Here is a 50077-nt window from a genome sequence, read left to right on the forward strand (position 1 = left end):
ATCGGTCTCATAGCTCACCGCGCCGAGGCGGCTGCCCCGAAGTACTCGATCTGCCATTTGGCGGTGTCCTCTCGTTTCTCGAGCGTTGGCGAACGCTCAACACTCCCATTCTACGCGCTGCCGGCATCCGGCCCACATCAGAGACGACCGACACGCACCACACGTGCCGCAGCGAACCGGCCCGGCGGGTGTTGGGTACGGTCAAGTGCGTGGAGCACACGACAACCGGAGCAACCCGATCGCGTCGGCGCCCCTACGCCTGCGCCTGGTGTGGTCAGACGATGGTCGACTCCGAGCTCGGGCGTCGACGCAAATACTGCAAACGGTCGTGCCGTCAACGTGCCTACGAACAGAGAGCGCTGACCGAGGGTACTTCTATTCCCGCCGACGCCGTCATCCTCACGCCGACCGAGGTGAACGATTTCGGCGATCGACTCTTTGCGCTCCGCTGTGCGGCAGAGGATCTGGCGACCGCTGTGGACGAGAAAGCCGACACCAGCACGCTCGCCGATCTCGCAGCTGAGGTCGTAACGCTCGCCAAAGCGGCTGAGCGACTCCGGTGATCGCTCGCATCTTCGGGCTGTCGTTCGTCGTCACGATCCTCGCGCTCGTCGTCGCCTTCGTCTACGGCGGGTGGGAGGCCGTGGCGCTCGCCGCCATTCTGGGCGTACTCGAGATCTCACTGTCCTTCGACAACGCGGTCATCAATGCCACCGTCCTGGAGAGGATGAGTGCGTTCTGGCAGAAGATGTTCCTGACGGTCGGCATGATCATCGCGGTCTTCGGAATGCGCTTGTTGTTCCCGCTGCTGATCGTGTGGGTGACCGCGGGGCTCAACCCGGTCGAGGCGTTCCGACTCGCGATGAACCCGCCGCCCGAGGGTGCTGACCGGTTTGCCGACGGAAGTCCCAGCTACGAGACGATCCTCACCGACGCGCATCCGCAGATCGCCGCGTTCGGCGGAATGTTCTTGCTGATGCTCTTTCTCAATTTCATCCTGAGCAATCGCGACATCACGTGGTTGACCTGGTTGGAGCGTCCGCTGTCGAAGATCGGTCGACTCAACGCGTTGCCGGTCGTCCTCGCCTCGGTGACGCTCGTGCTCGTGGCCGAGTTCCTCGCGCCGGATTCGATCCGCTCGACCGTTCTGATCGCCGGGATACTCGGCATGGTGACCTATCTGTTGGTCGACGGGTTGAGTGCGCTGTTCCAGTCCGACTCGGAATTTCGCGACAGCGGGCCGTCAGAAGGTGCGAAAGCGGCGGGCAAAGCAGGCTTCTTCCTGTTCCTCTATCTCGAGGTCCTCGATGCGTCGTTCTCCTTCGACGGCGTCATCGGAGCGTTCGCGATCACGGCGGATCCGATCATCATCGCGCTCGGACTCGGCTTCATCGGTGCGCTGTTCGTGCGCTCCATCACGATCTACCTGGTCCGAACGGGAACCCTGGCGTCGTATCGCTATCTCGAGCACGGAGCCCACTGGGCCATCGGCGCGCTGGCCGTGATCCTGCTGTTGAGCATTGAGTTCCACATCAACGATGTGGTGACGGGACTGATCGGCGTCGTCTTCATCAGTGCCGCACTGTTCAGCAGTGTCGTGGCCAATCGCCGCGATCAGCGCCGTGCCGTCGAGGCACACGAGCGGAAGACATCGGAGGATCGGGCAGACACCCCATCCGCGGCGTCGGCGGATACCACCGATCCGTCCGAGCGCTGACCCGACATCGGGTCACCCCTTCTTCGTGCCGGCGCCATCGGAACGGCGCAGCTTCTTGCCTCTGCGTCGATACATCACGACAAAGGCGGTCAGCAGCAGCGCGACCACCACGGCGATGATGACGCCCCACAGGCTGGCTGCTCGAAACCCCGGGGCCCTGACGTTGAGAATCTGTGTGCCGGCGTGAGCGGCGTTGTTGCCGCCCACCTGGATACTCAGCGTGAGGAGATTGGGAATGGCGACCACGACGCCGATCACCACGCACAGGATCGAGAGGACGTTCTTCATCTTGCCGCGAAGGGCAACGGCGAGGACGAGCAGCGAGATCGGGATGAACGTGCAGACGAAACCGATCGACAGACCACTGCCGATTCCTCGTCCCATCGAACCGTCGACGCTGCGACCGATCTGCTCGGCCCACCACCTCGGCAGAAATGCCGCGAGGATGAAATAGACGATCACCGCGATCGCAATGGCGAGCGCGAGGAAGAGGAATTTGCGACCGCCTTTCTTGAGTCGATCGGAGAACGACGGCTCGGGCTGTGTCGACGTCGAGCTGACGGTCACGTCCGTGTCAGCTGCCGGCGTGGGTGTCGACGATGAAACAGACGACGTGGCAGGGGTCTTGTGTCCCGGATGCTCGGCCATGTCCTCAGCATAGGGTGCCGTTCATTCGTTGGTCGCGAGATCGACCTCCAATGGTTTCGCCGACGCGTGACGAAATCGGTGTCCCTCGGACCGGCCCGAGTGTAGAAAGGACGTTGACGGCGGTGGCTCGCTTTCCAGCTCAGGGACGACGAATGGCCGGTGACAACGAATGGCCGGGGCCGGTCCGCACACATCACACCAGATCAATACAGACAACACCCCAATCAAAGTGAGTGCTTCATGGATCCGATGCAACGTCAGATGCTCGACTTCGAGCAGAACTGGTATGCACTCGGTGGCGGTTCGTCGCGCGAGATCTCCTCGCAGTTCGGACTGACCGATCGGGATTTCTTCACCCAGGTCGAGAACCTGCTCAATGCCGAGCCACCGGTTACCCTGTCGAAGGGCCAGCTCGCTCGCATGCGCGAGGTGGTGAGGAACAGGATCTGGATGGCCCGCTGACACGGGCCGCACCGAGGTCGCGACAGAATCGGGTACGACGAGAGGAATTACGTTGCCGCCCTTCGCCGACGATGAGCTCTACGAGTTCTATCGGCGAATAGAGGCCGGTACCCGATCCGGTCGACGCAGACGCCGATCACCTGCTCGATCGGCGATTTGCCCCACTCCGGAGAAGGACGCCTACCGCGACGTGCGTGCGGTCGACGACGCGATTGCTCGTATCCGAGCGGCCGGGCGTTCGGCACCGACGCTGCGACCCTACGAATGCGTATGTGGCTCCTGGCATCTCACGAGCCGAGCTGTCGAGATCCCTGACCCGCACCGCAGGCGGAAGCGCTCATGACCGTCGTCGAATTGGCGGTCGACGACGCATCCGGTTCCGTCGCCACTTACCGTCGCTTCTTCGGCCGCGATGCCGCGGCGTTCCAGTACGACACCACCAACGCGGCGGTGCGACTCGACGGTGCTCGATCGACGCATCGTGTGCTGTTCGGCGTCGACGACGTCGCGTCGTGGCAGACGCTGCTGCAGCGACGAGGACTCGAAGTCCATTCGAGCGACGCCGTGACGGTGGGCGTCGACGGATTTCCTGTCGGCGTCACCGAGGACCGGACTCCGCGAGCTCATGACGGGGCGGGGGCGGACGACATCCTCGGCATCGATCATCTCGTCTTCCAGGCCGCGGGTCGCGACCACGCAGTTGCACTGTTCGGCGCATCGCTCGGCCTCGATTTCCGTCTCGACAGGCCCGTGTCCGACGGACTGCGCCAGTTGTTCTTCCGTGCCGACGATCTCATCATCGAAGTCCTTGTAACGCCTGAGGACACCAGCTCCGTGATGCCGACGGACTCGGCTATGGCATCGAGGCCCTTGTCTCCGGAAGTCTCCCTCTGGGGAATCGCTTGGGCGACAGGCGATATCGAGGTAACCCATGCACGGTTGGTCGCAGCGGGATTCACCGTGTCGCGGGTGCGCAGTGGCCGTAAGCCCGACACCCGGGTGGCCACCGTGCGCGCACCCGCACTCGCGACTCGCACTCTGATCATCGAACCGACTCAACCCGTTGCGGCAAAGAGAGCCCATGGCTGACAGCAATTTCACCGGAGACGGGGCACCGGTCTCGGTGACACTCGACGGGGCGACACGGACCGGGCACGGTCAGTCCGTGAGGGCGGACGACGGTTCGGTACGAGTGCGGATCACCCTCGATCCGGACACCGCGCACTGACGGTGCGCCCGCGACGGACTCCGCCGTAGATCCCACGCCGCACGATCAGCGGCTGCACCACGGTGTCGATACTCCAACGCGGAAAGCGGAACCGAACGCCACCGGGGGAGAACACGTCCAGTCCGTTGTCGCTGGGCCCGAACACCGATCCCCAGCGATGTTCGCGCGGGCGGTAGCGGCGCGTGGGTCGCCCGTCGAGGTATGCGACGACGTTGCTCGCCACGAGACGGTCCGCACGATTGCGGGCTGAACCACGGAGCGGATCCGAATCGGCGACATCACCGACTGCGAACACGCCACGTCGGCCGGGGACCCCGAGGTCGGCGTCGACTCGCACGAACCCCTTGTCGGTCAGCATGTCCGACGGCAGCCACGACGTGTTGGGAGCGACACGGCCCACCGCCCAGATGATCGCGTCCGCCTCGACCGGGGGTTGATCGGTCTGCCATGAGATCGACCCGCTGCCGATCGCGGCCAGTTCTGCGTCGGATGGCAACACCGCTCGGTGTTGGCCGTGACGGTCCACACCGAGCGCTGCCAGGCGCCGGGCGACCTGTTGTCGCGTGCGGTCATGGTGTCGGGGGAGGGGGAGGACGCCGGGATGGTAGAGCGCGACCGCCTTATCCGGCCAGCGTCGACTGAGTTGCGCGGCCGAACTCACCGCCGCAGCACCCCCACCGACGACCGCTATCGACCTGGCCTGCGCCAGACGCGCGTGGACGTCGTGGAGGGCGTCGTCGACGTCGCTGATGCCCTCCAGGACCGGGCGTCGCCAGAACCCGTTGGCGACGCCCGTCGCGATCACGAGTGCGTCGTAGGCGAGTGAACCCATCTGGCCCGTTGGTGTGCGTAGGCGTATCACCTTGCGGTCGGGGTCGAGTGCGCAGATCTGCCCATGACGGATGTCGACTCTGTCGAGTCGACGAAAGCGGTCGAAGTCGACACGGTAATCGCGCGCCCACTCGTCCGGAAAGGCGACGCGGAGGCCGAGCTCCTGCCCGCTGACCAACGCAGGCCGTACCGAGATCCCCACGACATCGGTACGTCGAGCGAGGTGGATCGCCGTGAGAACACGGGAGTCGCCCATGCCCGCGACCACAACTCGCCGGCCCGGGGTGACGACGTGATCTGCGGCGCGCTTCGTCATGCTCACTTCGCCGGTTGCGAATCGTCGACGGCTCGGATGCCTTTCGGGGGCAACGGCACGAACATCGGGACGCGTTCGATGACGGCGGCATACGAGGCACGTCGTTCCAGACTCCGCTGCTCCATCATCGGGATGCTCGCCCCGAGGAACATCCCGAGCATCGCAGCGGCTCCCAGCCACAGCCACCAGGCGTCCGCTGGTGCCGCTGCGATGCCGAACAGGAGCACAGACACCCAGAACATGAACTCGCCGAAGTAGTTCGGGTGCCGCGACCAGGCCCAGACGCCGACGTCGATGGTCTGGCCCGGCTCGCTCGTGCGACGGAACAACCGCAACTGCCGATCGGCAGCCGATTCGAGGGCGACGGCTCCGAGACCGACGACGAACGCCACCACGCTCAACCACACCAGTCCGTCGTCGGGTCGGGTGAGTGCGACGTAGGCCGGGACCATCGCGAGGAACACCTGCAGCGTGGGGATGAGGTGGATGGCGAACAGATCCGCGAGGAACGCGAGACGACCCGCACGCTGACGCAACAGTGGATAACGCCAATCCTCGTGGACGAGACCGGGAAATGATCGCCACCAGTTCACTGTCAGCCGCACGGCCCAGATCACCACGACGATCGCCAACAACGCACATCGCCATCTTGCGGGGCCGCCGGCGTGTCTGGCGTCGCCTTCGAGCCACCAGTACAGCAGCAGGAAGACGGGCACGACGCTCCAATAGGCGTCGTAGCAGCTCGAATTGCCGACCGTGCGGCTGACCACGAAGATCACCAGGGTCGCGAGGACATCGGCGATGAGCGTGTCCGCCCAGAGCTGCCCGACACTCGGTCCCCACGTCAGCCAGGCGACCGCCACCGCCAGCGCAACGACGTATGCTGCGGCGATCACCGCCAGCGACACCCTTCTCCCCATACGGAGATGGTCTCAGGCGATCCGCGTGTTCGCTGCGTTTTGGGCGCCGCGTCCCGGCGGCAACGCGAGCCTCGGACGCAGGTGCTCACGCAACCAGCGGTAGACGTCGTCGTTGTTGAGCAACGTGAAATGATTGGCGCCGCCCAGATGAAGACCGTGGTCGATGCTGAATCCGACTCTGCGGGAGCGACTCTCGCCACGTCCACTCGGCGTCAGAACCAATCCGTCGCCGATCAACCTGCTTACCGGATGATTCGGGTTGCGGGTGAGCGATGCGGTGACGAACAGGTGCCGTGCCCGAGGAAGCAGAGGTATCGCCGCGGCGGGTTGCTGGCGGAAGGCATCCGGATCCCGCCCGCTCCAATCGTCGTCGGTCAGGCTTCCGTGGAACAGATCGCGGACGCCTGCGCTTCGTCGGGCGAGCAGATTCCCGAGCGGCGAGGTCACCGATGCACATCTCAGTATCCCGGTGGCCATGTGCACCGTCCGGGCCAGTGGGGCACCGTAGTGCGGTGTGCCCAGGGCCACGGTGTCGGTGACCACTTCACACCAGTACGCACCTTCGGCACTCGCTGCATGACACGCACTGCGGATCACCAACCCGCCCATCGAGTGCCCGACCAACGTCACACGCGTGACAGGCACCGGCCATTGGAGGACGAGCGCCTCGAGCAGTGCCGCAAGTTCTCGGCCGTTGTCACTGATGTGTCGGCCGGTGTTGAAGCGCACGCGTACCTCGGTCGCTCCGATGTCCGCGGTGAGTCGACGACCGTAGCTCGGGCGCTCGCCTCTGTCCCATGCGAACTCGGACTCCATGAGGCCGTGGAGGAACACGACTACGTGACCCGTCGCCCCGGGAAAGGCCGCTCGGAGCGATTCCGTCCTCACCGGAACCGGCGCGCCGTCGTCCCGGACCGACATCGTCTGCGCAAGCGATGACCGCTCTTCGGCGAGGGAATCGCCGATCAGCCCATCGAGCACTCCGAGCACGGACGCGCCTCGCGCGCTCTGCGACGGCGCGCGTCGCGGTTCCGGAAGCGCCGCACCGACGTTGGCGATCGCCTCGAAAAGCGACGACACGGTCCCGTAGGTCGCATCGGTCACGGTGTCATGCAGCAGGTGCGCCGATCGACTCGATGTCCCACCGACCCGATCGGATACCGCGAACAGACAGTCGGAGACCGCATGGTGGAGCTTGGCGACGCCACGAGTGGCAGCGGCGAGTTCTCTCAGCCCGAGCTGTGTTAGTGCCGCCACCTCGCGCGGAGCGGCGTCGTCAACGCTAGTCACGGACTCCAGAGTACAAGTGTTCACCCAAAATGGCAGCGAACATGTCACATCGCCGTCGTCGCCAACCGTCAGGCGTCGACGCTCTCGCGATAACCGAACTCGACAACGTCGACATCCGCGACATGCTTGCGTCGCTCGCGCATCAGGCCCAGTCCGTAGAGGACGATGCCGCCGACCAGCCAGCAGAACAGCACGATCAGCGGTCGAGCGATCGCGTTACCGTCGAAGAAGACGACATTGCGCAGAAGTGAACCAGTCGCCCCGGGCGGCAGATGCTGACCGACGACCCCCCAGGGTGTCGGCAGCATCTCGGGCGCACTCGAGAGCCCGGAAAGCGGGTTACCCAGCAGGATCAGCGCGATGGCTGCGAGGACGAGACCGGCACCACCGAGCGCCTCGCGAAGCCCGAGAACCGCGAAACAGGTTGCCGCGATGCCGAGCATGCCTGCGAGCGACGTCAGCCAGTAGTTTCCGTCGAACGTGCCGACCACGAATTGCAGAATCGCGATCAGGGCGAAGCCACCCACCACGGACACGCCGAGTGCCGCGAGGATGCGCCCACCCGCAGATGGGATGACCAGCATGATCACCATTGCACTGATCCACCCACCGAGCGCAAGCGGTAGTGCCCCAGCCGCAAGACCCGCCCCGTGCGAATCCTTCGCGGGGAAACTGCGGACGTCGACGACGCGGTGCCCGATGTGAGTCGCATCGGCGACGCGCTGTCCCAGCGTCTCGATCATCGTTGCCACCGTTGGACTCGCGGCAGTGGCGACTAGCACCGTGAGTTCCGATCCAGGGGAAACGACGAGTGCGCCGTATACCTCGCGCGACTCGATGGCGTCATGTGCGACGGATTCGTCGGCGTAGCTCGTCACGTCGAATGACTCGCCCATGAGATTACCGATCTCATCGGCAGCCTGCGCTGACCCGACCACCCCGATCGGGATGTGATGCGGTGCGGACCTCGCTGCGGGCAGAGCGAACATCGTGACCATCACCGACAGCAGCACCGCCGTGCCGATGACGACGGCGATCACCTTGACGCCGACAGGCGGCCCCGTTCTGGCCGAGGTGTCGAGCGTCGCGGCCGCGGCGGGAACCAGCAAGACCGTGCTGTATCGACGGTGGGACACCAAGGTCGAGATGGTCATGTCGGCGATGGTCGACGTCGCCAGAGAAGTCCTCTCGGTCCCGGACACCGGATCACTGTCGACCGACCTGCACACCATCCTGGTCCGCATGCGGGCGCGGTTGACCGAGATCGGTTCGGAGACGATTCGATCGCTCCTCGCCGATCTGCCTGTCGGATCCACCGATGCGCTGCTGCGGCTCATCACCAGCCACGTCGACGATGTGATGGCTCCAACCCTCGAGCGCGCACGCGAACGAGGAGAACTGGGACCGGGCGCACTTGCGCCGCGCGCGGCGGCACTGCCCTTCGACCTCGCACGGCACGAGTTCTTCATCACGGGCACCATGTCGGATGACTCGATCGACGAGATCATCTCGATCTGCGTGATCCCCCTGTGGACGACACTGACAAATACTGCCGGCACATGACTCCCGGGCGTCCCGCGGTCATGACATCATCCGCCGAATGACTCGTTGACGACGTGGGAGAGCGACTCGCGGTCGGCGACGTCGAGCTTGATACACGCCCGATAGATGTGACCTTCGACCGTGCGCACGGACACGGTGAGTCGCTCGGCGATCTCACGATTGGTCAGACCCCGTCCTATGAGCACCGCGATCTCGCGTTCACGCGCGGTGATCGGCAACGGTCGCGCCGTCGCTCGAATCGCGGGTGTTGTCGCACCGTCGCACCTCTTCGACAGCGCGAGGACTCTGGCCGAGTACGCAGTGGCATCGCCGCGTCGACCGGCACTGTCGTACAACTTCGCCGCCTGGGCGGCGGCATCGGCAGCGGAGAGGAGTAACCCCGCTTTCTCGAATTCGTCTGACGCCAAGGCCAACTCATCCGGATCACCCGCAGCGAACGCCTCGGCATGGCGCACGTAGACGGGACCCAGATCCCCTTGTAGGAGTGGCGCGAGCTCGAGGAGTCGCGCCACCGTGGTTTTGTCGCCGAAGCGTGTCGCGTGGTGCAGGGCCTCCGCCTCGAGCGCGTGCTGGCCCGAGTCGCGCGCGATCTGTGCGGCATGATGGGCGTGCTCGATCGCGGTGCGTTCTGCGCCCTGCGCCGCGGCGATCCACGCTCGCGCAAGGACGCGTTGCGACTCGTGCAGCGCCAGGTGTGCGCCTCGGTGTTCGTCCGCGTCGCGGAGGACGCGTTCGGCGTTGTCGACGTCGTTGAGCGCAGCATAGGCGCGCACGAGGATCAACCGTCCCGGCAGACGCCAGGGGAGTGGCTGTTTGGCGTTGAGCGCGGCAAGTGCCTGCTCGAACTCGCTGATCGCCTCGCGAAACGACCCACTGTAGGTTGCGGCCACTCCGGCCATGATCTTGGCGATCGCCCACCCGAGGAACTGACCAGACGACGAGAACTGTGTGTACTCGTCGGCGCGCGCCCGAGCTTCTGCGAGATCACCCACCATCGTGAGCGCCAGGACGTCGCAGTAGCGGACCATGACGCTGATCATTCCGTCGGTCGCCTTCTGCTTCGCACGTGTACGTTCGGCATACGGCGCGTAGTCACGTCCCCGGCCTGCGATCGGCATGGCCAGACCGGCACCGAACGCGGCGAAATCGATCGCCTGCGACGGCGCGTTGGGACTCTCCAGGACATGCTCGGCGAGTGCGATCCCCTCCTCGATGCGGTTCTCGTGCACGGCCATTGCGGCGGCGACCGCGTCGACGACGAGACGCAACGTCGGGTGCTGGACCTTCTCGTTGAGGAGGTCGAGCATGCGGTGGCTCTCCTCGACGTCGCCGAGCATCCAGAAAATCAGGCTCATCCGCGAGACCGCCCAGACCACGAGCTCGAACTCGTTGAACGATTCGGGATCGAACTCGGTGAACACGGCGTCGGCCTCGACGATGCGGCCCTGCCACATGATCGCTCGGGACAGTAGTTCGCCCGCCGTGAGGCTGCCGTCGTGTTCGTAGGCGATGCGCGCGAGGCGCTCCCCGAGCGGGAGGTTCGCCAGGAAGATCGCATCCTTGGCCGCCGCGATCAGGAGGTCGGTGTCGACCTCGCGGTCTGCGTCTACACACAGTTGGGCGAGGCGTATCCGGTCGGCAGCGGTGTCAGGCGAGTGGTCGCGCAGTTCGTCGACGAGCTGCGCGCGAAGCCGCCGAGCCGCGATCGTGCTGATGCGGCGACGGACGACGTCGGCGTAGAGCGGATGGCTGAATCGGACGTTCGTCGTGTCGCCGTCGCGCGTCGTCCTGATCAGTCCGGAGGTCTCCGCGTCGTCGACCGGCTCCTCACCGACCATGCGGATGAGAAGGTCGATGTCCATCGGCTCGTACAGGGACAGCACCTTGAGTGCGTTGATGACCAGGGGCCCCGCCCGATCGAGACGGTCGTCCAACAACGCCACCAGGCCCGTTGGCACAGCGGTTGGTCCGCGCAGTTGCCACACCCCGGAGACCTCCGAGAGCGCACCCGAATCGACCGCCCCCTCGACCATGTTGCGGAGGAACAACGGATTACCGCCAGACGAGTCCCAGATGACGTCGGCACTCAGGCCCTCCAGCGACCCGCCGAGGACCATCTCGACCAGCGATGCACACTGCTCCCTGGTGAGATTCTCCAGTTCGAGGCGATGCAGGTATCCGTCCTTCCACAGCGACGTCACCGCATCGGGCACCGACTCACCCGTGCGCACCGTTGCGATGATGCGGGCGCTGCGATCCATCGCGATCTGGTGCAGCAGCGTCGCCGAGAGTTGATCGAGCATGTGGGCGTCGTCGATCCCGATGACCGTACCCGGCTCGGCGAGCAACGTCTCGCGAGCAGACACCAGTGCCGCGATCGGGTCACGGGATGCGGTGAGAGTGACCCACGGGGCAAAGGCGCCGAGTGGGATCGCCCGCGATGAATCCGTGCACGCCGCCCACCGGACGCTTCGGCCGAGTGTGTCGGTGACCATGCGGGCGAGCGTCGTCTTGCCAACGCCGGCCGGCCCGACGAGCACCACGCCGCAACGTCCCCCCGATCGGAGAAGCGCGGAACGAATGAACTGCTGTTCGGTGGGCCGGCCGAGAAGTTGCCACCGCCCTTCCATGGTTGAGGATTATAGAACGACGAAGAAACGAGCGAGCGCCAAAAGATCTCAGTCGGGTAAATCCGCAACCGAGCTCGGCTCGCTCATCGGTGCATTGTTCTTCTGATGCCGGAATCTGCTCGACGCGTCGTACACCTCACGCTTGAGTCTGTTGATGGATCCGAGAGGCGTGTGGGCCTTGAGCCCCCGCCACGAATTGAACGCCAGTACGTCGTCGCCGTACGCGCGTCGTTCCGGCGTATAGGGGTCCTGACGGGGAAACCGTATCGTGGCGACGGTCCGATGGGGAGACTCGTCCTCGGGCCACGAGGTCTTCGCATTCTCCAGCGGCATCCGATCGATATTCGTGCACAGTTGCACGCGCAATTCGTATTCCGCGGCGTGCGTATCGAAGAAGTCGACGGTCATGTCCTGCAAAGCGTTGACGCCGCGGTAATCGGTAGTCGGCTGTCCCGCGAGTGCGCGAACCTCGGGCGACGACGGTGCGTACAGCATCTTTGCGACGTACCTGCCGTACCGCAGCGGCGCCGACGTGTAGAAGGTGTCGCCGAGAATGTGAGTGTTCTTCTTGATGAAGACCTTGAGGGTCTCCGGCAGCGGGTGCCCGATCTTGGTCAGCAGCCGATCGTCGACGAAGGCCAACCCCTTCTCGGCGAGGGCGAGCACGGGGTCGGAGACCCGCGCGAGCGCCCAGGCGGTCATCATCCCCTTCGTCGAATACTCCTGCGCATCGGCGAACAGAAACTCACGATGCGTCACCATGATGAAATCCTGGGTGGTCGCAGTGTCGTCGGGGAGTGCCCTGTCACCCGGATCGACACCGATGACCTTGATGCCCAGGCCACGGACACCTCTCATCTGGTCCGTGCGGATCGCTCCGGACGTACTCGACAGACGCGCGATGACCGGATAGGTGCGTGGCTGCGCGAACAATCCCTGGGCGAGTTCCTCCGGCAGGTTCGCGTGTACCTCCAGCTCGCCCCGCAGTATGGCGTGACTTTTCGCGTGAGCGTCTCGAATCGCGCGCTTGTACTTGGCATACGAGTGCTCGTTGTTTGCGTGCAGGGTCTGCACGATCCTCGCCACCGCCTTGGCCTCGTCCGGCGGCGCGTTCTCCATATCGGGTGTGAACAGCACGTACTCGGGGCTCATCCCAGTCCTCTCGGTGAGTCAGGTGGCAGCGATGTTTCGGCTTTGGTCTCCTGGCAGGCGATCTGTCGGCCGATGATCAGGTGGCGGGCCAGGGCGCGAACGGGTTCGCGATCTTGGTGAGCAGCGGGGTGAGTGTGGGGAAGTGGCGCAGCAGGACCGTGCGCATCGAGTTGTCCCGAATCCATGCCATGCCGGCCTCGGTGTAGAAGTCAGCGGTGAAGTCCGTCGTGAGGAATCGATCGGCGGCGATCCTGCGTGAGGCCATCAGGATGAAGACGCGAAAAGCGGTGTCCGAGAAGCCGAAACCTCGAGGTTTGCGTTCGGCGTACAACCCGACCATCAGATCGACATCGTCGACGGTGCTGTAGATCCGTTCCAGTTGCGCCGCCCACTCGGGTCTGTCGGTGAGATCGGCGAAGCTCCGTGCCGGGGCGAGCCGGAAATATCGGCGGAACTCGTTGTAGCGGGGGACACCTCGTTCTCTGCTGCGCAACACGTCGACGGTGGCGAGGTCGATCGGTTCGCCCGACGGACGGGCAAGGTCCCGTAGCGCCGCCGGGAAGTTCTGCAATGTGAGGGCACCCGGATGGGCACGGCCGAACGAGTACAACAGATCCGCCATCGACGATTCGGCCATCCGGGTGTGCACGTGGTCGACGAGCAGCTCCGCGAGGGCGTGCGTGCGCCTCGTCTGTCCGGTGGCGACGCTGCGCACCTCGAGCTCGTCGGGTAGCAGGGGATGCATGCGGTAGACGGAAATGAACTCTTCGGTCAGCGAGAACGGCACCCCGTTGAGTTCCGTACGCCCGCCCGGAATCCCGAAGAGGATCTCGTTGTCGACGAGTCGGCCGAAGCGAGTGGTGAATTTCTCGCCGAGCAGTCCGAACCAGTTCGCGCGCATACCGGTGACGGTCGTTGGGTGGGCGATGATCGCCGGAGTCCAGTCGATCGTGTGAATCTTGGCCATCAGCGCTGAATTGACCAGTCGTGCAATGTCGTACAGACGCTGCTGGTCGTCGGCCAGCTCTGGCTGCGCTGCGGTGAGTCGTCGGCAGATCGTGTTGTGTTCTCGTAAGAACAACGACTGCATCAGTGCCAGTCCCAGCCATGAGTTCGCCTGAGGGCCGGTCGGATCCAGCAACTGCTCGGCGGCGAGCGTGGGTAATCCGTCGTCGGCGAGTTCGATCGTGGCGAGCAGATTGCCCTGCGCGTCGGTGTCGCGGATTGCGCGGGCGTACTCCTCTGTGTCTCCGTAGATCTGAGAGGCGTCCCACCAATGGGTGTCCCGGTTGGCAAAGGTCGGTGGCACGTCGGTGGGCCCGTCAAGCGCAGGCGTGTGCGGAATCTGCATCGGCCTGGCGTGTGGCCACGGGTCGTCGGGCTCGAGGCCGACCAGCCACGGCTCGGGATCCACCGGGGTCAGGTGGCTCACCCAATCGTGCACCTGGAACTGGATCCACGCGGCCGCGAGAAGGTTCAGGGTCGACGCCGGTTGGAACTCGGTGCGGGCGAGGAGCTTCTCGCTGATCACCCGTGGGCTCGGTTCACGTGCGCGGTCCTCGGTCTCCGGCCACGTCGCGTCGATGGGCACGTTACGGCCGAAACGAGCACCCACCGAACCCATGTCGGGTCGCTCGAGGTTGTCGAACCGACCGTCGATCGTGCGGCCCGGATGATCGGACGGGTTCAGTGGCGGATCGAGCGGAGTGACGGGGTCGGGGTCGGTGTCGAAGAGGTTCAGTGCCCTTAGCTGGCTGCGAATCCCGACCAATACCGCCAGCGCCAGTGGTTTCGGGAGCCGCGACCACCCGAACAGCCTGTCGGCGTTCTCCGCGGCCGAAGCCAGCACTCGTTCAACGGTAGTTCTCTGATCGACCACCCAGTCCTCTTCCGCTCGCCCACGTGATTGCCGCTACAGATCGTTTGGACACACCGACCGTGTCGCGATGAGTATCCCCGAGATCGACCTGCTGCCGCATGCGTACCGGGCTACCTCATAGCGCGGGTGGTGCTTTCGAGTAGCCGGGTACTCGTGAAAGCGCCACGCGGTTCACAAAGACTGAAAGCCCAGTCGGTACGCGTTCAGGCACGCAGTCCCGGCACGCGCTTTCAGCAGGGCGCACCGGATCGGACACGCGCAGGATGTCATGCGCACGGAAGAAAGAAAGCGACAGGTGATTCGTGATCGTCCCGATCAGCATCACACTCAACATCGACACGGGGATCGACGACATCGTCGACGCCCTCGACTGTCGGATCGACAACGCGACGCAGCGTCGATTCTGGTTCGCGGAGGCACACCACGCATCGGCCGACACGCCCACCCCGCTGTACGACAGCAGGGTGGTGATCCGATTGCGGTCGGGAGCCCGCGACGACCTGACAGTCACGATGCTTCCCGAGAGCTGTGATCGGCTTACCGGTGATTGGGCCGCGCCCTTCGACCGGGATGACCTCGAATACCGGATCTCCGAACGCTGGTGCGGCGGCAGTCGGCAATTGACAGCGTCGGCACGCACTCACCATCCAGCAGGCGCCATGGTGGCAGCGATACGCGATGGCGCCGACCCCACCCACCTCCTCGATATGTCACAGCGCCGATTCCTCGTGGCATGCGCGACCTCCGGGACTCCGATCGATCACCTCGTGATCCGCGGTCCGATCACGTCACATGTCTGGGACACGGCGCTTCCCGAGAACCGTCGCGTCCGTGTGGAGCGGTGGCTGACCGACGGGCTCGACGTCCTCGGGATCACCACACGTGTGGAACTGCGGCCGGGCGATGCCTCGTACGACCTCACCGCACGAGCGGTGGACGCCGCTGGAGAGCTTCGCGACGGACTGTCCGGACTCGGGGGTCAGACCAGTCCGCTTGCCAGCAGGACCGCCTTGGCACTCAGGGTGCTGTCCGGCGCGGCGACGTGACCAGCAGAGTCTTCCTTCGACGAAGTCACCCGTCGACCGAAACGATCGTCAACTCGAAGACCAGGGTGTCGCCCTTGTCGATCCCGGCCGCCGGATTGCCGTCCGGATATCCGTCCGCGGGGTTCATTGCCACGGCCACCGAGGAGCCGACTTTCTGGCCGGCGATCGCCTTCTTGAACCCGACCACGACCTGATCCAGCGAGAACTGTACGGGTGTACCAGCGGTGTAGCTGCTGTCGAACGTCTTCCCATCCCGACCGTTGACGCCGACATAACACACGCTGACGGTCGCGGTGTCGGCGACGACCGGCCCTGAGCCCTCTCGCAGGGTGTGGACCTCGGTGTCGGTCACGGCGAACGGAGTCGTCACCTTCACCGCCGGTGCGGTCGTCGACGTCGAGGCGACGACGTCGACGCTCCCCGTGGTTCCGCGTAGGGTCCACTCGGGCTTTGCCGATGCGGCCGGCGACGCCGTCGGACAGCTCGCCGCGGCAGCGGATGTCGGCGACGACTGGGCTGAACCCGAATCGGAGTCCGACCCGCACGCAGCGAGTCCGATGGTCAATGAGGCAGCGGCGACAGGTAGCAACAGGCGTCGGATGTTCACTCGCGTCACGCTACCGAATCGGTTGTCGATCCCACGCCCGGCCTCCGCCGGGCGTGGACGACGCACCGACTAGGACGAAGGAAGTCCCAGCGCCCGGGAGATGGTGAAGAACAGATCCGTCTGGTCGGTCAGCCCGACGACGTTCGCTGCGCTCGGGCCGTACGCGGCGACTCTCAACTGCGTACCGGTGTGTCCCTGATCCATGGCATCGAGATTGTCCGACGTCCCGTAGGACACCGTGAGTGGCTGACCGTCTTTGGTCGTCAGTACACGCGTCAGCCCGGGGTAGAGCGCGTCCCTTTCCACCTGGACGGGGAGCTTCGCGTCGTCGGCGGCCTCCTGGACGTCCTCGGCGGTCATCGTCTCGACGATCTGACTGCTGTGCGCGTGATCGGCGGTCACGATGACCAGCGTGTCGCGGTTGTCCTTGGCGTAGTCGAGCGCCACCTTCGTGGCCTCGTCGAGGTCCACAGTCTCACCGATCTGACCGCACGGATTGGCTGCGTGATCCTGCTTGTCGATCGACGCACCCTCCACCTGCAGGAAGAATCCTTTGTCGTTGCCCTTGAGCAGGTCGATCGATTTCTTGGTCATGTCCGCGAGCTTCGGTGTCGACGCACCGCGTTCTGGGTTGTCGGTGCAGGTCGCGGCGGGTTCGAGGTAGCCACCCTTGGTCGCGACGGGCCCGTTCCAGCGGACCGGCATGTTGCCGTCGGCGAACAATCCCAGCACTGGGGAGTCCTGGTTTGCAGCCGTGACACCGTTCAGCTCGTCGGCGCTGCGAACCATCTGATAGCCACGTTCCTTTGCCTGCACCTCGAGTGTTTTGCCCCGGTACTGCCCCGCGGTGGCGGTCTGCTGGAATGTCTTCGCACCGCCGCCGAGGACCAGATCTGCACGGGTCGCGAGGAGTTGCTCGGTGATCGACCCCTTCCCGCCCTTGTCCAGCGCATCGTCCGGACACTTCTCGGCTGTCTCCTCGGGTCCGTAGCACTTGCGATTGCTGACGTGGGCGACCTGCACCGCTGGTGTCGCGTCCTGGATCTCCGCGGTGGTCACATCACCGGTCGCCTTACCCGCCTTCTTGGCGAGCTCGAGCAGCGTCTGCTGCGGGGCTCCCTCGATGTCGACCGAGATCGCACCGTTGTAGGTCTTGGTGCCCGTCGACCATGCCGAACCGCTCGCGGCCGAATCGGTCACGTAGGTGGGCTTTCCGTCCTTGTCGATCGAGTAGTGCGTGTACTGACCGGTCAGGGGAAGCGCGTCAAGACCGCTGAAGGTACCGCCTGCGCCCTGTGCGTAGTCGCGGGCGACGGTGATCTCCGAGTCGCCCATTCCGTCGCCGATCAGCAGGATGACGTTCTTCGCGCCCGAGTTGCGGATGGAATCGGCAATGAGCGATCCGCGGTCGTCACCTGCCCTGGTCGCACCTCCATGTTCTGAAAGCGTGCCCTTGGCAACGGGATCCAGCAGCGGCCCGGCCGTGTCGTCGTCGCTGCCACCACTGCACGCCGCCATCACTGTCGTCGCACACACCACAGCGGTGACCGCCATGTACCGATGTCGTCGCATCCGCATTCTCCCCATATCCGTCGATTTCCTGAACTCGGACATGGTCGTTGCGTTATGTGAACGAAAGTTGTCGTGAAGACGACATCGGTGCAGCCACCCGACCACGAGTCGGGTGGCTGCACTCGTCAGCGCGGAAGCGGGCTGTAGAACACCAGGCCGTTGCCCTTGTTGTCATATACGACGGCACGACGCTCGTGCGCGTCATCGTAGGGTCCCTTGATGATCGCGCCGCCGCTTTCCTCGACCGCTTTTGCGTCGCCGTCGACGTCGTCGGTCTTGATCCCGACGACCACCTTGCCGGGAATCGGGTGGTCGACGTCGGTCGCGAGGGCTAGCGTCAGGGAGCCGCCGTCGAGCGCGGCGAAGTGCGCCCCGTCGCGGAATTTGAGCGCCATCCCCAACGTGTCGCTGTAGAACCTGATCGACTCGTCGAGATCGTCGGTGGACAGAACGATCATGCGCACATCGTGGTCACTCACGTGGGCCTCCTTTGGCCGGATCCTGGTTCACCCCGGTGAACTCCAACGGATTTCACGCTAGTGCACCGCTGACGTCAGCGAATGGGACTTCCGGACCAGATATGCCACGCGGCTCCCGACCAGGCAGGGTCGGGAGCCGCGTGCAGGGGTCGGCGTTTGGGCGGGTCAGCCGCGAACCGACTCGAGTGCCTCGTTGAACGTCTTGCTCGGCCGCATGACCGACGCGAGCTTCTCCGAGTCGGGTGCGTAGTAACCGCCGATGTCGACGGCTTCGCCTTGCGCCTTGTTCAGCTCGGCCACGATCGCATCCTCGTTCTCGGCGAGCGTCTTCGCCAGCGGCGCGAAGTGCTTCGCCAATTCCTCGTCGTCGGTCTGTTTGGCCAGCTCTTGCGCCCAGTACATCGCGAGATAGAACTGGCTGCCCCGGTTGTCGAGTTCGCCCGTGTTGCGCGACGGACCCTTGTTGTTCTCGAGCAGTCGTCCCGTTGCGGCGTCGAGTGTCTTGGCGAGCACCTCAGCCTTGGGGTTGTCGTTCTTCTTGCCCAGATCCTCGAGGCTGACCGCGAGCGCCAGGAACTCACCGAGTGAATCCCACCGGAGGTGATTCTCCTCGAGGAGCTGCTTGACGTGCTTCGGGGCAGAACCGCCCGCTCCGGTCTCGTACAGACCACCGCCTGCCATCAGCGGGACGATCGACAGCATCTTGGCGCTGGTACCGAGCTCGAGGATCGGGAACAGGTCGGTCAGGTAGTCGCGCAGGATGTTGCCGGTGGCCGAGATCGTGTCGAGGCCGCGAATCAGGCGTTCCATCGTGTAGCGGATGGCACGCACCTGCGACATGATCTGGATGTCGAGGCCCTCGGTGTCGTGATCCTTGAGGTAGGTGTTGACCTTGGTGATCAGCTCGTTCTCGTGGGGACGGTAGGGGTCGAGCCAGAAGACCACCGGCATGCCCGACTCACGCGCACGCGTCACGGCCAGCTTCACCCAGTCGCGAATCGGGGCGTCGCGCACGATGCACATGCGCCAGATGTCGCCCTCCTCGACGTTCTGCGACAGCAGGATCTCCCCGGTCTCGAGGTCGACGAAGTTCGCGACACCGTCGGCCGGGATCTCGAAGGTCTTGTCGTGCGAGCCGTACTCCTCGGCCTTCTGGGCCATCAGTCCGACGTTGGGCACGGTGCCCATCGTCGTCGGATCGAACTGCCCATTGGTCTTACAGAAGTTGACCATCTCCTGATAGATCCGCGAGAACGTCGATTCCGGGTTGACCGCCTTGGTGTCCTTGGGCCGACCATCGGCGCCATACATCTTGCCGCCGGCGCGGATCATCGCGGGCATCGACGCATCGACGATCACATCGCTGGGTGAGTGGAAGTTGGAGATGCCGCGAGCGGAGTCGACCATGGCGAGCTCCGGCCGGTGCTCGTGGCACTTGTGCAGGTCGTCGACGATCTCTTCCTTCTTCGACGCCGGCAGCGATTCGATCTTGGCGTACAGATCCGACAGCCCGTTGTTGACGTTCACGCCGAGTTCGTCGAAGAGGTCGCCATGCTTGGCGAACGCCTCCTTGTAGAAGGTGCGCACGGCGTGACCGAACACGATCGGGTGGCTGACCCGCATCATCGTCGCCTTGACGTGCAGCGAGAACATGACACCCGTCTTGTAGGCGTCCTCCATCTCCTTCTCGTAGAACTCGATCAGCGCCTTCTTGCTCATGTACATGCTGTCGACGACGTCGCCGTCGAGAAGCTTGACCTCGGGCTTGAGGACGATGGACTCACCGTCGGTGGTGACCAGTTCCATCTTGACCCTGCGATCTCCCTGCACGGTCATCGACTTCTCGCCGTGATAGAAGTCGCCTTCACGCATGTGCGCGACGTGGGTTCGCGATGCCATCGACCACTCACCCATCGAATGCGGATGCTTCTGTGCGTACTCTTTGACCGCCCTGGGTGCTCGACGATCCGAATTGCCCTCACGCAGAACAGGATTGACAGCACTACCGAGACACTTCGTGTATCGGTCGCGGATCTCCTTCTCTTCGTCGGTCTTCGGATTACCCGGATAGTCGGGAATGGCGTATCCCTTGGACTGCAGCTCCTTGATCGCAGCGAGCAACTGCGGTACCGAGGCGCTGATGTTGGGAAGCTTGATGATGTTGGTGTCCGGGTCCTGGGTGAGACGCCCCAGTTCACCGAGGTGGTCGCCGACCTTCTGTTCGTCGGTCAGATAGTCGGGGAATTCGGACAGGATGCGCGACGCAACGGAGATGTCGGAAGTCTCGACGTTGATGTCGGCGGAGTCGGCGAACGCCCGGATAACGGGCAGAAAGGCGTAGGTCGCCAGCATCGGCGCCTCGTCGGTCAGGGTGTAGATGATGGTCGGTTGCTTGTCGCTCATAACCTGCCTTCGCTCTCGATTCCGGTCGCCCGACACAATTGGGTCGTGTGTCACAACCGCTGGCCACGCGCGGGTGTGCGCGTCCAGCGTCAACCCTATTCCGTCCGTGAAACCCGCGCCGCATGTGCTCTCGAAATGAGCTGCGTCGCGGCTCGCACGCTGGGTGTCCTCGGTCACCGGATGCCGCCATCGACGCACGATCAGCTCATGGCAAACTCGACCGAGGTCCGTGAACGAGGTGCAACCGTGAGGTGACGATGGCGAACTCCACCGTGGATGATTCGGCGACCGCGGTTCCGGCGGATCGGGCCACTGAGCCGATGCGACCAGTGCGCGCACGACCAACAGATCCGGTCCCGTCCACGACGACGCTGGTCGGCACCTGGGAGGCCAACCGAGCGATCCAGAGGTCGGCGGGAGTCCGCCTGTTCGCCGCGTCCAATTCGGCGCTGTATGTGACGTTGATGGAGCGTCATCTGGATTTCGGTACCCGCCATACCGAGTCCGACCTCGCGATCCGTCTCGACCGCGACCTCGCGGAGCTCGATGCCTCCGATCAGCCGTCCGGCCTCGATCTCATCAAGTCGTGGGCCAAGCAGGGCTGGTTGCTCCGCGTCACCGACGCCACGTCACCGTCGGCGCCGAACGTGTGTTTCCTGACCACCGAGGCGCGCTCGGTGATCGCCTACATGCGACGACTGCGCCGCGAGGACAGTGTCGCCACCGGTGGCTCGATCACCGGTGTCGCGGCGGGTCTGCATCGGGTGGCGACGCGGGTCGCCGATGATCCGGACCGGATCCGCGAGGACATCGCGCATCAGATCGATGAACTCGACGCCGAGCTCGTCGAACTCAATGAGGGCCGTCGCCGACCTCTGGACCTTCGCGGCGCCGAGGACGAGGCGCGCGCGATCGCCTATCAGATGGAACAGATCATCGGTGACATCGGCCAGTACGGCGCGATGCTCGATCGGATCACCACCGCGCTGCTCGACGACCCGCATGATTCCGATCTCGCCTACCGGGACCGACAGCGTCAGATGTTCGACGATTACGAGCTTCTCCTCGAGTCGTCGCAGAGTGCGTCGTATCACGCTTTCACCCAGATGATCCAGGATCCGCAGCAGCGCGCCCGTCTCATCGCCGACATCGAACTCGTTGTCGACCGGTTGCCCAGTATCGACACGGGGTTGCGCGCGGTGATGGAGAACTTCTTCCCGCTGGTGAGCGAGCAGATGGCGGAGGTCGGACGAATCCGGCAGCGCTGCGCCCGCCGCATCCGCAGATTCGTGGCGTCGGGAACCCTGGAACAGAGCCGCGGCGTCGCCCGTCAGCTCAACGACGCACTGGCCACAGCGAATGAGCTTCTCAAGGACTCGCTCGCCGATCGTCGCCTCGGGTACGAACTCCCGGTCGCGACACCGCTGGTCACCTCGATCGGCCGCCTTGCTTTCGAGATCCGTAATCCCGCGCCGCCTGAGCAGGCCCGTCCTGCTGACGGTCGCACAAATCTGGCGTCGTTCGCGTCACTCGCAGGCCAGGTCGACACGGTCGAACTCGCCGACGTCGTCAACGAGAAGCTGGCGAGCGGCCCGGTGTCGCTGAGCGAGGCGATCGACGCGCTCGACGAGCCGTATCTGGCGCATGTGATCGTGTTGTGGTCGTGGGCCCTGCGCCAGCCTAGGAATACACTGCGCCAGCCTAGGGAAATTCAGCGCCAGCCTCGGAATACACAGCGCCAGCCTGGGGACACACGTTCGGTGGATGCCTTCGCGAACACGGCCGGCGACGGTGGCGCGTCGTCGTTCGTCCGCTTCCGCTCCCTCGAGGGTGAGGATCGCGCGATCGAGGTTCCGGTGTTGATGTTCAGCGAACCCATCCCGTCGCAGTACAGCGACTCCGATTCGATTCTCAGCACGGAAGCCGACGCCTGATGACAAGCACTGACACGACCGGTCCGCACAATTCGACGGCGGACACCACCGAGGGCGGCGTGACCGGATCCCCTGCGGTGCCCGCTGACGAGTACGCCGGGTATGACGACCTACCGTCCGCCGCGACCCGCGGACGCGTCGACGAGCCGCGCGCACCCAGATTCGACGGTGACGTCTCGGCGATGCCCGACCGCGCGTGCTGGGCGCTCCAGAACCTCCTCACCCGCAGGCATGTCAGTGGGGATCGAAACCCGCAGCTGTGGGCGTGGGTGACCGAATACCAGGAACTGTTGCGCAGCCGTCTGTCGGAACTCGATCTCAGGTTGCGTCTCGTCGACGAGCTCCAGGTGGCCTTCGTGGAACAGGCTGGCTACGAATCACGCTGGGGTAGAAGAATTCTCAAGCGAGAAACGATTCAGACCTACGATGCGATCCTTGCGCTGCACCTGGCGAAGTTCCTGCGGTCGTCGCGCGAGGAGACCGCGATCATCACCCGTGAGGAGATCCACGAGCTGTTCGCAGGCGTGACCAACACCATCGATCGCGACCTCGCGCTGTTCGACAAGAGGATCGAGCGTGCGATCGACAAGATGGAAGAGCTCGATTTCCTCCGCCGCCATCGAGACGACCCGGACACCTTCACTGTGAGTCCGGTCATCACCGCGGTGATGACGGCATCGGTCATCACCGATCTGCAGCGCCAGTTCGAGCAGTTCGTCGGTGCCGGAGACACCGGCGACGACCTCGCTGCCACCACCGATCAGACCGACTCCGATGCGTGGGACGGCACAGACGGCCCGTCGTCCGCCGACGACACCGACGCTTATGCCGACGAGGAAGGAGACGAGTGGTGAGCAGTTTCCACAGGCCGGATCAACGAGGAAGCAGTGCCGCGCTGCGCGACAGCGACGAGCAGTACTACCTCTCGCGGTTGCAGCTCATCAACTGGGGTGTGTTCGACGGGTACCACTCCATCGACTTCAGCCCGGGCGGCGCACTCATCACCGGATCATCCGGAAGTGGCAAATCGTCACTGCTGGATGCGATCTCACTCGCATTCCTGCCCGACCACCGACGCAACTTCAACGCGTCGGGGGACACCACCGCAGCCGGCTCGTCCGGCGGCAGGCGCACAGTGGGCAAGTATGTGCGTGGCGCGTGGGGCGAACGCCGCGATGCGACGGGAGCCCATCGCGAGATCATGTATCTGCGGGGCAGCGGACCGGCGTGGGCGGCGATCTCTGTCACGTACACCTCGACGTCCGGCACGGCGATCACCGGGCTGGTCCTGAAGTGGCTGGCCGCGGGAAAGCTCACCGATGCGCATAGCGCCTACTTCATCCACGACGGCGACGTCGACATCGTCGACGCCTGCAACGACTGGGCAGCGAACAACTACAGCGCAGCACGCTTCCGTGATCGAGGGTGGCAGGGCGGGCCCGGGGAGGGCAAGTACCTCACGACGCTGTACTCACTCATCGGCATCCGCGCCTCCGACGCAGCACAACAGTTGCTCGGCAAAGCCAAGTCTCTCAAGAGTGTTGGTGGACTCGCACAGTTCGTCCGGGAGTTCATGCTCGACGAACCGACGAGTATCGCCGGGATCTCCGACGCGCTCGAGCAGATCGATCCGCTCGTGGAGGCACGTGAACTCCTCGACGTCTCACGACGCAAGCGCACCATTCTCGACAACGTCGAGGCGTTGCAGGAACGCTACGCAGCAGAGTCGGCGACTTTCACAGTTCTCGACACGATCGAACCCGAGGTTGTCCGGTCGTATGTGACGAATCTTCGTATACGCAACGCCGAACCCGAGATCGGCGATCTCGACGATCAGATCGCCCGCCTCGACGCCGACCTGGCCGCGCTGACCGCGCAGCACGATCAACTACGCCAGGATCACAGTCACCTGCTCGGGCGGATAGCGACGTCGACCGGCGATCTCGCTCCGCTACAAGAACAACTCTCGACCGCGCAGAAGGCGAGCAACGAGGCATCTATTCGCCGCGCGACATACGAGCACAAGATCGCAGCACTCGGATTCGACGTCCCCGAGGACGGTGAGGCCTTCTGGGAACTGCGCGAGCACCTGATGGAGGAGGCGACCCGACTCGACGGTCAACTCGAAGCCGGCAAGCCGCATTTCGCCGAGACCCTCGCCACCGAAGTCGCTGCCCGCGCCCAACGTGATGCCGCGCGTGAAGAACTCGAGCGAGTACGGCATGCGGGTTCTGCGCTGCCTCGTGCGGAACATGAGATGCGTCGAATCATCGCGAGCGCATTGCAAGTCGACGAGACGGAGCTGCGCTACGTGGCAGAGCTCGTGGAACTCGCTCCTTCCGCCGAGCGGTGGCGAGTGGCGGTCGAGAAGGTTCTGCGTAACGCCGGATTGCGACTGTTGGTGCCGGACAAGCATTTCGCAGCCGCGCTCAAGTTCGTCAACGATCATGACATGCGGGGCCGGATTCAGCTCCACCATGCCGAAGCGCGTCCGGCTCCGCTGGTCGAGCCGGGCACCCTCGGGGCAACGTTGCGTGCTGCGGAACCCGATCACCCGTGTACGAACGAGGCACTGACGATCCTGGCCAAGCTCGGCAACTACGTGTGCGTGGAATCCACCGCGGACTTCGTCGAACACTCCAAGGCCGTGACCGATCGTGGTCTGCGCAAGGACTCGGCGAAGCTCGCGATCAAGGACGACCGCGGGCAGTTGCGTCCGTCGCAGTACATCTTCGTCGGCAACGTCACCGCCAAGATCGCTGCGCTGCAAGAAGAACTCGACCTCGAGAACCAGCTCTACGAGCAGGCACGCGCTCGCAGCGCAGAACTCGACCGCGAGCGAACGCTCTCGGAGCAGAGACGTGACGCCTACCGTCGGGTGTGCGAACAGTTCACACAGTGGAGCGAGATCGACCTCGACACAGCCGACGACCGCGTCGACACTCTCACCGAGCAGTACGAACTGTTGATGGAGGAACATCCCGATACCGAGGCGTTGCAGCGCAAGGCCGAGGACATCTGGGAACAGGTTCGTGCGGCGATCTCGCAGGCCGCGTTGGTGCGCGACAAGATCGCCACGCACGACAACCGCCGTACACGGCTGCTCGATCTCGTCGACAGATTGAAGCTCGAGCCGATCTCGACACATGCCGAGACGACGCTCGACCGTTTCCGGGAAGAGTCTCCGGCGGTCCTCGACGTACTCGCTCCCGATCCGTTCCGTCAGGAGCTACTCAAAGCGGTTGGGCGCGAACGCGATCGCATGCGCGCCGACACCCGGCGCTCACGTGACGAACTCGGTCGCATCCTGGACTCCTACGACAAGGAGTTTCCCGATGCGATTCCCAACGACAGCGACGACTTCGACGAGCGGGTCCACGACTACGTGGCCCTCTGTCGCCGGATCGATGAGAGGGAGTTGCCCGCCGCGTACGAACGGATGCGACGACTGATCACCGAACAGGCTCCCGGCGCGATCCTGAGTCTGCACATGGCGGCCGAGGCCGAAGAGCGACGGATCGTCGAACAGATCGAGAGGGTCAATTCCGGGCTCGGCTCTGTGGCGTTCAACCGTGGTACACGTCTGCGGCTGTGCCCCGGTCGCAAGACGCTGGCCGCGGTGGCCGAACTGACCGACAAGGCACGACAGGGATCGTCGGCGCGCACCGCTGCCGTCGGGTTCGGCGACGAGGAGGCGATCCTCGAGCAGTATGCCGACATCCTGCTCCTGCGCGAGCGGCTCGGTGGGGCGACTCCGGAGGACCGACAGTGGACCCGCGACGCCCTCGACGTGCGAAACCGATTCGATTTCTACTGCGAAGAGCGCGACGCCGATACCGGGGAAACCATCCGCACGTACAGCAACGCCGGTGACAACTCGGGCGGTGAGCAGGAGAAACTCATGGCGTTCTGCCTCGCAGGAGCCTTGAGCTTCAACCTCGCGAGCCCCACTGGCAACGGAAACCGTCCGATTTTCGCGCAGTTGATGCTCGATGAGGCCTTCTCCAAGTCCGACCCCCAGTTCGCACAGCAGGCACTCGCCGCCTTCCGAAAGTTCGGCTTCCAGTTGATCATCGTGGCGACAGTGCAGAACACGAGCACCATCCAGCCCTATATCGACAACGTGGTGATGGTCTCGAAGAGTGAGGACGTCAACGCTCGACCGGTCGCGACCGCCATCTCGACGTCGATCCAGGCGTTCTCGGATCTACGCCGTACGAGTGGCAGTCGCCTGCCGGTGTGAGCGTGCCGACGGCATCTGCCCACTGATACACGAGGGTCCCGGCTGATCGATGTCAGCCGGGACCCTCGTGTAGCAGAGTGCTCGCGGTGTCAGGACGAGTAGTCGTAGAAGCCCTTGCCCGACTTCTTGCCCAGGTAGCCCGCCTCGACCATGCGACGAAGCAGTGGTGGCGGCGCATAGTGAGGCTGGCGGAACTCGTCATAGAGCGACTCGGCGACGTCGAGAACGACGTCGAGCCCGACGGTGTCGCTGAGCGTCAACGGACCCATCGGGTGTCCGCAGCCGTTCACCATGCCGGTGTCGATGTCCTCCTTGGACGCGTAGCCGCTCTCGTACATGCGGATGGCGTCGACGAGGTACGGGATGAGCAAGGCGTTCACGACGAATCCGCCGCGGTCGCCTGCCTGAATCGTCTTCTTGCCGAGATGATCTCGTGCGTACTCTGTCACCGTTGCGATCGCCTCGGGCGAACTGGCGAGGCTAGAGATGATCTCCACCAGCGGCATGACGGGCACGGGGTTGAAGAAGTGCACACCGACAACGCGACTCGGGTCCGCGACGTCCTTGGCGATTCGGATGATCGGGATCGACGACGTGTTGGTCGCGAGGATCGCGGTCGGAGCGGTGATCTTGTCGAGTTCGGCGAAGAAACCCACCTTGAGTGCCTCGATCTCGGGCAGGGCCTCGATGACGAGTTCGCGGTCGGCGAAGTCGGACACCGAGGTGGTCAGCGTCAGACGGGCCAACGCCTGCTCGGCTTCTTCGGCGCTGATCTTCGACTTCGAGACCGCACGGTTGATCGACTTCTCGATACGCGCGCGGGCCGCGTCCGCAGCAGCCTGGTCGCGTTCGAGCACGAGGACGTCATCGCCCGCGCGGATCGCGATCTCGGCGATACCTGCACCCATCGTGCCGCCGCCGACTACTCCGAGCTGTGTCATGGAGCTCCTCCAGATGTTGAAACGTGGTCGCAGGTCAGCCTACTGCGCACGCCGACGCCGTCGGGAACCAGACTCCGTCGCCGGCCGCACAGCGCTCAGATCATGTTCTTGCGGGTGAGCCAGTGCATCACCGGCCATCCGACGAAGACCGGCAGCCAACACGTCAGGACGCGGTAGAGGAGAACTCCGGGAACGGCGACGGCGGACGGCACCCCGAACGCGGCCAGACCACCGATCAACGCGGCCTCGACGGCCCCGACGCCGCCGGGTGTCGGGGCAGCCGATGCCAGAGTCCCGCCGACCATCGTGACCACAGTCACCGTGATGAACGACACGGTGCCCCCGAAAGCGTGCACGCTCGCCCACAATGCGAGCGCACCGCCGAGAGTTGTTGCGCCGCAACCGAGTGTGATGATCGCAAGACGCCGCGGCTCGCGCGCGACTGCTCGGAGATCGGCGAGCACCTCCCGCAACTTCGGGCCGAGAGACGCACCGAGCCAATGTCGGAGCTTGGGGATGAACAAGAAGAGTCCGAGTGCCCCGAGCACGATGCCGGCCACCAGGTAGAGCACCGTGGCCGAGGGGACGAAATGCGACAGGTCGGCCGACGTGCCCGCGATGGCGGTGAAGAACAGCAGGAGCACGACGTGCACGATCACCTGCACACTCTGCTGCAGCGCAACGGCAGTGGTCGCACGCACTCCGCCGAGCCCTGCCTTCTGGAGAAACCGAGTACTCAGGGCGAGTCCGCCCACACCTGCGGGGGTTGTCGTCGCGGCGAACGTGTTGGCGAACTGCATGACGGTCAGGCGCCACATGCTGGTCAACCCGTCTGCGCACGCCCACAACGCCGCAGCGGCGCCGACGTAGGTGAGCATCGACGCCGCGAGGCCGAGCAGCGCCCACCACCAGTCGAGCGTGCGCAGCTCACTGAAGAACGTGGGAACTGTGCTGATGAACGGATAGGCGACATAGACCAGGGCGACGAGCAGGACGAGTTGGATGATCTGCGAACGGCTGAATCGCGTGATGGTCTCGGCCCGGATCTCGTCGGCACCCGTCTGCGACCGGATCTCCTCCCGCGCCGACGACATCGCGCCTTTACCGTCGGCCACGGCGTCCCGGATCCGCTTCGGCAGGGCCGACGCACTGAGTCGGCGGGACGCGATGAGTACGGCGTCGGCGCCGAATGCGTTGATGGCCGCGGTGACCGCGGCATGAGAGCCGTACAGGTCGGTGGTGGTCACGAGAAGTTGGGCTATGTCGGACTGCAACTGGACGTCGGAGGCACCGAACTCGGCGAAGTGGAATCCGCCGAATCTGACGGCTCCGTCGACGACGGTGATCTGCGGGCCACGCAGATCCCCGTGTGAGATCGCCGCCGAGTGCAGCGCGTGCAGAGCTCCCCACACCTCGGCGACCGGGACGTCGTCGCTGCATGTGTTCAGTGGCGTTCCCTGCGGCGGGGTCCCCGCGAACATCGTCCAGTCGCGGTCGAGCAGAGCGACCGCCAGCGTCGAGCTGTTCGACAGCCCGAGCCCGTCGACGGTCAGCGTCATGAGGCCTCGGTGTTCGACCATGCGATGCACGGAAAGCTGAAGTGGTGCTGTCTCTTCCGACCGCAAGCGGATTTTTCGCCAGAACTCCCGGAGCAGGCCGGCGCTTCGCTGATTGGGCCCGTAGAGGTCGACGATGACGTCACGGTCCGCGGTTGCGACGAGCTCCAGCGGTCCGCGGCTCGCGGGCCGGATCACGCGCATAGCGGTCACCGAGACCCCGCGACGGGCAAGTATCCGCGCCGCGTCCTCCAGGGGCACAACCAGCGCAGGCGTTCCCGCCACCCATACGACCAACGCACCGACGAACCAGCCGGTGGCCAGTCCGAGCACGGCTCGGGCGGGAACGACCGCGCTGACCACCAGGTGGATGGGGACGAACGCCAGCAACAGGATCCACCACCATCGACGCCACCGTGCGGGTAACCAGGGGCCCGACACGGTCAGGACGGCTGCGAGCATCGCAATCCATCGAGGATCGTCGAGGAACTGCGACAACAGTGAGTCCAGTCGTTCGCCTCGATCGAAATGCCAGGTGGGCGCGGCGATACCGTTCTCGCTGACCGAGAGCGCGAGAAAGCTGATCGCGGCCGCCGTCGCGTACGCCCACAGCAGGCGCCACTGCCGCGCCGCGAGGAGACCGACCAGGATCATGAACGGTAGAGCGAGAATTGCGATGCCGTACGCGAGGTAGACCAGGCCTGCCTGCGTGGGGGTGAGGACGCCGACGATGTCGGAGATGGACTTTTCCAGCGCCACCCAGTCGCCTCGGGTGATGAGCGAACTCACGACCACGACGATCAACACCATCGCCGAGACGACCAGCCGGAAGATGTCCGACGTGCGTCGGATCAGTGGCTGCAGGAGATCACCGGTGACCGTGATCTCGCGTCCGTCCACATCCATCGGCTGTTCGTGTCTTTCCACGGTCCAGGTGCGCCGACGATCTGCCGGGCGTAATAGACCCCAACATATCGGCACGACGCCCGACAACCCGGGAGGTGAGGGCTAGCGGAAAGCCGTCTGTGTACTCGCCGACACCGCTTTGCCGAGAGCCACGAGGTCGGAGTCGGCATGCGATTGGCGGACGTAGACCTGGAGGTCGGCGACCGCCTGGGCGTGTTCGGCGTCGTGCACGAGCGGCCCCGGACCCAGCGCCCGGTTCACCCGGTCGATCACGGCACCAGCGACCTGTTCCACCGACCAGCGCACGATCAGTGCCCGTCGGCGGGCAAGTTCGGCGTCGTGTGGAGCGCCGTCGACGGCGCGAGCGGTGTCGTCGAGGAGCGCGACGGCGCTCGCGAGATGAGCCTCGACCGCGCCGAGGTGCATCAGCAGGATGTCCGATGGCGCTCGCGTGGTGTCCGCCACGGCGGCATAGAGCACGTCGGCGACCTTGTGCGCACCACCCGCCCAGCATGCCGCCACTCCGATCCCGCCATGCCAGAAACCGGAGCGGTCGAGGTAGGCGCCGGGCGCACCGATCGGTTCTGCGGCAACGTTGTCGAGGATCACCGTGCCCGTCTCTGTCCGGTCCATACCCGTATTGGTCCAGTCGGTGAGCTCCCGACGCACACCCGCGGCGTCGAGCGCGACGGCGAACAGTCGGCGTGCAGACCCGGCGTCGACGTCTGCGGTGATCAGGGCGTGGGTGCACGAGACGACACCGGAACACCACGGCTTGGCTCCCGAGAGCGTCCAGCCACCGTCGGCGCCGGATACGGCGGTTACCCGTGGGTGTGGGGGCTCAGCCGCCCACACGCCCCAGAACTGCTCGGGCGCAGTCCCGCACCCGGCCAGTTCGTGCAGGATCGCGTCGGCATCGAGGTGGGCTTCCACGAGCCGTCCGACGGCGATGTCGACGTGGCACAGATCCCGCAGCGTCTGCCACCGTGCCCCGGTGGCTCCGCCGCCCGGATACGGCGCAGCAGGCGCACTGTCGAGGATGCTCCGTGCTCGCTGTGCTGCGGTCCCCGTCATGCGTGCCCCTCGGCGGCGGGAACGGCCAGCGCCCGAAGGTGCGCCGCGAAACCGTGTGCCGCCCGCCCGTGCGCGCGGGTCGAGGTCACCACGGGAGCGTGCGCAGACGCGACCACCCGCGCACCAAGGGCACGCACGCGAGACACCAGGTCGACGTCCTCTCCATGTGCGAGGGGAGCGAACCCGCCTACCGCGTGATAGATCGCGGCCCGCATCCCGAGGTTCGCGCCGTGGATGTGGCCGTGTCCCTCCTTCTGGCTGTAGCCGCGCAGGTACCGCTGTTCGACGCCCGGTGCCCACGCAGTGAAATCGTCGGGCGTGACGGTCCCGAGGTAGCAGTCGACCCCCCGATCTCCGAAATCGAGTTGCTGTTCGAGCCAGTTCGGCGGCACTCGGCTATCCGCATCGGTACTGGCGTACCAGGTCCGTGCCGAGTCGGCGGCGGACCCGTGTCCGTGTCTGGCGAAACCCTCGCGTCGGGCTGCGCCGACGGAGGCGAACGCGCAGGAGATCACGTCTATGCCCGGCGGCACTCGCCGCGCTGTCGCGTCCGTACACGCGTCGAGAACGACGGTCACCTTCACCGAGCGCGTCGTGTTGCCGGCCGCGGTGAGCACGCTCGACAGACAGTCGTGGAGCAGGTCTTCTTCATTGTGGGCGGGAACCACCACGACAACCCGGTTGATCGTCGCCGGCCGCGACGACACGTCGGGTCCGCGCGACTGCGCCGGTGAAGCAGAGAAAACTGATGCACGCACGGTGAGGCCCCCCGGGAGAGGTCGGACGATCGCGGTGCCCAGTGGCTCAAGGCGTGCTCTCCAGTCTAGCCGGACAGTCGCACGATGCCGGGTTCGAGTCAGGCGGCACGCTCCATCGCGAGCAGCGCGGACTTCACCTCCACCCCGCCGAGGTATCCGCCGAGTGTCCCGTCCGTGCGCAGGACGCGGTGGCACGGGACGACCACGGGTAGGGGATTGGTGGCACACGCTGTGCCGACGGCACGCACCGCCTTCGGGTTGCCGACCTGGTGAGCGAGTTGGGCATAGGTCACGGTATGCCCGTACCCGATGGTGGGCAGGGATCGCTGGACCTGCTGTCTGAATCCTGACGACAGCCGGTAGTCGAGTGGCAGCGCGAAATCCTGTCGGCGGCCGTCGAAGTACTCACCGAGCTGTACGGCCGCATCGTCGAGCATCGTTGGTGCGCAAAGGATTCGAGAACTCACGCGCCGTGCCAGGTCGTCGAGGACGGCGTCGAAGCCCTCGCTCTCGAAGGCGACCCGGACCAAACCCACCGTGGTTGCAGCCAGCAGGAGCCGTCCGATCTCGGTGTCGACGACACGGTAACCGACGTCGACGATGTCCTGTTGCAGCGCAACGGATTCCAGCCGCGAATGCAGATTGTCGAGGTCGCGTTCCGCGACGGGGAGGTCGGCTACCGCGGCGTGCCGGTTCTCGGTGTCGTCACTCATGGTCGTACAGTCCTCGTGGGTTGTCGGGTTCGGCGAGTATCCGCCGCAGAGTCTTCATCCCGTCGGCAGCGGCACGTCGAACCGCGTCGGGGGAGCTGTTCAGCAACTGAGCGGTCTCGGTGTGGGGGAGACCGCCGACGTAGTGGTAGGCGATGGCGAGCCGCTGACGGTCGGGGAGGCGGGCAACGGCATCCCAGACGCCGAGGTCGCCGACAGCATCTGTGTGCTGTTCTCCCGCTTCCGGAATCGTCGCCGTTGGTACCGCCCGACGGTGACGGCCACGAAGAACATCGACGACCTTGCGCTGGGCGACACGCACCAGCCAGGCTTCGACGTTGGTGTCGTCGGCGAGGTCAGGCCACGCGCGTAGAGCTGCGAGAAAGGTCTCCGACCAGGCATCGTCGGCGTCCGCGCCGGCACCGAGCGCTGCCCGACACACCCGCAGCACCGTGGCGCCGTGGATCGATACCGCTCTCTCGAAAGGTTCATTCATGGCCATCACACGGTAGACGCAGGAGAGCATCGGAATGTGAGATCACGTTCTGCCCGTTGTCCACACACCCTCAGAACAGTCGCGACGCCGTGATCTCCGCGGGCTCCTCGAGTTCGAGCAGACGTCGCTTACGATCGAGTCCGCCGGCATATCCGGTCAGCGATCCGTCGGCTCCGACCACCCGGTGACATGGGATCACGATCCCGACGGGATTGCGGCCGACGGCCTGCCCGACGCGTTGGGCCTGACGGGGAGCGCCGATCGCCGCGGCCACTGCTCCGTAGGTCGTCGTCGTGCCGTAGGGGATCTCACGCAACGCGGCCCACACGGCCTCGCGAAACGGATCCCCGAAGGTCTGGACCGGGATGTCGAAGTCCGTGCGCTTCCCGGCGAGATAGTCGATCAGTTGCGTCGACGTCGTGTCGAGCAACGTGTCGGCCACCACGTGGAGGCCCAGGTCGGGACGGTGGCGCTGGTCGACGAAGTAGAGACCGGTGATCGCATCGCCGGTGGCGGCGATGACCACGCCGCCCAGTGGGGTGTCGATCGTCGTGAATCGGGCGTCCCGGCTGCTCATCTCAGTCGTCCTCCTGTGCTCGAGCGTGCGTGCCATGGGGAAGACGCACCAGGGCGACAGAACGTGAGAACCGAAGCCGATCCAACAGCGATCGCGGGCGAGGTCAGCACCCCACCGCACGTGGCGTCGGTTCGATCGGCAGTCGTCACCGGTCGACGTCGTCCGGAGAATTCACCTGCTTGTCGAACGACACGTCGATCTCCTCGAATCCCTTGCTGCGCTGTGCCTGCGCCTGCGCCGTGTAGGCCGCCTCGTCACCTGGCGTCAAGACGACGTTGTCGGTGAAGGGCGTGAGGACCGATCGGGGATAGAGCTTGTCGACACGCACGGCATTGCTTTCGAGGCAGAAGATGATCAGGACCGCTGCCACATACAGAAAGGCGAGCAGGCCGAGCACCACGGCGAAGATGCCATTGGTCGCGCTCGACCTGACGATCACCCGTTGCACGTAGACGCTGCCGAACGTCTGCAGTGCCTGCCAACACAGTGCGGCAGCGATCGCGCCGGGCAACACATCACGCACGCTGACCGAGCGCGCCGTGCCGATGACGAACGCAATGGTGAAGACGATGGTGTACAGCAGAATCGATGCCACGATGGCGAGCGGCCTGCCCACGGATCCGAGGTCGATGGCAGCGATCACACCGTTCAGCACCGTCAGCCCGACGATCGAACCGCCGATGGTGAGCAACAGGCCCGCACCTTTGACGCGTGCCTGGATCGGGTTGGGACGTTCGTTGCGTGGCACGTTCCAGATGATGTTCATCGCGTTCTGGATGGCTACCGCAACTCCGAGACCACCGTAGATCGCACCGACAGCACCGATGGTCACCGCGAGGCCACTGCCACTGATCGTGCCGGTGTCACGGAGTTGCGAGCCGATGACGGGAATCTGCGACAGCGCGGAATCGAGGATGCGATTCTCGAGCTCCGGATTGTTGTGCAACACGATCCCGAGAATCGAGGTGAAGACCAGAAGCAACGGGAACAGTGAGACGAATCCGTAGTACGCGATGAGCGCTGCGAGATAGCCACCCTGGTCGTCGAAGAACTTGTAGACGACTGCGAGCGGATAGCCGGTCGCGGGGTGCTTACGTTGAAAAGCGTCAATGCGCTCGGAAAAAGACATTCACGCGCCTTCCCGTCACCCCATCCCCAGGCGACGATCGGCGTGAGTCGCTGGTCACTGTCGTGTCCAAGTCTATTGGCGGCTCAGTGCCATCGGGCTGCGACTCGCCGCAGTCCCACTGCCACGCAAGCGGCTCTCACCCCGGGACGAAGTGAGAGCCGTTTGCGGTCCTCGGTTGCTGATGTCAGCTGTCGAGCACTACTGCGCAGGAACGACCTTGCCGTTGACGGTGACCTCTACCTTGTCCGTCGACGCGGTCCAGGTGATCTTCCCGTGTTCGAATGTGGAGGTCTTCACGCCGTTTTCGTCGGTCTCGTCGCTGGTCGCCGTTCCGAGCGGACCCTGCGAACCGCCCTTCCCGTCAGCCGACGGATTGCCCTCGGCGTCACGCTTCACATTCCAGGCATCGCGGATCTTGCCCCATGTGATGTATGCCGGAGTCGACTCCTCGCTGTTCTTCGCGGTGATGACGCCACCGGCGAACTGCTGGAACACCACGCCGTTCTCGCCGGTCCCCGATGCTTCAGCGCCCGTGCTCGGTGCCCCGAGATCTGTCTTCTGTTGCTCGGTGGCGGCCTTGTACTTGGCCGCGATCGGGCCGGTCAACTTGACAGTGCTGCCGTCGGCGGCCTTCAGGTCGACCGATGCACCGGCAGCCGCCGAGCCCGACATACCGGCCATGCCCTCCATGCCGGATGTTCCCTCGGCAGCCGACGACGGCGACGATGCCGCCGAATTCGAATCGTTGTCGTCACTGCAACCGGCAGCGATGAGTGTCACTGCCGATGCCGCCGCCACAAGGCCCGCGATGCGACGAGTGCTCTGCTTCATTGGTTCCCCTTCGTTTCTGACTCTGGGTGTGCGCTCTGAGAAGAACGCCGTAGCGACGGTAAACACAGCCACAGGAACAGCACGAATACAACGCGCGGACCGGTGCAGTGTTGCAATGTTCCGCCACGAAAACCGACATACCCGACGGAGATCGTGTCCCTATTGTGAGTTCGACCGGTGCCACATCGTGTACACGCGCGGGAATATGTCGGGCGAAGGTGCAGTTGAAGGAGTCGACGGTGTTGGATTCACTGCCCCGGGTCCCACCCTTCACCGCTTCGAGCGGACTATTTGCCGAGAGGCGCATTGACCGGCACCGTCATTCGCAGAAACCGCCGACCCCGAAAGGTCGGCGGTTTCTGCTGTCCCACAACAATTCATCTTGATCGCGGGTCCAGAACGGGTCCGTGCGACTAGCGTCGATATTGTTCGAGCTCGATCCGATCCGAGCCATCCGGCTCGACGACATGAGGTGAGACGCGCGTGTATCGAAGCAACGGGAATTTCGAAGCGTTCGGTCGGCCAGAAAAGCCGGCGGGGATCGATGGAAAGACCGCCCATTTCGTCGGGTCCGGATTGGCGTCTCTCGCGGGTGCGACCTTCCTCATCCGCGACGCGCAGTTGCCGGGCGACAAGATCACCATCTACGAGGAGCTGGGGCTGCCGGGTGGCAGCATGGACGGAATCCTCGACGAGCACAAGGGTTTCATCATCCGGGGTGGTCGCGAAATGGAAGCTCACTTCGAGACGCTCTGGGACCTGTTCAAATCGATACCCTCCCTCAGCGTCGAAGACGCGTCCGTGCTCGACGAGATGTACTGGATCCACAAGATCAATCCCAGTTCGAATCCTGCACGGGCGATTCACGACAAAGGCGCGAAGATCGACCACCTGACCGATCTCACCCTCACCCGCGGAGCGGCAGAAGAACTGATGAAGCTCGTTCTGACGCGCGAGGAAGATTTGCAGGACAAGCGGATCGACGAGGTCTTCGGCAAGGAGTTCTTCGAGTCTCACTTCTGGTTGTACTGGGCGACGATGTTCGCGTTCGAACCCTGGGCCAGCGCACTGGAGATGCGACGGTACACCTTGCGCTTCATTCACCACATCTCGACACTGTCGGATCTCACGTCACTTCGCTTCACCCGGTACAACCAGTACGAATCCCTGATCAAGCCGTTGGTTGCCTATCTCGAGGGTCATGGTGTCAAATTCGTCTACAACACCCAGGTCGACAACATCGACCTCGACAGCACCGGGTCGTCCAAGCAGGCCAAACGTATCCACCTGACCGAAAACGGCGAATCCAAGACCGTTGATCTCACCGAGAACGACCTGGTCTTCGTGACCAATGGTTCGATCACCGAGTCGTCGACCTATGGCGACAACGACACACCGGCGGCTGTGGTCACCGACAACGGTGGCGCGTGGTCACTGTGGAAAAACCTTGCCGGCCAGGATGCGTCACTGGGTAAGCCCGAGAAGTTCTGCGAGAACATCCCCGACGCCAACTGGAGCATCTCGGCCACCGTCACGCTGACCGACGACAAGATCTGGCCGTACATCGAGAAGATCACGGGACGTGATCCACGGGACGGGGAAATCGTCACGGGCGGCCCCTGCACCATCGCCGACTCGAGTTGGCTCTACGGATTCACCGTGAGCCGCCAACCCCATTTCGCAGCTCAGGATCCGCAGAAGGAACTGGTGGTCTGGCTCTACGGGCTCTTCTCGGACAAGCCCGGCGACTATGTGAAGAAGACGATCCGCGAATGCACGGGAGCAGAGTTGTGTGCCGAGTGGCTCTACCACATGGGAGTGCCGAGCGACCAGATCGATGGTCTCGCTCACGATTCGGCCTCGACGGTGCCCTGCAACATGCCCTACATCACGTCGTACTTCATGCCGCGGGCACTTGGCGACCGCCCACTCGTGGTACCGAAGGACTACTCGAACCTCGCGTTCATCGGCAACTTCGCGGAAACCGAGCGTGACACGGTCTTCACCACCGAGTATTCGGTCCGCACGGCGATGGAGGCCGTGTACACACTGCTCGGCGTCGACCGCGGAGTCCCCGAGGTGTTCGACTCGTCCTTCGACGTCCGAGTGCTGCTCTCGTCGATCTACTACCTGAACGACCGAAAGTCGTTGACCGAGATCAAGTTCCCGTTCATCGAGAAGCTGATCGGAAAGGCTGCCCTGAAGAAGATCGAGGGCACCTACATCGAAGAGCTGCTGCAGGACGCCAAGCTGATCTGAGCAGTCCTGCCCTCGCGCTCCAGACGCAGCCCGAACTGGTGGACGCGGTCGGTGTACCGGCTGCGTCCACCAGCACAGGCAGCGTTTGGGCATGTGCACCCCTTTCCTGAGCGGAGCTCCTCGACGAGCTCCGCTCACTGATCGGTAGCGTCGACGTGGAAGAATCCCGCAACTCCACGAAAGACGGTGCCCATGGCCGACGTCGACGTCAGTATCGACTCTGAACTCTCTCCCGAGCACGCATGGAGCATGGCGTCCGACCTGTCACGCTTTCCCGAATGGATGACGATCTTCGGCGGTTGGCGCAGTGAACTGCCCGACGAGATCACCGAGGGAACCGAGATCTCCTCACTCATCAAGGTGAAGGGCTTCCGCAACGTCATCCACTGGACGGTCACCGAATACGATGCGCCTCATACGATTTCGTTGACAGGCCACGGTCACGGAGGTGTGCGCATAGCGCTTCGGATGACCGTGTCGGAGACCGACGCGGGCTCACGCTTCCATCTCCACGCCAGCCTCGACGGCGGTCTGCTGAGCGGCCCGATCGGTCGGTTCGTCGCGAAGATCATCACCTCCGACGTGCGACGCTCCATCGAGAACCTCGCGGCATTGCGCTAGCGGTCGTCGACCTTGCCGGGTCCGATATGTGCGGTATTTCTGTCTGCCGATAGGGTCGCAGCAGATGTGCTCGGGCCATGTGTTCGCAACCCAGCGATCGAGGACCAGGCCGACTCGCGATGTCGCGGTAGTTCGCACCGGCCCTGTCACGCTGAGCGCAGGAAAGGTGTTGGCGACATGTCGAAGGTCGACGAGACGGTGCAGGACCTCTACGACGAGGTGGTGGCACGCAATCCGGGAGAGGCGGAGTTCCACCAAGCTGTGCGCGAGGTCTTCGACAGTCTCGGGCCGGTGGTGGCCAGGCACCCGCACTACGCGGACGCCGGGATCATCGAGCGCCTCTGTGAGCCGGAACGCCAGATCATCTTCCGCGTGCCGTGGGTCGACGACGCTGGGCGCGTGAGGATCAACCGTGGGTTCCGCGTCGAGTTCAACTCAGCACTCGGGCCATACAAGGGTGGACTGCGGTTTCATCCGAGCGTGTACCTCGGAGTGGTCAAGTTTCTCGGCTTCGAGCAGATCTTCAAGAATGCACTCACCGGCCTGCCCATCGGGGGCGGCAAGGGCGGGTCGGACTTCGATCCGAAGGGACGCTCCGACGGCGAGATCATGCGGTTCTGCCAATCGTTCATGACCGAGCTGTATCGCCACCTCGGTGAGCACACCGACGTCCCGGCCGGAGACATCGGTGTCGGCGGACGTGAGATCGGTTACCTGTTCGGTCAGTACAAACGCATCACCAACCGCTACGAATCAGGTGTCCTCACCGGAAAGGGTCTGTCGTGGGGTGGATCCCAGGTACGCACCGAGGCCACCGGATACGGAGTGGCGTTCTTCATCCGCGAGATGCTTCGTGCGCGGGGAACGGATTTCGACGGTAGGCGGGTCGTCGTCTCCGGCTCGGGAAACGTGGCGTTGTACGCGATCGAGAAGGTGCACCAACTCGGTGGCCGGGTCATCGCGTGCTCGGACTCTGCCGGTTACGTCGTCGACGAGGAGGGTATCGACCTCGACCTGCTCAAGCAGATCAAGGGCGTCGAGCGCGGGCGGGTATCCGACTATGCGGCCCTCCGCGTCGGCGCGGCCCGCTTCGTGTCGTCGGGCTCGATCTGGGATGTACCGACAGAAATCGCTATTCCCTGCGCCACGCAGAACGAGCTCACCGAAGCCGACGCGGATCGTCTTGTCGGGAACGGCTGCGCGATCGTCGCCGAGGGCGCGAACATGCCCGCGACCCGCGAGGCCATCAAGACATTCGCGAAGTCGACGGTCGCGTTCGCCCCTGGCAAGGCCGCCAACGCGGGCGGTGTCGCCACCAGTGCACTGGAGATGCAGCAGAACGCCTCTCGTGACTCGTGGAGCTTCGAGTACACAGAGACACGACTCGCCGACATCATGCGCGGGATCCACGAGAACTGCCTACGCACAGCCGACGAGTACGGATCTCCCGGCGACTACGCGCTCGGCGCGAACATCGCCGGGTTCACCCACGTGGCCGACGCCATGCTCGCGCTCGGGGTGATCTGACAGGGATCCTCGCACTGGGTCGGTTGCCATTACTCGACCGCTTCGGCACGGTGGAGTGATGAGCGAACAAACGAGTGTCACGGTAGAACGAGTCATCGACGCACCGGCCGACGAGGTGTTCGACGTGTTGAGCAACCCGCAGCGGCACCCGGAACTCGACGGTTCCGGGTTCGTGCGCAGCGTCGACCACGCCGATCGCATTCAGAAGGTCGGCGAGGTGTTCACCATGAACATGGAGGGCGCGCACATGGGTGGCGAGTACAAGACCGACAATCACGTCACCGGTTACGCCAAGGACAAGCTTCTCGCCTGGCAGACGGCGCCCGCAGGCACCGAGCCGCCCGGGTGGGAGTGGGTCTGGGAACTGGAGGCACAGGGCCCGGACAAGACTCTCGTACGGCACACCTATGACTGGTCGAAGGTCACGGACAAGGATCTCCTGAAGAAGGTGAGCTTTCCGCTGGTGACCGAGGATCAGCTGGAAGACACCCTGGGCCGACTGGCCGCTGCTGTCAGCAGCTGAGCGAGGTGGGGTAGTCGACCGACCGATGAGTTCAGCGCTCGCGCGGAGTCTCATAGAGGTGAGGGGCTTCGCCCTCACTGACGACGGAGACGAGGAGCGTTCGATGGCTCGCAGAGCGCAGGTACGGGTGGATCTGATGAACGTGTCCCTCGACGGCTATGCCGCGGGTGACCACATCACGATCGACGAACCCATCGGCGGCGCGGGGGAGTTGTTCGCCAACTTCGACGGCCGCGTGATCGCCGGTGTGCAGAATGCCGATGCGCCCATCGGCGCCGACGGCCTGTTCAACAGTTTGTGGGGGCAGGGCATCGGTGCGGAGATCATGGGTCGCGGCAAGTTCGGGCCCCAGCAGGGGCCGTGGCCCGACGACGGATGGCGCGGATGGTGGGAGGACGAGCCTCCCTTCGAGACACCGGTAATCGTGCTGACACACTACGAGCGCGCACCCATCGAGTTCGCGAATGGGACGGTGTTCCATTTCGTCGACGCAACGCCCGCGCGAGCATTGGAGCAGGCTCTCGAGCTGGCGAACGGGCTCGACGTGCGCATCGGTGGGGGACCGACGACGGTCAACGAGTTTCTGCGGGACGACCTCGTCGACGCGATGCACCTCACCGTGCAGCCCATCGTGCTCGGCGAAGGAACGTCGTTGTGGTCGGGACTGGGCGGAATTCACACACGCTTCGACATCGAGTCGGTGACAACATCGACGGGATTGATACATCAGTTCTGGAACCGGCTGCGGGACAACAGAAACTAGGCAGTCGTCACCAACGGCGCGTCGAACCTCTTCTGGCGCAGTCAATGCACTGACGCGCCGCGGGCAGAACCTCGAGGCGTTCGGGATCGATGGGCCTACCGCACGTCTCGCAGCGGCCGTACGATCCGTGTTCGACGCGCTCGAGCGCCGAATCGAGCTCTGCGAGCCGCACTCTCGATCGTTCCAACTGGGCGACCAATTGTCCGCGCTCGACGGCGAGCGTCGACCCTTCCGGGTCGTGCTCGTCGTCGGACGCCGCGTCTGCGGTCGCCTCGACCACGGCGGTCAAGCGCGCCGACAGGGACTCGATCAGGTCAACCGTGCGTGCGCGCTCGGCGACCAGCGTGTGCGCCGACTGGTCATCCATCTACGCCATGCTACGTATGCATGTCGGACACCACTGCCGCCCGAGTAAACATCCCGGTGAGCACAACCGGTGCTGCCGTCGCGTGAACGTGACAGGTTGACTGTTCATGACCACATCACTCATCCACGACCGCCACCCGCGAGTCGATGCACGACTCTCGTTCGACTTCGACGACGTCTATGCGACGATCGCCGCCGGAGCGGTGGAGCGGGAGCGTTCACGTACTCTGGCGCATTCCGAGGTAGCGCGGCTGTGGGAGCGTCGATTCGGTGCGTTGCGACTGCCGGTCGAGCGTGGAGGCGCAGGCGCCTCGGTGCGAGACCTCTTTTCGGAGCTGATCACGCTCGCTGCGGCGGATTCGAACATCACCCAGGCACTGCGTGTGCACTTCGCCTTCGTCGAGGATCAGCTGATCGCAGGCGACGACAGACACATCGCCGCGATCGCGGACGGCATCCTCGTCGGTAACGCGATCACCGAACCCGGGTCCGGTGCCATCGGCGGCTACCAGACCCGGCTGACGCGGTCAGGTGACGAATGGCGTCTGAACGGGGAGAAGTTCTACAGCACTGGATCGTTATACGCCGATCACATCCTGGTCGCCGCCGATCGCGAAGGTGAACGGGTCAGCGTCCTCGTCCCCTCCACGCGCGAGGGCGTCAAGCGGATCGACGACTGGCGCGGCTTCGGCCAGCGTCTCACCGCGAGCGGGACAACCCTGTTCACCGACGTCGTGGTCTACGACGACGAGATACTGGGTCCTGGTTACGGAACTGCAGGACCCACCTATGCGACGGCTTACCTGCAACTGTTCCAGCTGGCAGGTCTCGCGGGCATCGCGCAACGCGCCACCGACGACCTCGTTCAGTGGGTGTCGGCGCGGGAGCGAACGTTCACTCATTCGGTCGCCGACCGCCAGCGCGACGACCCCTTGGTCCAGGAGATCGTCGGACGCCTCTCTGCCACAGCCTTTTCCGCTCGATCGAGCGTTCTGGCAGTGGCCGACCTGCTCGATGATCTCCTCGCCACCGACCCCGAGAACGCCGAGGCGATCAGTCACGTCGAGCTCGCCGCGGGCCGGGCGCAAGCGTCTGTCGCTGCGCAGGTGCTGGCGGCGACGAATGAGCTCTTCGAGGTCGGCGGCGCATCGATCGTCGCCGAAGAGACCGCACTGGACAGGCATTGGCGTAACGCTCGCGTGCTCGCCGTACACAATCCGATCAACCAGAAACTGCGCGCCATCGGTGATCATCTGCTCAACGGCACCGATCTCCCGTACGCGTGGAGCGCCGGTGTACGCAACAGCGCAGAATCAACGGGGGAGTGAGACCGAGAAGCTCTGCACCCCGTCGACGCGCAGGTAGTCGACCACGCATGTCCGAAGTCTGAGATGCCGACACTTCTCGTGTGCCGGCGAGCGACCACATCTTTTGACTGCCGAAGCCGCAACGCTGGCGCGGCCGCCGCACGCTGTCTATGCGGACTCACCCGTTCGAAGGCGGCAGCTCACCGATTCGGAAGAACGAATCCCACAGTCCCACATAGGTTGACGAGACAGGGCCGCCGGTCGGGAACGCGTTGGCATCGCCGGGATTTGTCCAGCGATAGGTGACGGTTACGCTGATCGGCGTCGAACCCGTGACCGATACGAATCCTGTCGGTTTCCATGCGGAACCGAGGTACTTCCCGGGACGGAACAGCAAGACGGCGACCGGCGAGGACCCCGTGCCACCTGAGGTCTCGAATTGGGCCCACATGAGGGGCGGACACCAGGGGGTACGGTCACGCGACTTCGAGCTCAGGACCCAGTGCAGATCTTTGCGCCCCAGGGGCGGGCCGATCTGACGAAGTCCACGCTGAACCTCTGACGACGCAGCGGACAAACACGCTCCACCGCCAGACGTCCCGGCCTGGTGTGCACCTGCGGGCGCCGCTACGGCCGGTGCTGCGGCTGCGGTTGCCAGGATTGCCGACGCTGCCAGCGCGCTCAGCATGCTTGTTATACGACGAGACATGGCGCCTCCACTTGATTTCGGACGGAGTTCCCCGGCCTTGTCTGACAGATCGTCGCTGCGGCCGCAGACGTTAGACGTGGGGCGCCATCGATACCCGGCAGTCACGTAATCGTGACTTGGGGGTTGAGAACCTCACTACTCAACTCGCAGCACGACAAGCCTGGTCGAGTCACGTAGTGGATTACGCGGGAGAACGTGCCGCTCACTGAGCACAGTCGAAGAGTCCCAGTCAGCCCAGCACCCATTGGAGACTCAGATGTCTGCTCCCACCGAAGACCCCATCGCAACTGCAACTCAGCCGGAAGTGGCCAACGTCGATGCACGCACCGTCGGCCTCGCAACCGGCGAGGACACCAACGCGCTCGGCCCACTTGCCCAGTTGCCCGGCGTGTGGGCCAATGTCGGTTCCCACGACAACACGCTCGTGGGACGAGGATGGAACATGATCGCGTTGCCGTTCGGCGGAGCCGATGAAGTCCCGTTCCGCTTGTTGCTCAACCAGTTCAACGAGCGTCTCGAGTTCAGCCTCGTCGACAAGAACATCCCCAACAGAGGCGTCGACCAGCTCACGCACACCGAAGCCGACGAATCGATCGCCGCACTCGACTACGAACAGTCGATCATGCAGATCGCCGCTGGCGATTTTCCGCAGACGCCCCTGGCCGGTCAACCCGGAGCCGCGATTCACCATGAACCCGGCTTGTTTCTCCACATGCCCGAACAGGACTCGACGCAGACGACGGACTCCGACTCCTTCAACATCGGTCGGCTCGCGACGATCCCGCACGGCGATTCGGTTCTCGCACTGGGCACTTCCTCTGTCACCGCGGGAATGCCCGACATCGATCCCGTCGACCCACTGCCCGTCGGCGTTCCGCACGACCTGACAGACCCATACCTTGCGCCCTATGTCCACTTCCACAATGTGAATCAGGGGGACAACAAGAACTTCCGTGGTGCTCTCGACCCGACAGATCCCGTTGCCCTGCTCGAACAATCGAACACCAACGTGAACATCACGTCCACCACAACGCTCACGATGTCGACGGTCAACCAGGGCGGCATCACGAATATCCCGTTCGTCACAAAGCAGGCCAACGCCACCGAAATGCATGCCACCTTCTGGATTCAGCAACTCGAGGACACCGATCTGTTCGGTCGTCCCCGCCTGCGACTTCAGTACCTGCAGGTGGTCTTCCTCGAATTCCTGCCGCGAACAGATGGTGTGCCGGGTCTGATCCGGTGGCCGCACATCAGCTTCAACACGATGGAGAAGATCAGCGACACCCCTGATCCGGGATACGGGGCGCTGAAGCTCTTCTGATTCGATGGGCGGGCGAACCGGGAGGGGGCGCCCGCTCATCGGCACCTCCCGCGAGGATCCTGCCCGTGCAGTATTCGCAGAATCGACAGTTCAGTGCGCATTCTGAGCATGCCAGTGACACCGGTCACCCCATATCGTGATCTGTGTTCCAGACGACAGACTGTTCGTCTGATCGATTCTCCAGGAGCATCATGACCGCGCCGAATTGTTCTGCACCACATTCTCTCATCACCGAGGCGACTGCGTCGCAGTCGGAGAGCCTGTGCGCGTGAGCTCGTCGGCTTCCTCAGCGTCGAATCCTCCCGTGGCCGAGTGGATCACGCTGAAGCTACTCGAAGAGGATCCGTTTGCCACTCTCGGTCGGCTGCGGGAATCGGCGCCAGTGCACTGGGTTCCGGCACTGAATCGGTACATCATCACCCGATTCGAGGAGTGCCGCTACGTCGAGACCCGGCCCGACGTCTTCACCGCTGAGCAGGACGGGCATCGAGTCGATCGAACGATCGGACGATCGATGATCCGAAAAGACGACCCCGACCATGCGCGCGAGCGGCTCGCGGCGAATCGCACGTTGCGCGTCCGTGCAGTTGCGGACAGGTGGCGCCCCGTGTTCGAGGCCAATGCCAACCGGCTCCTTGCCGATTTCGTCGATCGCGGTCCGGGAGCCGACCTGAGTGAGGATTTCGCCGCACCGTTGGCTGCGGCGAATGTCGCAGCACTGGTTGGCCTTCCGCACGTGCCACACGACGACGTCGCGCGCTGGTCAGCCACCTTCATGGCCGGAGCGGCCAATCTGGCGGAAGAACCCGACATCTGGGCGAGTGTCGCCGCCGTGAACGCGGAGATCGACGACGCACTCGATGAGGCAGTTGATCGTGTGCGTCGACATCCCGACGGCTCCATCCTCTCCACGATGGTCGAGGCGGGGATGCCACTGGGGACTCAGCGCGCCAATGTGAAGCTGGCGATAGCCGGCGGCATCAACGAACCCAAGCATGCTGTCACCAGTGCGGTGTGGGCACTGTCCACACGCGCCGAGCAACGACGACGAGCAATGGCGGAGCCATCCTTGTTCGAGGCGGTGTTCGAGGAGATCGTGCGCTGGTTGCCGCCCGTGGGCATGATCTCGCGGCGGACGACCCGTGACGTCGAGCTGGGGGGCTTGCTGATCCCGGCCGACGCGCAAGTGGGAGCGTCGCTACATGCGGCGAATCGTGATCCTCGACGATTCGCGAACGCCGACCAGTTCGATTTCGATCGTGATTCCACCGGTCATCTCGGGTTCGGTGCCGGTCCGCACATGTGTGCGGGGCGGTGGGTGGGACAGTGTTCGGTGGGGCAGGTCGCCCTGCCCATGTTGTATTCACGACTGCGCGGGCTGACGGCGAGCGACCCGGAGGGTGCGCACTTTGTCGGATGGACCTTCCGAGGCCTGCAGCAGCTACCCGTGCAGTGGGATTCCGTGACGCGGTTTACCCCGGAACCGACCCGGTCGCCGACGCCCCGTGAGGTCACCGTCACTGAGAAAGTGGTCGAGGCCGAGGGCGTTGCAGCGTAACCCTCGAGCCGATCGAGGGTTACGCCAACTGGGAACCCGGCTCGCACATCACCCTCAAGTTGCCTAACGGGCTGGAGCGTCAGTACTCGCTGTGCGGATCACCGACGGCAGCACATTGGCGGATCGCAGTGCTCGCCGAACCGTCCAGTCGAGGTGGGTCGGACTACATCCACACTCAGCTCCAGGTCGGTGACCGTCTCCCAGTAGTCTCGCCGCGCAACAACTTTCCGCTTGCCCGGTCCGCGCGCTACAGATTCGTCGCCGGTGGCATCGGAATCACACCGATCCTGCCCATGATCGCGCAGGCCGACAGTAATGGCGCTGACTGGTCTCTGCTGTATCTGGGTCGCACTCGCCGTCGCATGGCATTCCTCCGTGAACTCGAACGCTACGGCACCCGCGTCACCGTGTGGCCGAGCGATGAACGGGGGACCGTCGACCTTCGCGGCCATCTGGGCGGGCCGGAGTCCTCACCTGTGTATGCATGTGGGCCGGAGAAACTGCTGGATGCGTTGGAGTCGATGGCTGCAGACTGGTCCGACAGCACGCTCCATGTCGAACGCTTCGTCGCTCGCGCCGTGGACCTACCGAACACTCCGTTCCGAATTCGATTGGCGCACAGCGGTCGAGTACTCGAGGTGCCGTCTGACAAGTCCATCGTCGATGTGCTCGACGACGCTGACGTGGCGATCACCACCTCATGCTTGGAGGGCACCTGTCGCACGTGTGAGACCGGTGTAATCGCCGGAATCCCATGCCACCGGGACTCCACACTCAGCGCCGAAGAACGGCTCGCATCGAAAAGTCTCATGATCTGCGTGTCTCGTTCGAAGACGCCGGAACTCACGCTGGATCTGTGATCGCAGTCGCGACGTCTCTATGCGGCTAGGAGCCTGCATCCGCAGCTTGCGTTGCCGATCCATCGGTGCCGTTGTCGCCTCCGCCTGACGACGGAGTCACCGCCGGTTCAGCATCTGACGGTGCCGAGGACGAGGCTTCGGACTCCGGAGCGGCGCCCGAGTCCTTGCTCGGTGTCGTGTCGGTGGCGGATGTATCCGACGACTGCTGCGTAGCCGCATGCTTAGGTGTGTTCGAACCGCTCGGCGCGAACTGCGACCTCTCACCATCGGGGAGTGCATGGCGTCCGGCGGACGCGGATGTCTCAGCGGTGTCCGACTGTGGGGTCGCGCTCGACGCGCTTTCTGGCTGCGACGTCGGGCTCTCTGGGCTTGCAAGGCCGTGCTCGGTTTTGTCGGCAAGGGTGGCCGACGCGTCGACGGCCCAGTCGGATGCCGCCTTTGCGTGGGCCGAACCCTCGTTGACCGATCGGGTGGCCGCGTCGGCGATCGCCTGCGAGATCTGCGTCGCCGTAGGCGTCACGTACTTCGCAAACAGGGGAGTGAGTACTCTCTCCAACGTTCCGATCGGATCGCTCAGGACCCCGCCAGAGGGATCCTCGATGTTCGCGAGCTGGAACAGCAGCGACGGGCTGAGAGTGATCACCGAGGTCGGGATGTCGCCCAGCAGGTTCGACACGACGTCGGGAACCGCCGACGCCGTGCTCGGACCTGTGCCGATCTGGAAGCCCGGCAACCCGACACCCATGAACGACGGGCCGGTGACCCCGAATCCGTTGGGACCCACATCGAACGAGCCGAGCGAGTACACCAGCGGGACAGTGGTGTCACCGACCTTGATCGTCGCCACCGTCCAACCCGAGTTGTAGGCGATGCCGTCGGGACCGAGGTGGCTCGACTCCAGCAATGACGTTCTCTCCGCGGCCAGGCCGAGCGTCGGGATCGAGAACGTCGCCGACCGCGTTCCCAGAATCGAATTCACCGACTGCCCTGAGGTGGTGACCAAACCCGGGCTCAGCTGCATGCCCGTCGTGAACAGATTGTCGGGCAGGCTGATGCCCGCGGCGAACACCGGCACAGTTGCCACGTAGTCCTCAGCATCGCCCGCCCCTGGCACGATGACCTGTGTGACCGCGCCTTGCCACCCGGCTGAGCTGCCGAGTCTGCCCGCGAAGGTGCTCCCTACCTGCCGCGAGATCACAGAGAATCCGCCGACGTCGATTCCGTCGAGCGCCGACAGCGCACCGGGGATGGCGTCATTGGGGTTGTAGGTCGTGGTCTGGACCTGGTTGCCGTTGTCGTCGGTCTCACCGATCCACTCCGTGCCGTACACCGGGACTTCCGCGGTGACGGCCGGGATCGTGACACATTTGTTGAAAACACATACCCGCTTCTCAGGGGTGATGACCACTATCCGTGTACCGGTCTGCACGACGTGGTTCGAGCCGTTGTCCACGACCAGGGCGTTCGGCGTGTTCAGGTTCTGCGCGAACAGCGCTTTGAGCTGTTCCGACGTGATGCCGTTCACGGAGATGCGGTCTTGATTGATCCAGGTTGTCGACGTCGAGCCGAGGAAACTGGCGCTCCCAGTCCAACGGGAAGTCGTCTGTGACCCTGTCCAGAACCCGAGCGCGTCGTCGATCGACGGGATTCCGGTCAGTTCGCCGGCATGTTGGGACACCTTGTCGCCGCCGACGACTTCTTTGACATCGGCGAGTGTGTTCTGCGCGAGCGTTTGGAGGTTGATCCCGTTGAGCTGTATCAGCGTCGAACCCATCTTCGCGTACACCTGGGCTCCGGAGCCCAGTGTGTCGGCAAGCGGCAGGGCGGCGAGAACCTGAGCGGCCTGGGGGCTGATGCCTGACAAGCTCGTCGACGTACCGGGAATCGAGCTGGAGTCCGGCACAGCCAGCACCAATTTGCCGCCCTCGGTCAACGCTTCGAGGAACGTGAGTTGGCGTGAGGTTGTCGAATGCTCGCTGGTGACCACGGGCACCCAGCCCTCGGGAAGCGACTTGCCGACAGGGGCGAGCAGCGCGATCTGGGTCCGCCCCAGATTGTCAGCGATGGCGATCAGATTCTCGACGGTGCTGTAACTGTTCTCTGCGACCTGATTCGTATTGAGTGAGTCGGCGTAGGCGGAGCCGGCGGCACCCGCTCCGACAGCCAGGCTCGCACCGAGCGCGACGACCGCCTTCTGGATCCGGCGCGACTTGCGTGTCTCCTCGCGGTGGCGCTCTCGTCGCTGTGTTCGGTTGTCGGCGGGCATCATCGTTGTAGTCCTCTCAGAGCTGAAGCTCACGAAAGTAAAGCAGAAAATGCCCGATTCGACGGATTCAATTTGCCAGTTCCGAAGGCTAACGGC

43 protein-coding genes are annotated in these 50077 nt (G+C 64.4%); 19 read left to right on the forward strand and 24 right to left on the reverse strand.

The window, feature by feature from the left end; translation table 11 throughout:
• Positions 1-281 precede the first annotated feature (281 nt).
• The gene (locus GOOTI_RS07295) at positions 282-563 is read left to right on the forward strand and encodes a hypothetical protein (protein ID WP_007237924.1); all 282 of its coding nucleotides are present in this window, start codon (positions 282-284) and stop codon (positions 561-563) included.
• Positions 560-1717 carry a DUF475 domain-containing protein gene (locus GOOTI_RS07300; protein WP_007237925.1) on the forward strand — a complete coding sequence of 386 codons (1158 nt, stop codon included), beginning with the start codon at positions 560-562 and terminating at the stop codon, positions 1715-1717. The genes GOOTI_RS07295 and GOOTI_RS07300 overlap by 4 nt, the downstream gene beginning before the upstream one ends.
• Before the next feature lie 12 nt (positions 1718-1729).
• Here the strand turns inward: GOOTI_RS07300 and GOOTI_RS07305 are convergent, their stop codons facing one another.
• Positions 1730-2365 carry a hypothetical protein gene (locus GOOTI_RS07305; protein ID WP_007237926.1) on the reverse strand — a complete coding sequence of 212 codons (636 nt, stop codon included), beginning with the start codon at positions 2363-2365 and terminating at the stop codon, positions 1730-1732.
• A gap of 240 nt (positions 2366-2605) precedes the next feature.
• On the opposite strand from GOOTI_RS07305, the gene GOOTI_RS07310 reads away from it, so the two are divergent.
• The 3 genes from GOOTI_RS07310 (at position 2606) to GOOTI_RS26085 (ending at position 4055) form a co-directional block, all read left to right on the forward strand.
• A complete protein-coding gene (locus GOOTI_RS07310; RefSeq protein WP_007237927.1) occupies positions 2606-2827 on the forward strand; it encodes a DUF3263 domain-containing protein in 222 nt (73 codons plus the stop codon).
• Between the two features lie 339 nt (positions 2828-3166).
• The gene (locus GOOTI_RS07315) at positions 3167-3916 is read left to right on the forward strand and encodes a VOC family protein (RefSeq protein WP_007237928.1); all 750 of its coding nucleotides are present in this window, start codon (positions 3167-3169) and stop codon (positions 3914-3916) included.
• Complete coding sequence (locus tag GOOTI_RS26085) at positions 3909-4055, forward strand: hypothetical protein (protein ID WP_169315795.1); 147 nt, start codon at positions 3909-3911, stop codon at positions 4053-4055. Before GOOTI_RS07315 ends, GOOTI_RS26085 begins: the two co-directional genes overlap by 8 nt.
• On the opposite strand, the gene GOOTI_RS07320 is transcribed toward GOOTI_RS26085, so the two are convergent.
• From GOOTI_RS07320 to GOOTI_RS07335, 4 genes are all read right to left on the reverse strand, one after another.
• Complete coding sequence (locus GOOTI_RS07320; RefSeq protein ID WP_007237929.1) at positions 4027-5202, reverse strand: FAD-dependent oxidoreductase; 1176 nt, start codon at positions 5200-5202, stop codon at positions 4027-4029. The genes GOOTI_RS26085 and GOOTI_RS07320 overlap by 29 nt on opposite strands.
• Positions 5203-5204: 2 nt before the next feature.
• On the reverse strand, positions 5205-6122 hold the full coding sequence (locus GOOTI_RS07325) for a DUF1295 domain-containing protein (protein WP_039993715.1): 918 nt from the start codon (positions 6120-6122) through the stop codon (positions 5205-5207).
• Positions 6123-6134: 12 nt separating this feature from the next.
• Positions 6135-7412, reverse strand: coding sequence for an esterase/lipase family protein (locus GOOTI_RS07330; RefSeq protein WP_007237931.1), 1278 nt, complete (start codon positions 7410-7412; stop codon positions 6135-6137).
• 68 nt (positions 7413-7480) lie between these two features.
• A complete protein-coding gene (locus GOOTI_RS07335) occupies positions 7481-8566 on the reverse strand; it encodes an ABC transporter permease (RefSeq protein ID WP_233425443.1) in 1086 nt (361 codons plus the stop codon).
• Here GOOTI_RS07335 and GOOTI_RS07340 point away from each other — a divergent pair.
• Positions 8565-8975, forward strand: coding sequence for a TetR-like C-terminal domain-containing protein (locus GOOTI_RS07340; RefSeq protein WP_233425444.1), 411 nt, complete (start codon positions 8565-8567; stop codon positions 8973-8975). The genes GOOTI_RS07335 and GOOTI_RS07340 overlap by 2 nt on opposite strands.
• A 26-nt stretch (positions 8976-9001) precedes the next feature.
• On the opposite strand, the gene GOOTI_RS07345 is transcribed toward GOOTI_RS07340, so the two are convergent.
• From GOOTI_RS07345 to GOOTI_RS07355, 3 genes are all read right to left on the reverse strand, one after another.
• Positions 9002-11605, reverse strand: a complete 2604-nt coding sequence (locus tag GOOTI_RS07345) for a LuxR C-terminal-related transcriptional regulator (RefSeq protein ID WP_039993716.1) — start codon at positions 11603-11605, stop codon at positions 9002-9004.
• Positions 11606-11653: 48 nt separating this feature from the next.
• Positions 11654-12757 carry a catalase family protein gene (locus tag GOOTI_RS07350; RefSeq protein WP_007237935.1) on the reverse strand — a complete coding sequence of 368 codons (1104 nt, stop codon included), beginning with the start codon at positions 12755-12757 and terminating at the stop codon, positions 11654-11656.
• Between the two features lie 76 nt (positions 12758-12833).
• A complete protein-coding gene (locus GOOTI_RS07355) occupies positions 12834-14636 on the reverse strand; it encodes a peroxidase family protein (RefSeq protein ID WP_007237936.1) in 1803 nt (600 codons plus the stop codon).
• Between the two features lie 302 nt (positions 14637-14938).
• On the opposite strand from GOOTI_RS07355, the gene GOOTI_RS07360 reads away from it, so the two are divergent.
• Positions 14939-15682, forward strand: a complete 744-nt coding sequence (locus tag GOOTI_RS07360) for a hypothetical protein (protein ID WP_007237937.1) — start codon at positions 14939-14941, stop codon at positions 15680-15682.
• A gap of 25 nt (positions 15683-15707) precedes the next feature.
• Here the strand turns inward: GOOTI_RS07360 and GOOTI_RS07365 are convergent, their stop codons facing one another.
• The 4 genes from GOOTI_RS07365 to GOOTI_RS07380 form a co-directional block, all read right to left on the reverse strand.
• Positions 15708-16241 (reverse strand): FKBP-type peptidyl-prolyl cis-trans isomerase, encoded by a 534-nt coding sequence (locus GOOTI_RS07365; protein ID WP_051997893.1) that lies wholly within the window; start codon positions 16239-16241, stop codon positions 15708-15710.
• Positions 16242-16358: 117 nt separating this feature from the next.
• Positions 16359-17861 (reverse strand): alkaline phosphatase, encoded by a 1503-nt coding sequence (phoA, locus tag GOOTI_RS07370; RefSeq protein ID WP_039993721.1) that lies wholly within the window; start codon positions 17859-17861, stop codon positions 16359-16361.
• Positions 17862-17986: 125 nt separating this feature from the next.
• Complete coding sequence (locus GOOTI_RS07375) at positions 17987-18340, reverse strand: VOC family protein (protein WP_007237941.1); 354 nt, start codon at positions 18338-18340, stop codon at positions 17987-17989.
• Between the two features lie 165 nt (positions 18341-18505).
• Complete coding sequence (locus GOOTI_RS07380; protein ID WP_007237942.1) at positions 18506-20743, reverse strand: NADP-dependent isocitrate dehydrogenase; 2238 nt, start codon at positions 20741-20743, stop codon at positions 18506-18508.
• Between the two features lie 320 nt (positions 20744-21063).
• Between GOOTI_RS07380 and GOOTI_RS07385 the strand changes: the two genes are divergently transcribed.
• Genes GOOTI_RS07385 through GOOTI_RS07395 form a run of 3 tightly spaced genes read left to right on the forward strand, consistent with a single transcriptional unit; the run spans position 21064 to position 26920 of the window.
• Positions 21064-22677: a DUF3375 domain-containing protein gene (locus GOOTI_RS07385; protein ID WP_138985210.1), complete on the forward strand. Its 1614-nt coding sequence runs from the start codon at positions 21064-21066 to the stop codon at positions 22675-22677.
• Positions 22677-23531: a DUF4194 domain-containing protein gene (locus GOOTI_RS07390; RefSeq protein WP_007237944.1), complete on the forward strand. Its 855-nt coding sequence runs from the start codon at positions 22677-22679 to the stop codon at positions 23529-23531. The genes GOOTI_RS07385 and GOOTI_RS07390 overlap by 1 nt, the downstream gene beginning before the upstream one ends.
• Before the next feature lie 41 nt (positions 23532-23572).
• Positions 23573-26920, forward strand: a complete 3348-nt coding sequence (locus GOOTI_RS07395; RefSeq protein ID WP_039993723.1) for an ATP-binding protein — start codon at positions 23573-23575, stop codon at positions 26918-26920.
• Positions 26921-27009: 89 nt separating this feature from the next.
• Here the strand turns inward: GOOTI_RS07395 and GOOTI_RS07400 are convergent, their stop codons facing one another.
• From GOOTI_RS07400 to GOOTI_RS07440, 9 genes are all read right to left on the reverse strand, one after another.
• Positions 27010-27861 (reverse strand): 3-hydroxybutyryl-CoA dehydrogenase, encoded by an 852-nt coding sequence (locus tag GOOTI_RS07400; RefSeq protein WP_007237946.1) that lies wholly within the window; start codon positions 27859-27861, stop codon positions 27010-27012.
• Between the two features lie 95 nt (positions 27862-27956).
• Entirely contained in the window at positions 27957-30323 is a 2367-nt protein-coding gene (locus GOOTI_RS07405; RefSeq protein WP_007237947.1) for a lysylphosphatidylglycerol synthase transmembrane domain-containing protein, read from the reverse strand.
• A 102-nt stretch (positions 30324-30425) separates the two neighbouring features.
• Positions 30426-31397, reverse strand: a complete 972-nt coding sequence (locus GOOTI_RS07410) for an acyl-CoA dehydrogenase family protein (RefSeq protein WP_007237948.1) — start codon at positions 31395-31397, stop codon at positions 30426-30428.
• Positions 31394-32104: a glycosyltransferase family 2 protein gene (locus tag GOOTI_RS07415; protein ID WP_039993724.1), complete on the reverse strand. Its 711-nt coding sequence runs from the start codon at positions 32102-32104 to the stop codon at positions 31394-31396. The genes GOOTI_RS07410 and GOOTI_RS07415 overlap by 4 nt, the downstream gene beginning before the upstream one ends.
• A gap of 149 nt (positions 32105-32253) precedes the next feature.
• Entirely contained in the window at positions 32254-32868 is a 615-nt protein-coding gene (locus GOOTI_RS07420) for a methylated-DNA--[protein]-cysteine S-methyltransferase (RefSeq protein WP_007237950.1), read from the reverse strand.
• Positions 32861-33361, reverse strand: a complete 501-nt coding sequence (locus GOOTI_RS07425) for an RNA polymerase sigma factor (RefSeq protein ID WP_039993725.1) — start codon at positions 33359-33361, stop codon at positions 32861-32863. The genes GOOTI_RS07420 and GOOTI_RS07425 overlap by 8 nt, the downstream gene beginning before the upstream one ends.
• Positions 33362-33431: 70 nt before the next feature.
• Positions 33432-33938, reverse strand: a complete 507-nt coding sequence (locus tag GOOTI_RS07430) for a methylated-DNA--[protein]-cysteine S-methyltransferase (RefSeq protein WP_007237952.1) — start codon at positions 33936-33938, stop codon at positions 33432-33434.
• Between the two features lie 145 nt (positions 33939-34083).
• Positions 34084-35067, reverse strand: a complete 984-nt coding sequence (locus GOOTI_RS07435; RefSeq protein ID WP_007237953.1) for a YihY/virulence factor BrkB family protein — start codon at positions 35065-35067, stop codon at positions 34084-34086.
• A gap of 198 nt (positions 35068-35265) precedes the next feature.
• Entirely contained in the window at positions 35266-35898 is a 633-nt protein-coding gene (locus tag GOOTI_RS07440) for an LGFP repeat-containing protein (RefSeq protein ID WP_007237954.1), read from the reverse strand.
• Between the two features lie 483 nt (positions 35899-36381).
• On the opposite strand from GOOTI_RS07440, the gene GOOTI_RS07445 reads away from it, so the two are divergent.
• From GOOTI_RS07445 to GOOTI_RS07465, 5 genes are all read left to right on the forward strand, one after another.
• Positions 36382-38157: an oleate hydratase gene (locus GOOTI_RS07445; protein ID WP_007237955.1), complete on the forward strand. Its 1776-nt coding sequence runs from the start codon at positions 36382-36384 to the stop codon at positions 38155-38157.
• 192 nt (positions 38158-38349) lie between these two features.
• Positions 38350-38778, forward strand: a complete 429-nt coding sequence (locus GOOTI_RS07450) for a type II toxin-antitoxin system Rv0910 family toxin (protein WP_007237956.1) — start codon at positions 38350-38352, stop codon at positions 38776-38778.
• Positions 38779-38955: 177 nt separating this feature from the next.
• Positions 38956-40305, forward strand: coding sequence for an NADP-specific glutamate dehydrogenase (gdhA, locus tag GOOTI_RS07455; protein ID WP_007237957.1), 1350 nt, complete (start codon positions 38956-38958; stop codon positions 40303-40305).
• A gap of 58 nt (positions 40306-40363) precedes the next feature.
• Complete coding sequence (locus GOOTI_RS07460; protein ID WP_007237958.1) at positions 40364-40828, forward strand: SRPBCC family protein; 465 nt, start codon at positions 40364-40366, stop codon at positions 40826-40828.
• Positions 40829-40931: 103 nt separating this feature from the next.
• Positions 40932-41591 (forward strand): dihydrofolate reductase family protein, encoded by a 660-nt coding sequence (locus GOOTI_RS07465; protein ID WP_007237959.1) that lies wholly within the window; start codon positions 40932-40934, stop codon positions 41589-41591.
• Positions 41592-41598: 7 nt separating this feature from the next.
• Here GOOTI_RS07465 and GOOTI_RS07470 read toward each other — a convergent pair whose 3' ends face one another.
• Positions 41599-41958: a TraR/DksA family transcriptional regulator gene (locus tag GOOTI_RS07470; RefSeq protein ID WP_007237960.1), complete on the reverse strand. Its 360-nt coding sequence runs from the start codon at positions 41956-41958 to the stop codon at positions 41599-41601.
• A 106-nt stretch (positions 41959-42064) separates the two neighbouring features.
• Between GOOTI_RS07470 and GOOTI_RS07475 the strand changes: the two genes are divergently transcribed.
• Positions 42065-43285, forward strand: coding sequence for an acyl-CoA dehydrogenase family protein (locus GOOTI_RS07475; RefSeq protein ID WP_007237961.1), 1221 nt, complete (start codon positions 42065-42067; stop codon positions 43283-43285).
• 157 nt (positions 43286-43442) lie between these two features.
• Here the strand turns inward: GOOTI_RS07475 and GOOTI_RS24705 are convergent, their stop codons facing one another.
• A complete protein-coding gene (locus tag GOOTI_RS24705; RefSeq protein ID WP_051997891.1) occupies positions 43443-43952 on the reverse strand; it encodes an LppP/LprE family lipoprotein in 510 nt (169 codons plus the stop codon).
• A 277-nt stretch (positions 43953-44229) separates the two neighbouring features.
• On the opposite strand from GOOTI_RS24705, the gene GOOTI_RS07485 reads away from it, so the two are divergent.
• The 3 genes from GOOTI_RS07485 to GOOTI_RS07495 all read left to right on the forward strand — a co-directional run bounded on the left by GOOTI_RS07485 (position 44230) and on the right by GOOTI_RS07495 (position 47715).
• The gene (locus GOOTI_RS07485; protein WP_007237963.1) at positions 44230-45297 is read left to right on the forward strand and encodes a heme-binding protein; all 1068 of its coding nucleotides are present in this window, start codon (positions 44230-44232) and stop codon (positions 45295-45297) included.
• Between the two features lie 304 nt (positions 45298-45601).
• A complete protein-coding gene (locus tag GOOTI_RS25045) occupies positions 45602-46855 on the forward strand; it encodes a cytochrome P450 (RefSeq protein ID WP_007237964.1) in 1254 nt (417 codons plus the stop codon).
• A 59-nt stretch (positions 46856-46914) separates the two neighbouring features.
• The gene (locus GOOTI_RS07495; protein WP_233425445.1) at positions 46915-47715 is read left to right on the forward strand and encodes a PDR/VanB family oxidoreductase; all 801 of its coding nucleotides are present in this window, start codon (positions 46915-46917) and stop codon (positions 47713-47715) included.
• 25 nt (positions 47716-47740) lie between these two features.
• On the opposite strand, the gene GOOTI_RS07500 is transcribed toward GOOTI_RS07495, so the two are convergent.
• Complete coding sequence (locus tag GOOTI_RS07500; protein WP_007237966.1) at positions 47741-49984, reverse strand: hypothetical protein; 2244 nt, start codon at positions 49982-49984, stop codon at positions 47741-47743.
• Positions 49985-50077 lie beyond the last annotated feature (93 nt).

The organism is Gordonia otitidis NBRC 100426, from assembly GCF_000248075.1.
Taxonomy (GTDB): domain Bacteria; phylum Actinomycetota; class Actinomycetes; order Mycobacteriales; family Mycobacteriaceae; genus Gordonia; species Gordonia otitidis.

What these genes read in the sequence shown, in the direction of transcription:
- GOOTI_RS07405 (WP_007237947.1), bottom strand. Translation starts at nt 30,323, where the DNA reads ATGGATGTGGACGGACGCGAGATCACGGTCACCGGTGATCTCCTGCAG.
- GOOTI_RS07325 (WP_039993715.1), bottom strand. Translation starts at nt 6,122, where the DNA reads ATGGGGAGAAGGGTGTCGCTGGCGGTGATCGCCGCAGCATACGTCGTT.
- GOOTI_RS07310 (WP_007237927.1), top strand. Translation starts at nt 2,606, where the DNA reads ATGGATCCGATGCAACGTCAGATGCTCGACTTCGAGCAGAACTGGTAT.
- GOOTI_RS26085 (WP_169315795.1), top strand. Translation starts at nt 3,909, where the DNA reads ATGGCTGACAGCAATTTCACCGGAGACGGGGCACCGGTCTCGGTGACA.
- GOOTI_RS07295 (WP_007237924.1), top strand. Translation starts at nt 282, where the DNA reads ATGGTCGACTCCGAGCTCGGGCGTCGACGCAAATACTGCAAACGGTCG.
- GOOTI_RS07315 (WP_007237928.1), top strand. Translation starts at nt 3,167, where the DNA reads ATGACCGTCGTCGAATTGGCGGTCGACGACGCATCCGGTTCCGTCGCC.
- GOOTI_RS07425 (WP_039993725.1), bottom strand. Translation starts at nt 33,361, where the DNA reads ATGAATGAACCTTTCGAGAGAGCGGTATCGATCCACGGCGCCACGGTG.
- GOOTI_RS07345 (WP_039993716.1), bottom strand. Translation starts at nt 11,605, where the DNA reads ATGGAAGGGCGGTGGCAACTTCTCGGCCGGCCCACCGAACAGCAGTTC.
- GOOTI_RS07440 (WP_007237954.1), bottom strand. Translation starts at nt 35,898, where the DNA reads ATGAAGCAGAGCACTCGTCGCATCGCGGGCCTTGTGGCGGCGGCATCG.
- GOOTI_RS07450 (WP_007237956.1), top strand. Translation starts at nt 38,350, where the DNA reads ATGGCCGACGTCGACGTCAGTATCGACTCTGAACTCTCTCCCGAGCAC.
- GOOTI_RS07475 (WP_007237961.1), top strand. Translation starts at nt 42,065, where the DNA reads ATGACCACATCACTCATCCACGACCGCCACCCGCGAGTCGATGCACGA.
- GOOTI_RS07390 (WP_007237944.1), top strand. Translation starts at nt 22,677, where the DNA reads ATGACAAGCACTGACACGACCGGTCCGCACAATTCGACGGCGGACACC.
- GOOTI_RS07320 (WP_007237929.1), bottom strand. Translation starts at nt 5,202, where the DNA reads ATGACGAAGCGCGCCGCAGATCACGTCGTCACCCCGGGCCGGCGAGTT.
- GOOTI_RS24705 (WP_051997891.1), bottom strand. Translation starts at nt 43,952, where the DNA reads ATGCTGAGCGCGCTGGCAGCGTCGGCAATCCTGGCAACCGCAGCCGCA.
- GOOTI_RS07305 (WP_007237926.1), bottom strand. Translation starts at nt 2,365, where the DNA reads ATGGCCGAGCATCCGGGACACAAGACCCCTGCCACGTCGTCTGTTTCA.
- GOOTI_RS07350 (WP_007237935.1), bottom strand. Translation starts at nt 12,757, where the DNA reads ATGAGCCCCGAGTACGTGCTGTTCACACCCGATATGGAGAACGCGCCG.
- GOOTI_RS07485 (WP_007237963.1), top strand. Translation starts at nt 44,230, where the DNA reads ATGTCTGCTCCCACCGAAGACCCCATCGCAACTGCAACTCAGCCGGAA.
- GOOTI_RS07410 (WP_007237948.1), bottom strand. Translation starts at nt 31,397, where the DNA reads ATGACGGGGACCGCAGCACAGCGAGCACGGAGCATCCTCGACAGTGCG.
- GOOTI_RS07435 (WP_007237953.1), bottom strand. Translation starts at nt 35,067, where the DNA reads ATGTCTTTTTCCGAGCGCATTGACGCTTTTCAACGTAAGCACCCCGCG.
- gdhA (WP_007237957.1), top strand. Translation starts at nt 38,956, where the DNA reads ATGTCGAAGGTCGACGAGACGGTGCAGGACCTCTACGACGAGGTGGTG.
- GOOTI_RS07460 (WP_007237958.1), top strand. Translation starts at nt 40,364, where the DNA reads ATGAGCGAACAAACGAGTGTCACGGTAGAACGAGTCATCGACGCACCG.
- GOOTI_RS07465 (WP_007237959.1), top strand. Translation starts at nt 40,932, where the DNA reads ATGGCTCGCAGAGCGCAGGTACGGGTGGATCTGATGAACGTGTCCCTC.
- GOOTI_RS07335 (WP_233425443.1), bottom strand. Translation starts at nt 8,566, where the DNA reads ATGACCATCTCGACCTTGGTGTCCCACCGTCGATACAGCACGGTCTTG.
- GOOTI_RS07500 (WP_007237966.1), bottom strand. Translation starts at nt 49,984, where the DNA reads ATGATGCCCGCCGACAACCGAACACAGCGACGAGAGCGCCACCGCGAG.
- GOOTI_RS07470 (WP_007237960.1), bottom strand. Translation starts at nt 41,958, where the DNA reads ATGGATGACCAGTCGGCGCACACGCTGGTCGCCGAGCGCGCACGCACG.
- GOOTI_RS07420 (WP_007237950.1), bottom strand. Translation starts at nt 32,868, where the DNA reads ATGAGTGACGACACCGAGAACCGGCACGCCGCGGTAGCCGACCTCCCC.
- GOOTI_RS07400 (WP_007237946.1), bottom strand. Translation starts at nt 27,861, where the DNA reads ATGACACAGCTCGGAGTAGTCGGCGGCGGCACGATGGGTGCAGGTATC.
- GOOTI_RS07380 (WP_007237942.1), bottom strand. Translation starts at nt 20,743, where the DNA reads ATGAGCGACAAGCAACCGACCATCATCTACACCCTGACCGACGAGGCG.
- GOOTI_RS07385 (WP_138985210.1), top strand. Translation starts at nt 21,064, where the DNA reads ATGCGACCAGTGCGCGCACGACCAACAGATCCGGTCCCGTCCACGACG.
- GOOTI_RS07430 (WP_007237952.1), bottom strand. Translation starts at nt 33,938, where the DNA reads ATGAGCAGCCGGGACGCCCGATTCACGACGATCGACACCCCACTGGGC.
- GOOTI_RS07340 (WP_233425444.1), top strand. Translation starts at nt 8,565, where the DNA reads ATGTCGGCGATGGTCGACGTCGCCAGAGAAGTCCTCTCGGTCCCGGAC.
- phoA (WP_039993721.1), bottom strand. Translation starts at nt 17,861, where the DNA reads ATGCGACGACATCGGTACATGGCGGTCACCGCTGTGGTGTGTGCGACG.